Here is a 54,187-nt window from a genome sequence, read left to right as displayed (position 1 = left end):
GCCATTCCGGCCCTGTCCGCATCTCGCTCCGTCATCGTTCGCCTCTCGGTTCCGGACGCTGCTCGTCGTCCATTGCCCACCCAGGGACGGAGGAACAAAGCGCAGGCCCCCGTGCCGGTTCCGGCGATAGATCAATTTGTGGGCTTTATGTGACACCTTTCCCGGGAGCCCCGGGACCCCCATATCCGGCGCATGCTGAAGGTCACCCCCATCCTGCTCGCCGTGCTCTACGCGCTGGCCATGTACCGCTTTTCCGTCTGGCGGACGAAACGGGAACTCGATTCCAAGTCGACCGAGCTTGCCGATCCGCGCCTGCGCAAGGTGCTCGACCGGATGGCCCGGGCGCTGGAGATCGACCGCATCCGGGTTCACATCTACGAAATCTCGCCCGTCAACGGGCTCGCCGCGCCCGACGGGCGGATCTTCATCACCCGGGGGTTCTACGACCGCTATCGCTCGGGCGAGGTCAGCGCCGAGGAGATGGCGAGCGTCATCGCGCACGAGCTGGGCCACGTCGCGCTCGGGCACTCCCGCCGGCGGATGATCGACTTTTCCGGCCAGAACGCGATCCGGACCGTGCTGGCCATGTTCCTCAACAGGATCATCCCCGGCATCGGCGTCTGGATCGCGGGCGGGCTGACCTCGCTGCTCGCCGCCAAGCTTTCGCGCAGCGACGAGTACGAGGCCGACGCCTACGCCTCGGCCCTGCTGCTGAAGTCCGGCATCGGCACGGACGCGCAGAAGAGCCTCTTCACCAAGCTGGAGGGGCTGACGGGCGCCAAGGGCGGCATGCCCGCCTGGATGCTGAGCCACCCCAAGAGCGAAGAGCGCATCGCCGCCATCGAGGCGAACGAGGCACGCTGGCTCCGGGGCTAGTCGTAGCTCACCACCTCGATCTCGACCCCGTTCTCCTCGCGGAAGTAGAACCGCCGGCCGGGCTCGTAGTCGGCGTGGCTGTGCGGCGCGTAGCCCCTGGCACGCACCTTCGCCTCCACCGCGTCGAGGTCGCCCACGACGACGCCGAGGTGATTGAGCCCCGCCTTCATCCGGTAGCTGTTGTCCGCCTCGCGGTCCGGGCCGCCGGGGCCGGAGTAGACCGCCAGGTAGCTGTCCTCCCCGCCCACGTGGACCGATCGCCCGTCGTGGATCGCGCCGCCGGCCCAGCGGACGTGCCAGCCGAAGAGGTCGCAGAGCATCGCCGCCGTCGCGTCGGGGTCCTCCACCGTCAGGTTCACATGTTCCAGTCGTGCCATTGTCTGTCTCCTTGAGTTCCGGTCACGACTCGGGTGTAATTTCTCAAGTCCACTTCAGATCAAGGAGAACGTCATGGCCGCGCAGGGGCTCACCATCGGCGACCTCGCCGACCGGACCGGCCTCGCCGTCTCGGCCATCCGGTTCTACGAGACCCACGGGATCGTGAAGCCCGTCCGCAACGCCGGCGGCCACCGCCGCTACGGGCGGCCCGACATCCGGCGGCTCTCCTTCGCGATGATCGCGCAGCGGCTGGGCTTCCCGCTCTCCGAGATCGCCGCGCACATGGCGCACCTGCCCGACCACCGCGCGCCCTCCAAGGCCGACTGGACGCGCATCTCCGAGGGCTTCCGCGACCGCATCGACGAGCGCATTGGCGAGCTCGAGCGCCTCCGCGACCGGCTCGACGGCTGCATCGGCTGTGGCTGCCTGAGCCTGGAAACCTGCGGTCTCTACAACCCGGGCGACCGGCTGGCCGAACGCGGCCCCGGGCCGCGCAAGATCATCGATCCCGACTGAGCCCGTCGAGCACCGCCCGCGCCGCGCGGACACCGGGAGGCTCGCCGTCGCGGCCCAGCCGCTCCATCGTCAGGTCCATGGCGGCGCGCTGGGGCCCCGGGTCGGACATGATCCGCGCAAGGCCCTCCGCGATGCGCTCGGCCCGGCAGTTCCGGCCGATGTACTCGGGCACGGTGCGGGTCTCGCTCACGAGGTTCACGAGCGTCACCGTGTCCACCCGCAACATCCGCGAGATCACCGCCCGGGTGAGCGGCGCCATGTCGTAGGCGACAACCATCGGCGTTCCGGCCGCGGCCAGTTCCAGCGAGACGGTTCCGGAGGCGGCGAGCGCCACGTCGGCGGCACGGAAGGCCGCGCGCTTCTCCGCCCAGGCGTCGGGCGAGCGGCGCGGGTCGAGGACGATCGGCCGGCCCGGCCAATCGGCCACCGCCTCGTGCACGAGATCCGCGACCGGCGCGGCGGCGGGCACGACGACCCGCGCGCCAGGGGCGTTCTTCAGGGCGATCCGCAGCGCCGCGCCGAAGCGGTCGGCGAGCCGCTTGACCTCCCCCTTCCGCGAGCCGGGGAGCGCCAGGACGAAGGGCACACCGTCGAGGTCATGCGCATGGCGGAAGCGCATCGCGTCGGCCTCGGAGGCGATGGGATCCGACACGACGGGATGACCCACGAAATCGCAGGCCACGCCCGCGGCCTCCATGTAGGGCGGCTCGAAGGGCAGCAGCGCCAGCACCTGGTCGACGCGCCTGGCGAGCTTTTCCGCCCGCTTCGGCCGCCAGGCCCAGACCGAGGGCGCCACGTAGTGAACGATGCGGATGTCGCTGCGGGCCTTCACGATATCCGCGACGCGCAGGCAGAAGTCGGGCGAGTCGATCGTGACCAGCACGTCGGGCCGCTCCTCCAGCACCGCCTCCGCCGTCTCGCGGATGCGGCGCTTGAGGTGAAAGTATTTCGGCAGCACCTCGGCGATCCCCATGACCGAGAGCTCCTCCATCGGGAAGCGGGAGGAGAGCCCCTCGTCGGTCATCAGCGGCCCGCCGATGCCCTCGAAGGCCATGCCCGAACGCAGCGACTTGAGCCCCGCCATGAGCGCCGCGCCCAGCTTGTCGCCCGAGGGCTCGCCCACGATCAGAAAGACCCTCATCCGCGCACCCAGAGCGTGATCCCGGCCTCGGCGCAGAGGCGGGTGGTCTCGTCACGGCCCAGAACCATGACGCCGCCCGCCTCGATGCAGATCGCGCCGAGCCCGGCCCGCGCGGCCCCGCGGGCGGTCTCGGGGCCGACGACCGGCAGGTCGGCGCGGCGGTCCTGGTCCGGTTTCGGCGCCTTGAAGAGCATGGCGCCGGGGGCCTCGACGCCCGCCAGCATGGCGTCCGTACCCTCCGGCCCCTCGCGCGCGATCACCCGGTCACCCGAGATCACGCAGGCCTGGCCGGTGTCGGCGGCGCCCATCTCGGCGACCGTCGCCTCCCCGAGCCGCGCCTCCGCCCGGCGGCGGTGATCCGGTGCGGCTCCCGCGAGGACACCCGCCGGCGGCAACAGGTCGGGGACGATCTCGTGGACCGCCAGCACCTCGATGCCGTGCTCCTCGAAGATCGCGATGAAGGTACGCAGGGTGCCGTCGTCCCCCTGCCGCAGCCCTTCCTCGATCCGCGCGGCGAGCGGGGCGGTGGCGGCGTCCATCCGGGCGGGATCGACCGGGGGACGACGCATGGCGCCCGCCATGCAGAGCGCCTCCACGCCTCGGTCGCGCAACTCCTGCAGGAACGTGCCCAGCGTCTCGAGCCGGAACGTCGTTCGGGGCAGCGCCTCGGGTACATCCGGCGCAACACCCTCCATCACGCAGACCAGCGGCGGCGTGCCGCGCGCGGCCAGCCGGGCGCAGATCTCGCCCGGCAGGGCTCCCTCTCCGGCGATGAGCGCGATCACCCGGTCTCTCCTTGCTGCCACGCCTCCGGGGGTAGCCCCGGGGCGCGGCGGCGGCAATGCCCGCTGTCCGATTGCGGCGCCCCGCCCCCTCGCCTAGTCTCGCCGCAAGGTCAGCACAGAACGGGAGCCCGCGACATGAACGAAGAGATGGCAGCCAAGATCCGGGCCGGCGACGGCTTCATCGCGGCGCTGGACCAGTCGGGCGGGTCCACGCCCAAGGCGCTGAAGATGTACGGGATCGAGGAGGACCAGTATTCCTCGGAAGAGGAGATGTTCGACCTGATCCACGAGATGCGCGCGCGGATCTGCCGCTCGCCCGTCTTCACCGGCGACAAGGTGGTCGGTGCGATCCTCTTCGAACAGACCATGGACCGCGAGATCGGCGGCAAGCCCTCGGCGGCCTACCTCTGGGAGGAAAAGGGCGTGGTCCCCTTCCTCAAGGTCGACAAGGGACTGGAGGAGGCCGAGAACGGCGTGAAGTTGATGAAGCCGATCCCCGGGCTCGACGATCTCTGCAAGCGGGCCGTGTCGCACGGCGTCTTCGGCACGAAGATGCGCTCGGTCGTGGACGCCGCGAACCCCGAGGGGATCCGCGCCATCGTCGACCAGCAGTTCCGGGTGGGCCGGCAGATCCTCGGCCACGGGCTGGTGCCGATCCTCGAGCCCGAGGTCACGATCACCATTCCGGACAAGGCGGAGGCCGAGGACCTGCTGCAGGAGGCGATCCTGGCGCATCTCGACGACCAGACCGAGCCGCTGATGCTGAAGCTCTCGCTGCCCTCGGAGGACAACTTCTACCGCCCGCTGATCGAGCACCCGATGGTGATGAAGGTAGTCGCGCTCTCGGGCGGCTACTCGCTGGAGGAGGCCAACGCGATCCTCTCGCGCCAGAAGGGCATGATCGCCTCGTTCAGCCGCGCGCTGATTGGCGGTCTCTCGGCGCAGCAGAGCGAGGCGGAGTTCGACGAGGCGCTCGGTTCGGCCATCGACTCGATCCACGCGGCCTCGGTCGCGGGCTGATCCCCGGGTTTTCCCCTGCGGCGTGCACGCAGGGGATTCCCTCCGGGCGCGGCCTGTGCCACTCTGCACTGACCACCGCCCGCGAGAGGCGGACGAGACCGAGGCAGACGAGACAGAGATGACCCGCAAGAGCCGCATGCCCCTGGGCGCCATCCTCTATTTCCTGGCGGCCCTGCTCCTGAGCTTCTACTTCGTCTTCGCCGCCGTGCAGGGCGACTACGGCGTCTTCCGCCGCGCGGAGGTGACCGCCGAGGCCCGCGACCTGCGCGCTGAGCTCACCCTGCTGGAAGCGGATGTCGCCCGGATGGAGAACCTCACCCAGCGGCTTTCGGACGACTACCTCGACCTCGACCTGCTCGACGAGCGCGCCCGCGACGTGCTGGGCCTGATCCGCTCCGACGAGGTCGTCGTCCGCTGATTTGCGGAAACCGATCCAGATGAGCGCCTTCGGCGCGCTGTCTTGAGCCCGGCCCGCTCCTCGCGGAGCGTCCCGGTCGAGAGGGGGGCTGTCTGCCCCCCGTCCGCTGCGCGGACTCCCCCCGAGGAATATTTTCGCCCAGAAGAATGATGCGCCATGCGCCGCTGGCATGGGCGGGTTGCGGCGGATCGGGCGAATGCGGGAAAAATCGCGCTCGCACTCTCGCCGCGGCTGGGCTATGGAATAGTTTAAATCTAAACTACTTGCCGCAACCCCCCTGGGGAGGAGGTCTCATGGCGACGAGAAAGTCGGCTGCGAAGCCGAACGTATCCGCTGAAGAGCTGTTGCAGTACTACAAGGACATGCTCCTCATCCGCCGGTTCGAGGAGAAGGCCGGCCAGCTCTACGGCATGGGCCTGATCGGCGGCTTCTGCCACCTCTACATCGGCCAGGAGGCCGTCGTCGTCGGCCTCGAGGCCGCGGCCGAGGAGGGCGACAAGCGCATCACCACCTACCGCGACCACGGCCACATGCTGGCCTGCGGCATGGACCCCAAGGGCGTCATGGCCGAGCTCACCGGCCGCGAGGGCGGTTACTCCAAGGGCAAGGGCGGCTCGATGCACATGTTCAGCCGCGAGAAGCACTTCTACGGCGGCCACGGCATCGTCGGCGCCAACGTGCCGCTCGGCACCGGCCTCGCCTTCGCGGACAAGTACCTCGAGAACGACCGGGTGACCTTCTGCTACTTCGGCGACGGCGCCGCCAACCAGGGCCAGGTCTACGAGAGCTACAACATGGCCGAACTCTGGGACCTGCCCATCGTCTACGTCATCGAGAACAACCAGTACGCCATGGGCACGAGTGTCAAGCGCGCCACCAAGTCCAAGAGCCTTTGGGAGCGCGGCGCGGCCTTCGGCATCCCCGGCGAGGCGGTCGACGGGATGGACGTGCTGGCGGTGAAGGCGGCCGGCGACAAGGCGGTCAAGCACTGCCGCGCGGGCGAAGGCCCCTACATCCTCGAGGTGAACACCTACCGCTACCGCGGCCACTCCATGTCGGACCCGGCCAAGTACCGGACCCGCGAGGAGGTGCAGAAGATGCGCGACGAGCGCGATCCCATCGAGAACATCCGCAAGATGCTCGTCGACGGCAAACATGCCTCCGAGGACGACCTCAAGGCCGTCGACAAGGAGGTCAAGGACACCATCAACGGCGCGGCCGACTTCGCCAAGGAGAGCCCGGAGCCCGATCTCGACGAGCTCTGGACCGATATCTACTCCAAGGAGCTGCCGCAAGGGGAGGCGATCTGAGATGCCCACCGAGATCCTGATGCCCGCGCTGTCTCCGACCATGGAGGAAGGCACGCTGGCCAAGTGGCTGGTCAAGGAAGGCGACGAGGTCTCCTCGGGCGACATCCTGGCCGAGATCGAGACCGACAAGGCGACAATGGAGTTCGAGGCCGTCGACGAAGGCACGATCGGCAAGATCCTCGTCGGCGAAGGCACCGAGGGCGTGAAGGTCAACCAGCCCATCGCCGTCCTCCTGGAGGAGGGCGAGAGCGCCGACGACATCGAGAGCGGTTCGGGTGAGGCCAGGTCCGATGACGACGCCTCCGGGGAGTCCGGGGAGAAGGCCCCCGCCAAGGCGAAATCCGACGAGGACCGCCCTGCCCCCGACGCTCCCGCGGCCCAGCAGCCCGGCGCCGAGCCCGCCAAGGCCGACCGCTCGCCGGACTGGCCCGAGGGCACCGAGACCAAGAGCATGACCGTCCGCGAGGCGCTCAACAGCGCCATTGCCGAGGAGATGGAGCGCGACGAGAACGTCTTCCTGATGGGCGAGGAGGTGGCCGAGTACCAGGGCGCCTACAAGATCACCCAGGGGCTGCTCGACCGCTTCGGCGAGAAGCGCGTCATCGACACCCCGATCACCGAGCACGGCTTCGCCGGTCTCGGCGTCGGCGCGGCCTTCGGCGGGCTGAAGCCCATCGTCGAGTTCATGACCTTCAACTTCGCCATGCAGGCGATGGACCAGATCATCAACTCGGCGGCCAAGACGCTCTACATGTCCGGCGGCCAGATGGGCTGTCCCATGGTCTTCCGCGGCCCCAACGGCGCCGCCGCCCGCGTGGGGGCCCAGCACAGCCAGGACTACGCCGCCTGGTACGCCTCGGTTCCCGGCCTGAAGGTCGTGATGCCCTACACCGCGGCCGACTACAAAGGCCTCTTCAAGAGCGCCGTGCGCGACCCCAACCCGGTGATCTTCCTGGAGAACGAGATCCTCTACGGCCGCTCCTTCGAGGTGCCGGTGATCGAGGACTTCACCATTCCCCTCGGCAAGGCCCGCGTCGCGCGCGAGGGCTCGGATGCCACCATCGTCTCCTGGGGCATCGGCATGACCTACGCCATGGAGGCCGCCGAGAAACTCGCCGAGGAAGGCGTCGACGTGGAGGTCGTTGACCTGCGCTCGCTGCGCCCGCTGGACTACGCGACGGTGCTCGAGAGCGTCCGGAAGACCAACCGCCTCGTCGTCTGCGAGGAGGGCTGGCCGGTGGCCTCGATGTCCAACCACATCTCGGCCCACGTCATGGAGAACGCCTTCGACTACCTCGACGCGCCGGTGCTCTGCGTGACGGGCAAGGACGTGCCCATGCCTTATGCCGCCAACCTCGAGCGCCATGCCCTCATCACCACCGAGGAGGTGATCGGGGCGGTCAACACAGTGACCTACCGCAAGTAGATGGAGGTCCTGGGGAGGGATAGCGCGGCGGAGGCCTACAGGGTCCGGGCCCACGGGGTCACCGCGCTTGTCCCCGACCACATGATGTCGCACACCATGGCCCTGACCGGGGGCCATGGCCACCAGACCGCCCATGACTGGCTCGCCCGGCATGCGCGCCAGATCGAAGAGACGCTTCTTGCCTACCGGGAAGGCCGGCCCGTCAGGCCGCCCTATACCCTGCTGGAGCTCGTGGAGGACTAAGAGATGCCCACCGAAATCCTGATGCCCGCGCTCTCTCCGACCATGGAGGAAGGCACCCTCGCCAAGTGGCTGGTCAAGGAGGGCGACACCGTCTCCTCCGGCGATCTGCTGGCCGAGATCGAGACCGACAAGGCCACCATGGAGTTCGAGGCCGTGGACGAGGGCACCATCGGCAAGATCCTCGTCGAGGAAGGCACCGAGGGCGTGAAGGTGAACCAGCCCATCGCCGTCCTGCTGGAAGAGGGCGAGAGCGCCGACGACATCGGCGAGACGTCCTCCGAGCCGAAGGACCGCGACGAGAGCTCCCACGCCGAACCGGCCGAACCCTCCGGCCAGACCGAGCCCGCACAGGGCTACGGCCGCCAGGGCGACCAGAAGGACGCCGCGGCAACCTCCGGGTCCGCCCCGGAGAGCGGCTCTTCGGCCGGTGCGGCCCCGCGCAAGGAGGGCGAGCGCATCTTCGCCTCTCCCCTCGCCCGCCGCATCGCCAAGGACCGGGGCATCGACCTCGCCGAGGTGAAGGGCACCGGGCCCAAGGGCCGCATCGTCAAGGCCGACATCGAGGGCTTCGAGCCGTCGAAGGCCAAGGAGGCCGCCGCCCCCGCCGCCAAGGACTCCAAGGCCCCCGTGGGCCCCGCGGCCATGCCCTCGGGCGCCGGCGCCGACCAGGTCATCCCGATGTACGAGGGCCGCGAGTACGAGGAGGTCAAGCTCGACGGCATGCGCCGGACCATCGCCGCGCGCCTCACCGAGGCCAAGCAGACCATTCCGCACTTCTACCTGCGCCGCGACCTGAAGCTCGACGCCCTGCTGAAGTTCCGCTCCGAGCTCAACAAGCAGCTCGAGCCCAAGGGCGTGAAGCTCTCGGTCAACGACTTCATCATCAAGGCCTGCGCCCTGGCGCTGCAGGAGGTGCCCGACGCCAATGCCGTCTGGGCCGGTGACCGGCTGCTGAAGCTCAAGCCCTCGGACGTGGCGGTTGCCGTCGCCGTGGAGGGCGGGCTCTTCACCCCGGTCCTGAAGGACGCGCACCTCAAGTCGCTCTCCGCCCTCTCGGCCGAGATGAAGGACCTCGCCAGCCGCGCCCGCGACCGCAAGCTCGCGCCCCACGAATACCAGGGCGGCAGCTTCGCGATCTCCAACCTCGGGATGTTCGGCATCGAGAACTTCGACGCGGTCATCAACCCGCCGCACGGCTCGATCCTGGCCGTGGGCGCCGGCGTCAAGAAACCGGTCGTCGGCGAGGACGGAGAGATCACCACCGCGACGGTCATGTCCGTGACCCTCTCGGTCGATCACCGCGTCATCGACGGCGCCCTCGGCGCCCAGTTCCTCGAGGCGGTGAAGGCCAACCTTGAGAACCCGATGGTGATGCTCGCGTGACCGGACAGGACCTGCGCGAGGCTCATTCGCGCCAGTCCGTGCTTCGCGAGATCATCCTGGAACACGGCTTCATCGCAGACCTCCTGCGCCTCTGCTGGCGGCGCGGGGTCCACGATGTCGAGATTCTCCGGTCCGAGTTCGACGCGGGCGGCTACGACCTTGTCGTCAGCCGCGGCGACGTGACCCGACATCTTCAGTTGAAAGCAAAGCATGTCGACGGACGCCGGAGCAGTTTCGCCGTCGGTCTCCGCCTCGCCGCTCGACCGGCCGGCGGCGTCCTCTGCCTAGTGGTGACCGACGATCTGGAGATCGACCACTATCGCTGGTTCGGCAACGGGCCGGATGTACCCTTGCCGGACATCACTGGCATGAAGGTCGCCCGCCATACCAAGGGCGACGCCGAAGGGACCAAGGCCGAGCGTCCCGACCACAGGCTCGTGCCGCTCTCCCATTTCGACAAGCTCCGCACGATCGAAGAGGTCGCCGAGACGCTCCTCGGCCCCCTCCCCTCTTCTGGGCGATAAATATCCCGGGGAGTCCGCGGCGCAGCCGCGGACGGGGCGGAGCCCCGAAACCGCCCGGAGCCCGCCGGAGGCGGGGCCGGGCTTGCCGAGCGCGGCCCGGAACGGGCCGCACCGCGGGGTCACGGATCAGCCGTAGAGCGCGTTGGCCCGGCGCTCGAAGGCGCGGACGATCCGCTGCATCGCCTCGTTGAAGAACATGCCCGCCGCCCCCTGCAGCAGGCGGTTCTTGAACTCGAAATCCACGTCGAAGCTCACCCGGCAGCCGCCCGGGTCCTCCTCGAAGCGCCAACGGCTCTCCATGTAGCGGAAGGGCCCGTCGATGTACTCGGTGTCGATGACCCGTTTCTCCGGCCAGAGCGTGACGCGCGATCCGAACTTCTCGCGGAAGACGCGGAAGGAGATCACGAGGTCCGCGATCTTCACCACCTTCTCGCCCTGCTCCTCGGTGGAGCGGACGCGGGCAGCGGCGGTCCAGGGCAGGAATTCGGGGTAGCTCTCGACGTCGGCGACGAGGTCGTACATCTGCTGCGGCGTGTAGGGCAGCACTCTGGTCTCGGAATGGCTGGGCATGATCTCGCGTCTGTCTCGGTCTTTCCTCTTATGTCGGCCCGTGGACCCGATTGGCAAGGCGAAGGCCCGCATCGCCCGGGTGACACCGCCGCGCGGGTGGCTATGCTGCGCAGGCGAGAGAGACCCGGGGAGCCCCATGAACCGCACCGACTACGTGATCGACCAGATGATCTCGGCCAAATCCATCGCCGCGAGGGTCGAGTCGCTCGCCCGCGCCATCGAGGCGGAATTCGCCGGCACCGACCAGCTTGTCATCGTGGGGCTGCTGCGCGGCTCCTTCGTCTTCATCGCCGACATCGCGCGGGAGTTGTCGAACCTGCCGGTGGAGGTCGATTTCCTGGAGGCCTCCTCCTACGGCAATTCCATGGAGAGCTCGCGCGAGGTGCGCATCCTCAAGGACCTGCGCGGCGAGATCGGCGGGCGTGACGTCCTCGTGGTCGAGGACATCGTCGACACCGGGCACACGCTCGCCCGGGTCACCGAGTATCTCGCCACGCGCCACCCGCGGAAGCTGCGGACCGTGGCTCTGCTCGACAAGCCCTCCCGGCGCGAGGTCGACTTCCGCGCCGACTGGGTGGGCTTCGAGATTCCCGACGAGTTCGTCGTCGGCTACGGCATCGACTACGCCCAGCGGGACCGGAACCTGCCCTACATCGGCAAGGTCCGCTTCCCGGCCAATGCCGAGGCCGCCGCGACCGACGGAGCGGCCTGATGCATTACATGCGCTGGCTCTGGCGGGCCAAGCGATGGGCCCAGAACCCGCCCTCGACGCGTCAGGTCGTCCTGATCCTCTCGCTCGTGGCGGGGCTCTGCGCGCTCGCCGCGGTGGAGCGCTGGGTCGGCTGGCCGGACTGGGCGACGCTCGACCCGGCGAGTCCGCGCACGCTGCGGCCATGAGGCCGGAATAATCGCGTCTTCATAATTATGTGACTGGTTTCCGGCGCCGCGCCGCAGCTAGGCTGCACCTGACGTAACGATACCAACAGGGACATTGCGACAATGAAATTCACCCGGAGCCTCGCTCTCGCCGCCGCAGCCGCGCTCTTTGCCGGCGCTCTTCCCGCCCAGGACCAGGCCACCGAGGCGGCCATCGGCGCGCGCCAGGCGCATATGAACCTCTACGCGCACAACCTCGGCATCGTCGGAGGCATGGCCCGCGGCAACATCCCCTACGACGCCGAGATGGCGCAGACCGCCGCCGCCGACCTCGCGCTCGTCGCGCAGGTCAGCCAGCAGGCCTACTGGCCCGAGGGCTCCAGCGTCGAGGCGACGGACGAGACCCGCGCCCTCCCCGCGATCTGGGAGAACATGGAAGAGTTCCGTGGCTACGCCGACCAGCTGGTCGAGGCCGCCATGGATCTCGAGAGCGTGGCCGGTGACGGTCAGGAGGCGCTCGGCGCCGGGCTGCAGGGCGTCGGCCAGGCCTGCGGCGGCTGCCACGAGGACTTCCGTCAAGAAGACGAGTGATGAAGGCACTTCGACTGTCAGTGGCCCTCGCGGCAATCGCGGGGGCCGTTGCATGGTGGGCGACCGAAACGCCCGCCGTGCCAGAAAGCTATGCCGTCTTGGACGGCGACCCCGAGGCGGGCCGCGTGACATTCGCGGTCGCGGGCTGCGCCTCCTGTCACGTCGCCCCGGAGGCCGAGCGCGAGGAGGGCGAGCCGCCGGTGCTCGCCGGCGGCCAGCGCTTCGAGACCGAGTTCGGGACCTTCGTCTCGCCCAACATCTCGTCCTCCCCGCAGGGGGTCGGTGAGTGGTCGGACGCCGAGCTGATCCACGCCGTGCGCGCGGGCGTCTCTCCCGAAGGCGCGCACTACTACCCGGCCTTCCCCTATGCCTCCTACGCCAAGGCCTCGGCGCAGGACATCGCCAACCTCGTGGCCTACATGCGCACCCTGCCCGGCTCCGACGCCGAGAGCGCGCCGCACGAGCTCGACTTTCCCTATTCCATGCGCCGCGCGGTCGGCGCCTGGAAGCGCCTCTACGCCTCGCCGGACTACGTGCTGGAGACGGCCGACACGGCGGAACTGATGCGCGGGCGCGAGCTGGTCGAGGGGCTCGGCCACTGCGGCGAGTGCCACACGCCGCGGACGGCGCTCGGCGGGCTCGACACCGAGCGCTGGCTGGGCGGCGCGGAGAACCCCTCGGGCGACGGGCGGATCCCGAACATCACGCCCGGCGGGCTCGACTGGTCCGAGGCCGATATCGCGGCCTACCTGCAGTCGGGCTTCACGCCCGAGTTCGACAGCGCGGGCGGCGAGATGGCCGAGGTCGTGCGCAACACCGCGCAGCTCTCCGACGCCGACCGAGCGGCGATGGCGGCCTACCTCAAGGCGGTCCCCGCGGTCTCGGACGAGGGCGCCTGAGGTCCGTCCAGGCGGGCCTCCACCTCTCCCCTGACCGCCGCCTCGCAGGCGCGGGACAGCGCCTTGCGGTCGGCGAAGTCCGAGACCTTGAGCGGGTCGTGGAAGACCACGGTCACGCCGCCCTGCCGCCGCGCGCCGAGCGTGTCCATGAGGTGCGGAGCGAAGTCCATGCCGCCCCACCAGCCGTAGAACCGGGCGTCACTCCCGTCAGGCGCGCGGTAGACCAGGCTGACCGGCTGGACCCAGAGCGTCTCGCGCAGGGGCTCGGCGAAGAAGGCGGCGAAGAGCGTGGGCTTGAAGGGCAGCACGCGCCGCCCGTCGGTCGAGGTGCCTTCCGGGAAGAACAGCAGCTTGTGCCCCGCCGAGAGCCGCGTCTCGAAGAGGCGCACCTGGTCTCCCGCCGCCCGCCGGTCGCGCCGGATGAAGATCGTGCCGGTCGCCCGCGCCAGCCAGCCGACGCCGGGCCAGCCACGCACCTCGTCCTTGGAGACGAAGTAGATTCGCTGGCCGGCGTTCAGCGCGAAGATGTCGAGCCAGGAGGCATGGTTGGCGACGACGGCCCCCGGCCCTTCCATCGGCTGCCCCTCGACGCGGTAGTCGAGGCCGAGCATCCGCAGCGCCCCCCGGCAGACCGCGCAGGTGATCCGCGGCGTCACCGGTCGCCGCTGCCCGTAGAGCGGGCGCTCCACGAGCCGCACTGCCAGCAGCAGCACGAGCCCGCCGAAGACCATCGCCGCGATCGGTCCGCCGCGCAGCACGGCCCTCACGCGGCTGGTGTCGCGGCGGTCGGGCGGGGGGCTCTCACCGTGCCAGACCTGGCTCACCCGATGGCCTCCCGGCTGTAGATGCGGCTGGTGCGGGCATTGAGCCGCGCGGTATCCATGACGAGGCAGACGTCCACGGTATTGAACGCGCGGTCGACCCAGGCGCCCTGCCCCACGAAGCCGCCGAGCCTGAGGTAGGCCTTGATCAGCGCCGGGATGGCGAGCAGCGCCGCCCTACGGTCCACCCGGTCGCGCGGCAGCAAGTCGAGCGGCACCGCCTCGGGCGGCTTCGCCGTGACGCGGAGGTCCGGCGGCGCGAGGTGGTGGTGGTGCAGGAAGGACAGGGGCTGGCGCAGCGCCTCGGTATCGGTGCCGTGGAAGGAGGCGGTGCCGAAGAGGACCTCCGCCCCGCTCCGGGCCACATGCTCGGCCAGCCCGGTCCAGAGGTGGAACATCGCCGTCCCGCCGCGGTAGTCCGGATGCAGGCAGGAGCGCCCAAGCTCCAGCAGCCGCCGTCCTCCCGCGCGCAGCGGCGTCAGGTCGTATTCGGCCTCGGTGTAGAACCGGCCCATCCGGTCGGCGCCGCTCTCGTCCATGAGCCGGTAGACGCCCGCGACACGGCCGCCCCGCGACCGGTCGAGCAGCAGCAGGTGCTGGGCCGCGCCGTCGAAATCGTCGGTCTCCAGCCGCGCACCGTGATCGACACCGGCGCCGGTGCCGCCGAGCTCCTCGACGAAGACCTCGTAGCGCAAGCGTTGCGCCGCCTCGATCTCGTCCCGGCTTCGGGCGATACGGAGCTCGAACTCGGGCTCGGGTCCAGGCATGCGGGTAGCGTCTCGGGATCGGGGATCGGTCGCGGTCTTCTAGTGCGGGGCCCCCTTCATGGCAACCGAAGCCGCGCCAACGTCACTGTTATAGATTTGTTAACCATTTTGGTGTTAGCGTCCGACAATCAGGTGTCGGGGGCGACCAGTTCAAGTTCCACTCGGTTCGCATCCAGGACGACCTTGCCCTCGTCCTGGAAGTTCACGGTGATCCGCCCGTCGATATTGGACTGGACCTGGCCCAAGCCCCATTCCGGCGCGCCGGGATGGCGGACGAGCGTCCCCGGGGTTAGAAACGCGTTCATGTCGGTCATGGCGGGACGCTCCGGTGTAGTGGGTTCGGCATGGATGATCGGCAGCTCTCCGCGATGGTGGCCTCCCGCATCTGCCACGATCTTATCAGTCCGATCGGGGCGATTTCCAACGGCCTGGAACTCATGAGCCTGTCCACGGACCCTGGCGACGAGGTCGACCTGGTCAGCCGTTCGGTGGCCAACGCCCAGGCCCGCATCCGGTTCTTCCGCCTGGCTTTCGGCAACGCACCCGCGGAGCAGGCCCTGCCCTCAGGGGAGGTGGCGGCGCTGCTCGACGAGATGACCGCCGAGGCGCGCACCGGCTTCGACTGGCGCGTGACGGGTCGGCAGCCCCGACCGGAGGTCCGCGCCGCCCTCCTCGCCATGCTCTGCTGCGAGACCGCCCTGCCCACCGGGGGCACGGTCCGCGTGGTGCCCGACGGCGACCGGTGGTGGATCGAAGGGCGCGGCCCGCGCATCGACAGCGCGCCCGAACCCTGGGAGATGCTGGAGGGGACACCGGCGGTGGTCACGCCGGCCACGGTCCAGTTCGCCCTGCTGCCGCAGGCGCTCGAGGATATCGGCTCGGACGCCCGCGTGCAGGTAAGCGAGAGGGCGATCGCGATCAGCTTCTGACCGTGCCGTCGCCCGTCACGATGTACTTGAAGCTCGTCAGCTGCTCCGCGCCGACCGGTCCACGGGCATGCATCTTGCCGGTGGCGATACCGATTTCCGCGCCCATGCCGAACTCGCCCCCGTCCGCGAACTGGGTCGAAGCGTTGCGCATGAGGATCGCGCTGTCGAGCCGCTGGAAGAAGCGGTCGGCGGCGGCATCGTCCTCGGTCAGGATGCAGTCGGTGTGGTCGGAGCCGTAGCGGCGGATGTGGGCGATAGCCGCGTCGATGTCGTCCACCACCTTCGCCGCGATCTTCATGTCGAGGAATTCCATGCCCCAGTCCGCCTCCGTGGCGGGGACCGACCCCTCGAGTCCCTCGGCGTGCACCTCGACGCCTTCGGCCTTCAGCAGATCGACGATCTCCTGCCCGAGCTTTACAGCGTCCCGGTGCACCAGCAGGCATTCGGCCGCGCCGCAGATGCCGGTGCGGCGTGTCTTCGCGTTGAGCACGACGCGCTTGGCCTTCTCGGGGTCGGCGGCCTTGTCCAGGTAGATGTGAACGATCCCCTCCAAGTGGGCGAAGACAGGCACGCGCGCCTCGCGCTGCACCAGCCCGACAAGCCCCTTGCCGCCCCGGGGCACGATGACGTCGACGGTGTCGGTCATGGTCAGCAGCTCGCGCACCGCCGCCCTGTCGCGGGTCGGGATGCGCTGGATGGCGTCATCCGGCAGGTTTGCCTCGCGCAGGCCGGCGATGAGACAGTCGTGGATCGCGCCCGAGGTGTGAAAGCTCTCCGACCCGCCGCGCAGGATCACGGCATTGCCCGCCTTGAGGCAGAGCGCGCCCGCGTCGGCGGTCACGTTCGGGCGGCTCTCGTAGATCACGCCGACGACGCCGAGGGGCGTTCGGACGCGCTTGATGTGCAGGCCGCTGGGTTGGTCCCACTCGGCGATGGTCGCGCCGACCGGATCGTCCTGGTCCGCGACGGCCTCCAGCCCCCGGGCGATCCCCTCGATCCGTCCCTCGTCCAGCGAGAGCCGGTCGAGCATGGCGGGGCTCAGGTCCTTCTCGCGCGCTGCCTCCATGTCCCGGGCGTTGGCCTCGAGAATATCGCCGGCACGCGCGCGCAGCGCCGTCGCGGCGGACCGCAGGGCGCTGGCCTTCGCCTCGGGCGAGGCATAGGCCAGTTCGGCCGCGGCGGCTTTCGCCTTCCGTCCGATCTCGGCCATCAGGGCGGGGATGTCTGAGAAATCCTTCATTCGGATCAAGGCCTTCTGCGGCGGTTTTCAGAGGCATCCGGCGGGTCGCGGCGCGGTCAGCTGACCATGTCGTCGCGGTGGACCAGAACGCTGCGCCCCTTGTAGCCCAGCACCGCCTCGATGTCAGCCGTCCGGCGTCCGCGGATCGCGCGCGCCTCGGCGGCGGTGTAGCGGGTGAGACCGGCGGCCAGTCGCGCTCCGTCGGGGCCGTGGATCGCGACAGGATCGCCCCGGTCGAAGCGTCCCGTCACCTCGGTCACCCCGGCGGGGAGCAGGCTCTTGCCCTCGCCGAGCGCCCGGGCGGCGCCGGCGTCGACGGTGATCTCACCGCAGGGTTTCATCGCCGCGATCCAGCGCTTGCGGGCGGCCTGCGGGGTGGTCTGTGCCGAGAACCAGGTCGCGGGCGCGCCGTCTTCCAGCCGTTTCAGAGGGTTGAGTGGAGACCCCAGGGTGATCGCCATGGCGCAGCCCGCCTCGGTGGCGGTACGGGCGGCCATCAGCTTGGTCTTCATTCCGCCCTTGGAGAGGCCCGAGCCCGCATCGCCAGCCTGCGCCTCGATCTCGGGCGTGATGCGGTCGATCAGGTCGTAGCGGTGCGCCTCGGGATCGGTCACGGGGTTGGCGGAATAGAAGCCGTCCACGTCGGAGAGCAGAACGAGACAATCCGCGCCGACGGTGACGGCCACCTGCGCGGCGAGCCGGTCGTTGTCGCCGTAACGGATCTCGTCGGTCGCCACAGTGTCGTTCTCGTTGACGATGGGCGTCACGCCGAGACCGACGAGGGTCTCCAGCGTGGCGCGGGAATTGAGGTAGCGGCGGCGGTCGCGGCTGTCCTCCAGCGTCACCAACACCTGGGCCGTGACGATGTCATGGGGCGCGAGCGCCTCTTCGTAGGCCCGCGCGAGACGGATCTGGCCCACCGCCGCGGCGGCCTGGCTCTGTTCGAGCGGCAGTTCGCTGGTGGGCAGGCCGAGTGCCCGGCGACCTAGGGCGATCGAGCCGGAGGACACGAGGATCACGTCCGCGCCCCGCTTGCGCAGGGCCGCGACGTCCTGGGAAAGCGAACGCAGCCAGTCGGCGCGCAGACCGCCGGTCTCGCGGTCGACCAGAAGCGCCGAGCCGATCTTGACGACGATCCGGCGGGCGTCGGTCAGGGTTGCCACGGCCCCTCCTCCGCCTCGTCCTCCGCGGGCTCGGCCTCGGCACGCACCAGGCGGCGCAGGGCTCGGAGGACCTCGGTCACGCCCTCGCCCGAGACGGCGGACATGAGCAGGACCTCTCCCGCCCCGGCCTCGCGCAGCTCGTCGGCGAGGAACTGGCGCTCCTCGGCGTCGAGCGTGTCGATCTTCGACAGAACCGTGAGCCGCGGCTTGTCCGAGAGCCCCTCTCCGTAGGTCTCAATCTCGTTGACGATGACCTGCCAGTCCTGGACGGGATCGCCGGAGGAGCCGTCGACGAGGTGCAGGAGCGCCGCCGAGCGCTCGACGTGGCCCAGGAAGAGATCGCCCAGCCCCTTGCCCTCCGAGGCGCCCTCGATGAGGCCTGGAATGTCGGCGACCACGAGTTCCACGCCGTCGATCCCCACCACGCCGAGGTTCGGCACGAGGGTCGTGAAGGGATAGTCCGCGATCTTGGGTCGGGCGTTCGAGGTGGCGGCAAGGAAAGTGGACTTGCCGGCATTCGGCAGGCCCAGCAGACCGACGTCGGCGATGAGCTTGAGCCGCAGCCAGATCGTCCGCTCCACCCCCGGCTGGCCGGGGTTGGCATGGCGCGGGGCCTGGTTGGTCGCGGTCTTGAAGTGCAGGTTGCCCCAGCCGCCGTTCCCCCCGCGAGCGAGCAGGACGCGCTGCCCGGGCTCAGTCAGGTCGGCGATCAGGGTCTCCTCGTCGTCGTCGAGGATCTCGGTGCCCACCGGCACGCGCAGGGTGATGTCGTCGCCGTCCTTGCCGGTCTTCCCCTGCCCCATGCCGGCCTGGCCGGACTTGGCGAAGAAGTGCTGCTGGTAGCGGAAGTCGATGAGGGTGTTGAGGCCGTCCACGGCCTCGGCCCAGACATCACCGCCGCCGCCGCCGTCACCGCCGTTGGGGCCGCCGTACTCGATGAACTTCTCGCGCCGGAACGAGACGCAGCCGTTCCCCCCGCTGCCGGAGCGGATGTAGACCTTGGCGAGATCGAGAAATTTCATTGGGCTGGGCCCCCCGGGCGTTCAAGCCGGCGGGTTACGCCATTCCCCTGCCCCGCTCAAGGGGATCCGCACCTCGGGCCCGGGTCACCGCTGCCGGTGCCGGGCTGCGGACCTCGAGGGCCCTTTTCGTCTGATCCGTCGTTCGGGGCGGGGCCGTGGAGGGATGCCAAGCCCCCCAAGGTCACGTCGCGCTGGACCTGCGCCCCTGGGGCGCCGGCTGCCACGAGTTGCCATATGGCGCGAGGGCGTCACCCCCCGCGGAACGTTCGCGAGGAGGTCTAGACTCCGGGACTTGCGATTGGGTTAACCCTGCGGGCGCGACGCAACGGAGGCCTCCCAGTCAGACCGGTCGAGGCGCATCCGCATGCTCTCGAACTCCCGGCCAAGGGCCCGGGAATGGAGAGGCCGCGGCCCCGTCTCGCGGAAGCCGAGCTTGTCCAGCACGCGGCGCGAGCGGGCGTTGTCCAGGTAGTGGCCCGAGAGCACCGGACCGGCCGCGGGATCGGCGAAGTGACTGTCGAGGTAGGCCCGCGCGGCCTCGGTGGCGAAGCCCTGCCCCCAGGCGGAGCGGGCGAACCAGTAGCCGAACTCGTCGCCGCCGCCCATGACGCCGATGAGCTGCCCCTCGTGCGTCACCGCGAGCGAGTCGATCCGGCCGGCCGCGCACTCCTCGATGAACCAGCGGGCATCCTCGAGCGCATAGGGCCAGGGCACGGCCGAGAGCCACCGCACCGTCTCCCAGTCCTGCAGGGCATCGGTGATGGGTCCGGCATAGCCCGGCTCGAGCGGGCGCAGGACGAGCCGGTCGGTCTGCAGGGTCACATCTTGGCCATGTAGGTCCAGGTGGGGACCATCGCGCCGCGCGACACGGACCAGGCCTCGGCGTCGCCGAGGTAGCTGAAGCCGCAGTTGGTCAGGACGCGGGCCGAGCGCAGATTGTCCTGGAAGACCTCGGCAAAGCACTCGCGGCTGCCGTGCGGGTTCGCGGCGAGGAGCGCACGGACGGCCTCGGTCGCGAGGCCCGCGTTCCAGAGCTGCGGCGCGATCCAGTAGGAGATCTCGGACTGCTGCCGGTCGAGCCGCGCGAGATGCACGAGTCCCACGACCTCGGCCAGGCCGGTGGCCTGCCCGTCGATCGCCCAGACGTCCTCCTTCCGCTCGGGATCGAGGGCGTTCTCGATGGTCGCCTCCACGGCGCCCGGCGGCAGGGGATGCGGAATCTGGCGGGTCATCTCCGCCATTCGCTTGTCGGCGGCGTATAGCCCGATGAGCCCGGCGTCGGAGCGGCGCAGCGGCCGCAGGACGAAGCGCTCGGCCTGGATCGTCGGCTGGTCGTTGGACGTATCGAACATGAACAGGGTCCCTCCTCGACCCGCAAGCCGGGCAACAGTTGCCCGGAATCACGAAGGGGGACCGGCCTCCCCGCCGGTCCCCCTCAATGTCGTGGTCTGTTTCGACCGGGTTACTCGGCGGCTTCCGCTGCGGGTAGTACGGAAATGAAGGTACGGCCCTTCAGACCCTTGCGGAAGGTCACGCGGCCCTCGGCGGTGGCGAAGATCGTGTGATCCTTGCCTTCGCCGACGCCCTGGCCCGGCCAATACTTGTTGCCGCGCTGACGCGCGATGATGTTACCGGGGATCACGGCTTCGCCGCCGAACTTCTTGATGCCGAGGCGGCGACCCGCAGAGTCGCGCCCGTTGCGGGAGGAACCGCCTGCTTTCTTGTGTGCCATCTGTCGTTACTCCTTCTCGGCGGCGAACTGGGTCGCTTGCTCGATCCAGTTATCACGTTCGATGCGTCCCTTGAAGGACAGCTTCTCGTCCATATAGGCAACTTCTTCCGGACCCCAAGCGGCGATCTGGTCGAAGTGGAAGACGCCCGCCTCGTGCAGGGTGCCTTCGAGCTTGGGGCCGACGCCGGTGATCTTCTTGAGATCGTCGGGTTTGCCGTCGCGGGCCTCCTTGAGGAGGTTGCCGGGCTCACGGCCGGTCGTGGCGGCGGTCTCGGCCTTGGGGGCCTCGGCCTTCGTCTTCGGGGCGGCGTCCTTCTTCGGCGCGGCCTTCTTGGCGGCCGGCTTCGCGGCGGGAGCCTCGGAGGTGGTCAGGGAGCCCGCGCCCACGGCGGCCTTCACGCCGGACTTGTCGGCGCCCTTCTCCATCAGCTCGGTCACGCGCAGGAGCGTGAGGCTCTGGCGGTGACCCTTGGTGCGCTTGGAGGAGTGCTTCCGCCGGCGGCGCACGTAGTTGATGGTCTTGGGGCCCTTGATCTGGTCGATGACCTCGGCCTGGACGCCCGCGCCCTCGACGAGGGGGGTGCCCACGGTGGAGCCCATCATCAGGATGTCGTTGAACTGGACGGTCTCGCCCGCGTCGGCCGCGAGCTTCTCGACACGGATCACGTCGCCCGACGTGACCTTGTACTGTTTGCCGCCGGTCTTCAGAACCGCGAACATGGCTGTCTTCCTTTGTCTGCCGCGCCTACGGGCCTCTCCCTTCCGGAGACGTTCACGGGGGCCGGGCCCCGCCCTGTGACTGCGCGCCCTCGGTGGAGCGAATTTACCAATAGCCCGGTCCCGCGCTGGCGCGCAGGTCCCGGAAGCCGCGCTTATGCGGTCGCGAGGGGTCCCCTGTCAAGGCCCCGCGCGAGCGTCCCGAAACCCCGCCGAAGGGGGTTGCAGAGCCCCGCCGCCCTCGTTATCTGCCCCGTCACACGACCCCCGCGGAGAGGTGCCGGAGTGGTCGAACGGGGCGGTCTCGAAAACCGTTGACCCTTCACGGGGTCCCAGGGTTCGAATCCCTGTCTCTCCGCCACTTCCTCGCCCGTTGCGGCTACAATTCAACTATATGTAGCTAGGCATTGAAGAATGGTCGCGCCCAGATTGGCAGCGTCCGTCCAGGCCGATTGCTTCACAACCTGCTAAGCACATCATTACACTTGATGCCCTGCCCTTCCCGGAAAGCCCGGGCAATTCTATCGCGACATGACGAACGACCGGCGTTCGACCATGCTCTGACCGCGAACGACGCCGTCAACTTGCTGGAAACCAAATATTAGGTCGGGATTGACGACGATCATCCGGGTCGTGAACGCCAGCGTTACGCCGTCCATCGTCGCCGATCCGGTCCCGACCAACCGAGGTAGCTCGTTGACGGAGCATCCGGCGATGACGGACAGGTCTTCATCATCGACGGCGAGTTCCGGGACATTCGCGCCGCTTGCTCCATCGGGCAGTCTGGGGGCCCGGTCGAAGCTCCAGTTCACTTCCGTCTCCCATTCAAGCGGCAGGGCGATGCCGTCGGGACTGTCCGGAACAATCGTCAGTTCGCCACCGGTCCGTTCCATGCGTCCTGTCTCCGGAGACGGAGCAGCCGGATGCGGCATGACCATGGACCCCATGACGACATAACCGGGGTTGAAGGTCGTCGTCCAACGGCCTTCCAGCTGGGCGGCAACGGGCTCCATTTGCTGCGGCGCTGTCGCGTTGCAGAGAGACCCCTCGGTTTGAGCGGAAGAGGGCGCAGAACCGGCGACCACGATCACGCTCGAGGCGAACGAAAGAACCGCACCAAACCTTGAATACGACATGACCTACCGATCCACTCTTCTACCCAATTTACTTTGAACGCCTCCGCGAGTTGGCCATCCAACCCCTCGCAGCAGGAAGCGTCGCACGACAGCGTTCGCCGGGGCAACCGCTGTGAATCCCGGTAAGCGGGACCTCGGTCCAAGCACCGTATCCGCGATACTCCTGGGGTCTTGAGGAGCGGGGCTTCAATGGTAGGCTCGGCGCAGTAGAGAGTTCGGAGGTTGCTGTCATGTTCAAGGTATCCGCTGCACCGATTGCCTTGCTGTCGTTGATGATCCCCGCCATGGCCCTCGCCCAGGCGGACGGCCACGGTCCCGATGCCTGGCAAGTCAGCGGCGTTGCCTCGAACGACGCATTGAATGTCCGAACCGGCCCGGGAACAGATCACATCGTGATCGACACGTTTGCGCACGATGCGACCGGACTACAGATGATCACCTGCGTGCCCTTCGTCCCCGCGCAGCTCTACTATCGGCTGACCGAGGACCAGAAAGCCGACCTTCCGCCCAGATGGTGTCTGATGGAAAGCTCGGACCGGGCCACCAAGGGCTGGGTGTCGGCGCATTTCCTGGAAGAGGACACGTCGCCCGTCCAGGCAAACGGGGATCCGCTTATCGCGGAAGCAGTGGCCCTCGTGCGCAAAGTCTACGAGCAGGAGCGCACCGGTACGAGTGCAAGTTCGATCGGACCGCTCCACCCGTCGGTCGCACGGAGCTATTTCTTCCCGGACGTCGTCGAGCGTCTGCGCCAGGGAGACCTGGGAGCACATCCCCTGTTCGGGACGCAGGATGCCGATATCTCCAACCTGGAGGTCTTCCCTGCTCCCGAACGCGCGATGTTTCGCAGCATGTTTACCGTCCACGCGACGTTCCGGAACTACGGACAGCCGCAAACTGCGGTCTTTCGTTTGATGCACGATACCTCGCTCGAAGACCCAGCGATACGCATCATGCGAATCGAACATGACGGCTGGACCTTCCCCTAGGGAGATGAGGCCGACTGCGCTGAAGCACCGAACCGCCGTCGCAGTGATTGAGGGGCTTCCAGACCAGCATCCCCAAGGCCTCGCCGGACAGAGCAAGCATAGGGCACACCAAAGCTCTTGTCCCAACGTCAAGCCTTGAGGCAATCTGCCCGCGCCGGTTTGGCGGGGGCATGACCGGGCGCATCAGGTTCTTGACCCCCCGGGAGACTGCCGCATGTCGGAGCAGACCATGGCCGCCGGGTTCGCGGCCGCTTTCCTCGACTATGCGGTGGCCGAAGGGGCACCTTGCGACCGGCTCCTGGCAGCTTCGAGACTGACCGTGGACGATCTGGCGGATCAGGACAGGCGCATCCCTGTCGCGGCCTACGAGGCGCTCATCGCCGCCGGCATCGAGGCGACAGGCGACACCTCGTTGCTCCTCCGCCACGTACTGGAGACCCGGCTGGAGACGATGTCGATCGTCGGCCAGATCGTGCATGCCTCCAGCTCTTTCCCGCACAGCCTGCAGCAGTTGAACCGTTATGCGCGCCTCATGGCGGATGTGCCGCTTTCCGGCGGACGGGACAGGTTCGCGCTCGAGCGCGACGGGGAGGCCGTCTGGCTGGTGGACAACCGCCCCTGTGACGGCAACTGGATGGCGACCGAGGCAAGTTTCGCGCGGTTCATCTCGGAGTTTCGCCGCTCTGCCCCGGAACACCCTTTCGAACAGGCGCTCGAGGTGAGCTACGCGCCGCCGCCGCATGCCAACCGCTACCCGGAGCTCTTCCGGATTCCGGTGACCTTCCACGCCGCTCGCAACGCGCTGCGCATCAACCCGGTCTGGCTCGACGAGCAGTTCGACGGCGGCAAGGACTACGTCTTCGGCGTCTTCACCCGCCATGCCGACGGTCTGCTGGAGGAGCTGGCCGTGAACGACACGGTCCGCTCGGTCGTCGAGGCGCGGATGCTCGCGGACCTGCACGAAGGGACGCTGTCGATGGACCGGATCGCCCGCGACCTCGGGATGAGCCGGCAGACGCTCTACCGCCGCCTGAAGGACGAAGGCGTCACCTTCGCGCAGGTCCATGACGACCTACGCCGCCGGATGGCGATGGATTACCTGAGCGCCCGCAAGGTCTCAGTCGGGGAGACGGCCTACCTTCTGGGCTTCTCCGAGGCTTCGGCCTTCGTCCGGGCGTTCCGGCGCTGGACCGGGGCAAGCCCGTCCGCCTGGCTTGCCAATTGATGCCGAAGGTCAATCCGCTGATCCCTGCGGTCATGCCGTCGCCCGGCGTGAGCGGGTAGCTCCTCTCTCGACACGATGGCCCGTCGAAGGAGAGACGACATGAAACCGATGCTGATCGCCCCGCTCTGCCTGACCGCCCTTCTGGGCGCCTGCGCGGAGATGGGAACGGATGTGGACCCGATCCTGGACGGCGCCCCGAGCGCGCAGTTCCAGAGCGATCTTTCCGCCTGCCGCAGCCTCGCCCGCAGCCAGTCGCAGCTGGACCACGAGACCATGGCCGCGGCCGCCATCGGCGCCGGTATCGGCGGCCTCCTGGGAGAGGTCGACGACGAGGGCGACGCGCTCGGCGGGGCCATGGTCGGCGCTCTCGCGGGCGCCGCGGCCGGCGTGTCCGAGGCGAGCGACACGCGGGAAACCGTCGTCCTCAACTGCCTGCGCGGCCGCGGCCACGCGGTCGTGAACTGAGGGAGGGCGTGATGAACCACGTCCCGACCCGCATGACCGGCCTGCATCGCCTGCTGACCGCGGGACCGCGCCAGCCGGCACGGCGGTCCACCTATCCGCCCCGTCACCTCTGGGGCGATATTGGCCTGGCGGAGGAGAGGGCGCGCGCGCCGCTTCCTTCCCTTCGGGCGCGCCTGCGGTGGTGGTGAGGGGCCGGCCCATGACCCAGAGTCTCGCCTTCGCCTATGCCGGGCTGGCCGCGTTGCCGGTGCTGATGCACCTGGCCAACGCCGCCGGCGCGCCGCTCGGCCGGCTGACGGTCGGCGGCCGCTTTCCCGGCCGACTGCCGCCGGCCTGGCGGGCGCTGGCACTGGTCCAGGCCGCGCTGCTGTGCGCCATGGCCGGGGCGGTGCTCGCCCGGGCCGGCGTCGGCGTCCTGCCGCTTGCGCCCCTGTTCTGGCCCGCCCTTGCGCTGACGATCCTGTCGCTCGCCGCCAACGCCGCGAGCCCCTCGCGCCCGGAGCGCCTGCTCTGGACGCCGATCCTCTTCCTCATGGCCGCCGCCGCGCTTGGCGTCGGTCTTTCCTGAACACCGGAGGCGACCCATGAACGTTCTCGTTGCCGGCGCGACCGGTTATCTCGGGCGCTTTCTCTGCGCCGAATACGCGCGGCGCGGGCACCACGTCACCGCTCTGGTCCGCGACGCCCGGCGGGCCGAGGGGCTGGCCGACGTGTTGATCGAGGCCGAGGCCACCCGGCCCGACTCGCTCGAGGGGATCATGGACGGGGTGGACCTCGTCGTCTCATCGCTCGGCATCACGCGGCAGGCCGACGGGCTCGGCTACCGTGAGGTCGACTTCCAGGCCGACCTGAACCTCCTGCGCGAGGCCGAAACGGCGGGTGTCCGGCGCTTCGCCTACATTCACGTGCTGAAGGCCGACGCCATGAGGGGGGTGCCGCTGGTCGACGCCAAGGCTGCCTTCGTGGACGCGCTCCTTGCCTCCGACATGCCGGCGACGGTGATCGCGCCCACGGGCTATTTCTCCGACATGGGCGAGATCTTCGAGATGGCGCGGCGTGGCCGCGTCTGGCTCTTCGGGGACGGAACGCAGCGCTTCAACCCGATACACGGCGCCGACCTGGCGGTGGCCGTGGCCGATGCGACGGACGCCGGGCGGGGCTGGGCCGAGATCGGCGGCCCCGATGTGATGACGCAGGACGAGATCGCCCGCGCCGCCTTTGCGGCCCTCGGGACCGAGCCGCGCATCGCCCGCTTGCCGGATGCCCTGCGCCGCGCCGCGCTTTCGGTCATGCCGATCATGCCGCGCCGGATCAGCGGACCAGCGCGCTTCTTCCTGACCGCGCTGGGGCACGACATGGTCGCCCCCCGCTTCGGCACGCGGCGCCTTTCGGATCACTTCGCAACCCTTGCCGCCGAGGCGGCCCACCATCCTTCAGGAGCAAAGAAATGACTCTCACCAAAGCCGGCGGCTTCGCCGCCCTCCTCTGCGCCGCAACCTACATCTTCGGCTTCGTCTTCCTCGTCACCGTCTTCGCGCCACTGGGCTTCGGCACGGGCGAGATCGATGTGCCCGCCGTCGTCGCCTATATCGCCGAGCGTCCAGGCGTCATGATCGCGTGGAACACCACGATCTACGTCGTCAACGCTCTGGCACTTGCGGTGCTGGTCGTCGCGCTGCACCGTCGGATCGCCAAGGAGCGACCCGACGCCGGCGCCTTAGCCGGGGCCGTTGGTCTGATCTGGGCCACCTTGGTCCTCGGCGCCGGGATGATCGCCAATGTCACGGTGGAGCAGGTCCACGCCCTCGCCGCCGATCCCGAGGCCGCCGCCGAGCTGTGGTCGACACTGCACGCGGTCGAGCTGGGCCTGGGCGGCGGCAACGAGATCGCCGGCGGGGCCTGGATCCTGACCGTGAGCCTGGCGGCGTTCGCGAGCGGCATCTTTGGCCGCATCACGGCCGCGATCGGCGCGGTCAGCGGCGCGGCGGGTCTCGTGACCATCCTGCCGCCGCTCGGTGAGACCGCCGGCGCCGTCTTCGGCCTTGGCGCCATCCTGTGGTTCGTGGCCGTGGGCCTTGTGCTTCTGCGGGGTCGCCAAACGACGTTCGACAATGAGGTCGCTGCCTGACTAGGGACATCCGCCCCGGTCCACCTCCCGGGCCGGGGCCGGGCGCACCTCGATTTGGTGACGCACATGCTCCGCCAGGTTGACCGTCCTTGTCATTGGGCGTGCTGGGCCTGGGACAGCGCCGTCAGCCCGAAGAGCAACAGCGCTGCTGCCAGGCCGCAGGCGATGGTCCGAACCGTGTTCCAGAAGGTCCAGCGCGGCAGGTAGGTGCCGCTCCAGTAGCTTTCGGTGGACGCCTCAGCCAGGTCCATTCCGGCAAGCGCCTCGTTCATCGGCACGTTGAAGACGACCGTGACCGCAAAGCAGCCGAGAAGGTAGACGACGCCCGCAGCTGCGATCAGCGTGGCCGACGCTCCGTCGAGCCAGAACACGGCATGGACGACCAACACCAGCGACACCGCCGCCAGGCCGAGGAAGAGGGTCATGAAGACCCAGCGAAAGACCTCGCGGTTGATGACTTGCATGACCTCGGCACCGCCGTGCCCGCTGGTGAGCGACAGCGACCGCATGATGAAGTCGGAGAAGGCGAGGAAGACGCCACCGACCAGCGCATAGGCCAGAACGGTGAGGTGAGCGAGGTAATAGACGAGGGGCGACATCGGGCGGACTCCTTGGAGAATGGGACGGCGCGACCGGAGGGGCCGCGCCGCGGCTGCTGTCATCGCGCGGGACGACCGGCGGGGAGTGGCGGGGCCGGTTGCCAGCGCCGGTGGCGGAAGGCGGCGAGGAGAAGCGCCGCGATCGCAAGCTCGACGACAAGGGCGGCGACCACGCTGCCGGACGGCATCCCGTCGAGGAGCAGACCGACGAGCCTCCCCGCCGGAAAGGCGAGGAACACCGTGAGCGCCGAGGCGATCGAAACGGGCAACAGCGCGCGTCGCCAGAGGCCCAGCAGCATGAGAACCCCGAAGGCGGCGAGGCCCGCGCCGGGCGCGCGCAATTCGCTCAACAGGTTGGCGTCACCGCCAAGCGTGATGCCGTAGCTGGCGTAGAAGGCATGCGGGGCGAAGAGGATGGATGCGCCGATGGTGAAGGCCGTGAGGCCGGAGAGACCGAGCGCGGTCTGTTCCAGAATGGTGAGTTTCATGTCACGTTCCTTTCTCGGATGGCGTCAGGCGGCGCTCGTCCAGGCGCCGGCGCGGGCCGCGGCGCGTGCGAAGTCGGCGAAGTCGCGGGGTGGACGGCCCAGTGCCCGCATCACGCCGTCGGTGGTGTGGGCGTTCCGTCCGTCGAGCGTCTCCCGCGCGATGCCGGTGAAGACGTCGGCGACGAAGTCACCGCCGGCCTGCGCGACGTTCGCGTGGAATTCCTCGAAGCTGATCGGCAGGTGCCGGATCTCGCGACCCGTGGCCTGCGAGAGCGCGGCGGCCATGTCGGCGAAGGTCATCAGCCGGGGGCCCGTGACTTCGTAGAGCTGGTCCCTGTGGCCGTCCTCCGTCAGCGCCGCGACCGCGACATCGGCGATATCCTCGATGTCGATGATCGGCTCCGCGATGTCGCCGCCCGGCATCGGCAGGACGCCCGCCAGGATCGGATCGCGCAGGTAGCCTTCAGAGAAGTTCTGCGCGAACCAGGCCGCGCGGACGATGGTGAAGCCGACACCGGAGGCGCGGACCACGTCCTCGCCCAGCCGGGCATGATGTTCGCCCCGGCCCGAGAGCAGCACGAGGTGCTCTACCCCGACGTCCCGCGCCGTTTCGCAGAGCGACTCGAGTTCTTCGACCGCACCCGGGAAGGCGAGGTCCGGGAAGTAGGTGACGTAGGCCGCGCGCACGCCTGACAGGGCCGGGCCCCAGGTTTCGGGCGCCTCCCAATCGAACGGGATGGCGGAATTGCGCGAGCCGCGGCGGACGGCGACGCCGCGGGCCTCGAGACGGCTGGCGACGCGGCGCCCGGTCTTGCCGGTGGCGCCGATGACGAGGATGGGTCGGTCTTGCATGGGGGTCTCCCTGGCTGTCGGTTTCGGTCGCCATGGGAATAGCCGGACCGGTCCGGCCCGATCTTGACCGCGCTCGCCAAGGTTTTGACCCTCGTCGCCAAGGCATGCCTCAGGGGACCGCGCGTTCCTTGCGGTAGCTTGCGGGTGTCGTGCCCATCCAGCGCTTGAAGGCGCGGGTAAAGGCGCTCTGCTCGGAAAAGCCCGTCAAGAAGGCGATCTCGGCCAGCGAATGCCGATCATCACGCAGGAGCCCTTCTGCGAGATCGCGGCGAGTCTCCTCGGTCAGGGCGTGGTAGCTCATCCCGTGTTCGGAGAGGCGCCTGTGGAACGACCGCGCGCTGAATCCCAGGCGGCGCGCAATCTCCGACATCTTCGGGGTTCCCTCGCTGAGCGCCTGCGCGATGGCGTCCTTGGCCTGGCTCACGACCGCGGGAACGTCCGAGATCCGCGACAGCTCCGCGTCGAGATGCGAGATGAGGTAGCGGGAGATCCCTTCATCGCCGAGAATGTTCGGCCGGTCCAGCGTCTCTCGCGAATAGAGGATCGCGTCGAGTTCCGCGTCGAAGCGGACGGGGCAGCCGAACCACTCCTCGTGCGCCGCGACCGAGACCGGTGCGGCATGTCGGACCAGGACGATCTCGGGCGAGACCGGCACCGGGCTGACCTGCCGGGCGATCGACACGGCGCTCGCGAGAGTTGCCTCGTTCGACAGCCGCATCCCGAGGCGCCGTTCGCCGGCGCGGTGCAGGATGAAGAGCGTCCCGCCATTCGCCGGCCGCAGCTCGTACTCGACGACACTGGTCCAGAGCCGGGCATAGCGTTCGACCCGCGAATAGGAGGCGCCAAGGCTCGTTGCCGCCTTGAACGCGAGTCCGAGCGCTCCGTATTCGTCGAGACGCATCGACGCGCCGGTCCGCACTGGAAGATCCGTGACGTCGATCTGCTCGGCGATGCGTTCGAGCATGTCGTAGTAGCTCTCGGCCGGGATCATCTGCTTGGGGTCCCACGGGTCTTCGGGGTCGATCCCAACCGACTTCAGCATCTCGTCCGCCCTGATGCCGTCGCCTGCCGCGGCCACCATCTTGCGAGCGAAAAGAGACGTGACGTAACCCATTCCGAGCAGTCTATTCTGCGCGGTGTTGGCGGCCAAGTTCGATGGTCAGGGCCGAGCCGGTCCGGGCTGCCTCAGTCCTCGTCGACGCCTCCGAGGCGCGGAGCGTGGACATGTGTTCTCACCAGAAATGCAGCAGCCGCGCCCGCGATCGCGCCGAACAGGTGGGCCTCCCAGGAGACGCCGGGCTGGCCCGGCAGAACGCCCCACAGCATGGAGCCATAGAGGACACCGACAAGGAGTGCCGCGCCGAGCGTGATCGGCGAGCGATCCAGAAAGCCGCGCGCCACGAGGAAGCCGAACCAGCCGAACACCAGGCCCGACGCCCCGATATGAATGGCAAAGCTCCCGAACAGCCAGACGAGACCGCCGCCGAGGCCGATCACCACGGCGTTGACGGCCAGCAAGGCCCGAGTGGCCGTGGCCACCAGCAGCCCGCCCATCACCAGGAGCGGCGGCGTATTGGACACCAGGTGCGCGAAGCTCCCGTGCAGGAGCGGCATCGCGATGACGCCGTCCAAGCCGCTGAGGTGCCTCGGGATCAGGCCGAATGCCGGGTTGAAGCCGTATCCGACGATCCAGTTGACGACCTGGACCGCCCAGAGCAGCGCGACGAAGGCTGCAAGAGCCGTCGCGCGGCGAAAGAATGCGCGCATATGATCCCGCTTTCTCATTGCGGCTAAGGTAGAGGTCTCCGCGGCGCCATCAAAGGCCTTCGCGTTCCGGATTGGGGACGGCCTGACCGTGCGATCGAACTCTGAAGTGGACGGCGGGGGCTATGAACTGCCCCGTGTCACCAGCTTCGGCGTGACCAGTATGTGTTCCGGGACCTGCCGCCCGCCGATGCGCGACAACAGGACGTCGGCCGCGAGGCGTCCGATCTCCTCGCCCCTTTGATCGACGCTCGTCAGCCCGACCAGCGGCAGCCCCGCCGCCGGCGTATTGTCGTAGCCGACGATGCCGAGCCGGCCGGGGACATCGATCCCGCGCATCTTCGCCTCGTTGAGAAGCCGAACGGCGTGGATGTCGCTCCAGCAGAAGATGCCCTCGGGCAGCGGATCAAGGTCGAGAAGGCCGGTCAGGGCCGGCCCCGGGCGTTCCGGCTGCTCGCGGAGCGGCCAGACCTTGGCCCGGTCGCCCAGACCGGCGGCCTCCATCGCCTCGTAGTAGCCCCTCTCCCGTTCGACGTAGACGTCGAATTCGCCGTTCTTCCGCGGCAAGCTCGCCATCTGGATGTCTTCCCGGCCACCCGCGATCAGGGACTCGACGGCCATCCTCGCGCCGGTCCGGTCGTCAGAGTTCACGGTATCGAAGGCCTCGGCCCCCGGTTCGTGATGGCCGATCACGACCATGGGGATCTGCTTGGCGTAGCGGGCCAGGAGCTCGCCGGAGAGCCGGGGCGCGACGAGGATCACGCCGTCCATCTGCAGATCGATCATTGAATCGATCAGCGACCTCTCGATCGCCGCCCGCGCCTCGCCGACGCTGATGAAGGCCTGGTAGCTCGCCTCCCGTAGAACTTCCTTCGCGCCGTCCATGAGGCTGGGCAGGAAGGGGTTGCGCATCTCGACGAGGAGGACGCCGATGCTGAATGTCCGCCCCCGCATCCCGCGCGCGGCCGTGCTCGGGCGGTAGCCGAGCCGGGCGATCGACTCCTGCACCTTTTCGCGCATCGCATCGCTGACGCCGTAGGCATTGCGCAGCACCTTCGAGACGGCCGCGACGGAGACGCCCGCGTCCTCCGCGACGGTCCGGATCGTCACCTTCCCGTCCCGTGCCGCCCCTTCGCTCGACATGTCCCGACCCTTCCGCGTCTCACCTCTCCGTCACTTATGCGGAAAAAACCCTTGCACGGCAATTCATGATGTATAACAGTCTACGTGCAACGGTTTACGAAACAAGATTCGCGAGCCGGTCAAAGGGAGGACAGCATGAGTCTAGACGACGCCCGGCGCAGCACGGCGGCGCCCGCGGAGCTTGAGCGCAGGCAGTGGACGGCGGACATGATCGCGCCGGAGACCGATCAGGGTCAGGGCACGCGCGCCAGCTTCGTCGCGACGCGGTTCGAGTACGCGGGTGGCGGCGCTCCCGTCCTCCACGTCTCCGCCCAGGGCCTCTACCGCGCCTTCGTCAACGGCAAGCGCGTCGGCGACGACTGCCTGACCCCCGGCTGGACCTGCTACGACGACCGCATCGCCTACCAGAGCTATGACATCTCGGATCTCGTTGTCCCCGGCGAGAACCGGATTGAGATCTGGCTGGGCGACGGCTGGTACCGCTCGCCCATGATGTGGCGCGAACTGGCAATACCGAACTGCTGGGGCGACCGCATCGCGGCCATCGCCGAGGTTGTCTCCGACGGCGAGGTCGTCTGCCGCACGGACGACACCTGGAAGAGCGGCCTCCTCCCCATCACCAAGACCGGCATCTACTATGGCGAGGACCACGACGCCCGGCTCGAAACTCTCGAGGAGACTGGCGGCGTCGAGGTCCTGACATTCGACACCGACCAGCTCGTCGCGCACGAGACCGGCGCCGTGAAGGAGCTCGCCGCCCTCGAGCCGGTCGAGAGCTGGGACGAGGACGGCGCCACCGTCTACGACTTCGGCCAGAACGTCGCCGGATACTCCCGCGTCACCACCCGAGGAGAGGAAGGCGCCCGGCTCTACATCGAGTTCGCCGAGGTGCTCGGGCCGGACGGCAAGGTCGACCGGCGCAACTACCGCACCGCCCGCGCCGCGCTGAGCTATGTCCTCAAGGGCGACGGCGAGGAGACCTGGGCTCCCGCCTTCACCTTCATGGGCTACCGTTACGCCCGTGTGACGATCGAGGGGAAAGCCGAGATCTCGGAGATCGTCTCTGTGCCGGTGTCCTCCGTCCCCGATCTCGCCGGCGGCTTCGAGTGCGGCATCGATGCGGTCAACCGCCTGGTGCAGAACACCATCTGGTCGCAGCGCGGCAACTTCATCGAGGTGCCGACCGACTGCCCGCAGCGGGACGAGCGTCTCGGCTGGACCGGCGATGCGCAGGTCTTCGCGGGGACCGCCTGCTGGCTCGCCGACAGCGAGAGCTTCCTGCGCAAGTACCTTCGCGACGTGATGCACGACCAGCGCCCCGACGGCGGCGTGCCCCACTTCGCCCCCGACCCGACGCGCCGTCCCGGATCGAAGTTCGAGGGCGACTGGGCGGGCTCCACCGGCTGGGGCGACGTCATCACCATCATGCCCTGGCAGCTCTACCTGCACTACGGCCGCGAGGACGTCCTCCGCGAGTGCTTCCCCGCCATGCTGAAGTGGCTGGACTACCTGTGGTCGATCTCCGACGGGCCGATCATCCTGCCGCACTCCACCTGGGGGCAGAAGGGTTTCACCTTCGGCGACTGGCTCCAGCCCGTCGGCGACAACCGCAAGCCGCGGCCGACCATCGGCGACGACTGCGCGGCCACGCTCTACCACTACATCTCGAACGACCTCGCTTCGAAGATCGCCACCATCATCGGCGAGACCGCCGAGGCCGACCGTCTGGCGAAGCGCGCCGAGGAGATCCGCACCGCCTTCACGGCGGAGTATTTCACGGCCACGGGGCGGCTGGCCCACAACGACCAGACCTCCTACGCGCTGGCCTTCCTCTACGACCTCGTGCCGGCGGAGCATCACGACGCGGCCAGGGCCTACTTCCGGCGGGTGATCGAGGATGCCGATTACACCATCGGCACGGGCTTCATCGGCACCCCTGCCCTGCTGCCCGCGCTCTGCAAGCTCGGGATGACGGATCTCGCGGAGAAGGTCTTCCTGAACCGCAAGGTGCCCGGCTGGCTCTTCCAGGTCGAACGGGGCGCCACGACGATCTGGGAACGCTGGGACGCCATCGGCGAGGACGGCACGATCTACGAGCCCTCCATGAACAGCTACAACCACTACGCCTACGGGGCCGTGTGCCAGTTCCTCTTCGAGGACGTGGCCGGCGTGCAGCCCGTGGCCGAGGCGCCGGGCTTCGACCGCGTGCGTCTCGCTCCCACGGTCCTGCCGGAGCTCGGCCATGTCTCCATGTGGCACGACTGCCGGCACGGCCGGATCGAGGCGGGCTGGAGCGTGGACGGCGGTCGCGTGACCTACCGCGTGACCCTGCCCGAGGGCTGCGAGGCCGTCGCGGCCGACGAGATCGGGGGCGGCACCTACGGCCCCGGAACCCACGAGATCACCTTCGATCTCAGCTGACCAATCTGGAAACCGCCCGGGGAGGACCGGGCGAAACGGGAGGAAAACCATGTCCAGACTGACGACCACCACCGCCATCGCGCTGACGCTCTCGGCCGGCGGCGCCCTTGCCCAGGAACTCACCTTCCTGACCGACTCCAGCGCGGACTCCGTCGCCGTGACCGAGGCGCTGACCGCGGCCTATACCGAGATGAACCCCGACGTGACCTTCTCCATCGAGACGCGTCCCGGCGGCGGCGAGGGGGACAACATCGTCAAGACCCGCCTCGCGACGGGAGAGATGACGGACCTCTTCATCTACAACTCCGGCTCGCTCCTGCAGGCGCTCCGCCCCGACCGGACCCTGCTCCCGATCGACGACATCGAGAGCTTCGATCTGCTGAACGAGGCCTACGTCTCGACCGTCCAGGGCCCCGAGGGCAATACCTACGGCGTGCCTTACGAGACCGCCCAGGGTGGCGGCATCTACTACCACAAGCCCACCTACGAGGAGCTCGGACTCGAGATCCCGCGGACCTGGGACGAGTTCATGGCGAACAACGCCACGATCGCCGAAGAGACCGACATCGCGCCGATCGCGCAGAGCTACCGCGACACCTGGACCAGCCAGCTCTTCGTCCTCGCCGATTTCTACAACGTCCTGCAGGAAGAGCCGGACTTTCCCGAGGAATACACCAACAACGAGGCCAAGTACGCCGACACGCCGGCCGCCCGCCGTGGCTTCGAGAAGCTGCAGGAGGCCTACGAGGCCGGCTACTTCAACGAGGACTTCGGCGCGGCGACCTATGACGACGGCGTCGCGATGGTCGCCACGGGCGAGGCCGCGCACTACCCGATGCTGACCTTCGCCGTCGGCCTCTTCCAGCAGAACCATCCCGACCTGATGGAGGACGTGGGCTTCTTCGCCCAGCCCGGCGACGACGCGGAGGCGAACGGCCTGACGGTCTGGATGCCCACCTCGCTCTACGCGCCCGCGTCGACGGAGCATCCCGAGACGGTCAAGGACTTCATGAGCTTCGTGGCCTCCCCCGCGGGCTGCGAGGTCGTCAACGAGACCATCGGCGCGACCGGCCCCTACCTCGTCGAGGGCTGCGAACTGCCCGAAGAGGTCCCCGGGATGGTCGCGGACATGCTCCCCTACTTCGAGGAGGAGGGGCGGACGGCGCCTGCTCTGGAGTTCCTGAGCCCGATCAAGGGTCCGGCGCTGGAGCAGCTGACGGTCGAGGTCGGCTCGGGCATCCGCGACGCGCAGAGCGGCGCCGAGCTCTATGACCAGGACGTGGCCAAGCAGGCGCGTCAGCTGGGCCTCGAGAACTGGTAAGGGTTACCTCCCGCTTTTGCCCCGCGGGCGCCTCCGGGCCCCGCGGGGCAAAGGTTGACGGGACAGCCGCTGACCGAACTTCTTCCACGATTCGAACGGGTTGACCCGCCGTCCAAATTTGGACGCCGCGCGCGCGCCCCGGGGCAGACGATGCGACGCAAATCTCCCTACCCCTACTGGTTCTTCCTCCCGGCGGGCGCGATCTTCCTCGTGCTCTTCATCCTGCCGACGGTCGCCTCGTTCTATTTCTCCCTGACCTACTGGGACCCCTTCGAGGCCCGCTTCGCCGGCTGGGACAACTACGTCCAGTTCTTCTCCGAGCCCTTCCTGGTGCGCGGCCTCACCAACACCCTGGTCTTCGCCTTCCTCACCTCGGGCCTGAAGACCGTGCTGGGCCTGCTGCTCGCCGTGCTGCTCACCTCGGGCATCTTCGCCCAGGGCTTCCTGCGCTCGGTCGTCTTCTTCCCCGTCCTCGTCTCCACCATCGGCGTGGGCCTGCTCTTCCAGGAGCTCATGCATCCCACCGAGGGTGCCATCAACCTGGCCCTGGCCGCCGTGGGCATCGACGGGCCGGGCTGGCTTACCAACCCCAGCCTCGCGCTGATCTCGGTCGCCCTCGTCGACGTCTGGCGCGGCGTCGGCCTCGCCACGCTGATCTACATCGCCGGCCTCGCCACCATCGGCCAGGAGTACTACGAGGCCGCCCGCATCGACGGCGCCACCCGGCTCCAGCAGTTCTGGCGCGTGACCGTGCCGCTGGTGCGCCCCGCCACGACCACCGTCATCATCCTCAGCCTCATCGGCGGGCTCCGCCTCTTCGACCTGATCTGGGCAATGACCCGCGGCGGACCGGGCTTCTCCTCCGACGTGCTCGCCTCCGTCATCTACAAGCAGTACCAGGCCGGCTTCTGGGGGCTCTCGACCGCGGGCAACGTCATCCTCTTCCTGATGATCGCCTTCATCGTCGCCCCCCTCGCCTGGTGGCTCAACCGCAGGGAGCTCGAGGCATGACCCGCCGCGGATACATCATCGGGGCGATCTCGCTCCTCGTAGCCTTCGTCGTCTTCGTCATCCCCTTCCTCTTCGTGGCCATCAACGCCATGAAGACCGCCCAGGACGCGAGCAGCCTCGACTTCTCCCTGCCCGAGCGCTGGGTCTTCTGGGAGAACCTCGTCACCACCGTGCAGACCCGCGACTACGCGCTGCTGCTGGCCTACTGGAACTCCATCGTCATCACCGTCTGCGCCATCGCGCTCCTGGTGGTCTTCGGCGCCATGGTCGGCTTCGTCATCCAGCGCCGCCCCTCGCGCACCAGCCGCGTGGTCTACGCCTTCATCCTGGCCGGCCTGATGATCCCGCCCGCGGTGGTCCCCACCATCTGGGTGCTCCAGGGCATCAACCTCTTCAAGACCCTCAACGGCATGATCCTGATCCAGGTGGCCTACGGCCTGGGCTTCACCGTCCTGCTCTACCGCGCCTTCATCTCCACCATCCCGCGCGAGCTCGACGAGGCCGCCATCATCGACGGCGCCAAGCCCTGGCAGATCTTCTTCCGCGTGGTGCTGCCGCTGCTGAAGCCGGTGACGCTGACCATCATCGTCGTGCAGTCGATCACCATCTTCAACGACTTCACCCACCCGCTCTACTACCTGCCGGGCCGCGAGAACATCACGGTGCAGCTGACGCTCTACAACTTCCAGAGCCAGTTCGTGAGCCAGATGAACCTGCTCTTCATGAACATCCTGCTGATCACCATCCCGCCGCTGCTCGTCTTCATCTTCTTCAACCGCCAGATCGTCGCCGGCATGACCTCCGGCGCAGTCAAAGGATAACCCCCCATGTCCCGAGTAGAGCTGAAGGACCTCCGCAAGAACTTCGGCGGGCTGGAAGTCATCAAGGGCGTCGACCTCACCGTCGAGCCGGGCGAGTTCTGCGTCTTCGTCGGCCCCTCCGGCTGCGGCAAGTCCACGCTGCTGCGCATGATCTCCGGCCTCGAGGAGCAGAGCTCGGGCACCATCGAGATCGGCGGCCGCGACGTGACCCGCTCCGAGCCCTCCGAGCGCGGCATCGCCATGGTGTTCCAGAACTACGCCCTCTACCCCCACCTGTCGGTGCGCGAGAACATCGGCTTCGGCCTCTCGCTCGCCCGCACCCCCAAGGACGAGATGCGCCGCAAGGTCGAGACCGTCGCCGAGACCCTCCAGCTCACCGACTACCTCGAGCGCAAGCCCAAGGCCCTCTCCGGCGGCCAGCGCCAGCGCGTCGCCATCGGCCGCGCCATCGTCCGCGACCCGGAGGTCTTCCTCTTCGACGAGCCGCTCTCGAACCTCGACGCCGCCCTGCGCAGCCAGATGCGCATCGAGCTCACCGAGCTGCACGAGCGCCTGCGCGCCACCATGATCTACGTCACCCACGACCAGGTCGAGGCGATGACCATGGCCGACAAGATCGTCGTGCTGAACGGCGGACGGATCGAGCAGGTGGGCACCCCCATGGAGCTCTACGAGCGCCCCGCCACCCCCTTCGTCGCGGGCTTCATCGGCAGCCCCCGGATGAACCTCTTCGAGGGCGATCTCGCCCGCGAGATGGGCTGCGAGGTCTACGGCATCCGCCCCGAGCACCTCGAGGTCTCCGAGACCGAGGGCCGATGGACCGGCCGCGTCCGCCACGTCGAACGCCTCGGCGCCGACACCATCCTGCACCTCGAGGTCGAGGCCCTCGGACCCCTCCTCGCCCGCGTCGACGGAAGCCGGACCTTCAACCCCGGACAAACCGTCCACGCAACACCAAACACAGACAAGGAGTTCAGGTACTGAAGAGGGCTGCTCGTCGTCATGGTCGGGCCCCTCCCTCGCCAAGAGCCCCCTTCTATGCAGCCTTGAGGCCAGCGTGCCAACAAGTGCAGCTCCGGCCAGTGGCCCGGTCCGCGTGACCGACGTCAGACGGTTCTGCTACCCGACCAGGTCCGCCAATCGATTGATGGCGAAGGCATAGCCCCGGATGCCGAACCCTTCGATTTTGGCGGTCGCGGCCTTGGAGACGTAGGAGAGGTGGCGGAACTCGTCGCGGCGGAAGAGCGGTGAGATGTGGACCTCGATGATCGGCCCGTCGAACATCAGCAGGGAGTCGAGGATGGCGATCGAGGTCGAGGTGAAGCCCGCGGGGTTGATGAGGATGCCCGCGGCCGACGTCCGGGCCGCCTTGATCCACCCCATGATCTCGGCCTCCGAGTCGCTCTGGCGGAAGTCGATCTCGACGCCGCACTCCTCTCCGGTGGCGCGGCAAAGACGTTCGACGTCGTCGAGCGTGTCGTGTCCGTAGACCTCCGGTTGCCGCACGCCGAGCATGTCGAGGTTCGGGCCGTTGATGACCAGGATCGTGGGCGTCTGTGTCACGGGAAAAGCCTTTCCGTCATCCGTTGTAGCCGTAGAGCCGGGGCAGCCAGAGCACCAGGTCCGGCACGTAGGTGATGATCGCGAGCCCTCCGATCATGATGGCGAGGAAGGGCAGCAGGTAGCGGATCGTCTCGGCCACCGGGGACTTGGTGATCGAGGAGACCACGAAGAGCAGCAGGCCGTAGGGCGGCGTCGCGAGCCCGATCATCGTGTTGACCACGACGATCACGCCGAAGTGGACGGGATCGACGCCGAGCGCCACGGCGGTCGGCAGGAAGATGGGGACGATGACCAGCAGGATCGCGTTGGCCTCGAGCAGGCAGCCCAGCACCAGCAGCAGCGCGTTGACCATCAGCAGGAAGGTCACCCAGCTGAGCTCGACCCCTTCGAGGGCGTCGCGGATGACGTTGGGGATCTGCTCAACCGTGACCACGTAGTTGAAGGCCAGCGCGCCCGCGATCAGGAAGCCGACGCTTGCCGTGGAGCGGGCGCTATTGCGGACCGTGCGGTAGGCGCCGCCGAGGCTCACGGAGCGGTAGAAGACGGTGGACACCACGAAGGCATAGAGGGCGGCGAGCGCGGCGGCCTCGGTCGGCGTCGTGACGCCGCCGTAGATGCCGACCAGCAGGATCACCGGCATCAGCAGCGCCGGGACGGCCCGCAGCGTGACGCGCGGGAGCTGCCGGACCGGGACCGGCTCCTCGACGGGGTAGCCGTAGCGCCGCGCGGCAAGCGCGTTCATCACCATCAGCAGGATGCCGAGCACGAGGCCCGGTGCGACGCCGCCCAGAAACAGGTAGCCGATGGAGGTATCCGAGACGAGCGCGAAGAGAACCATCGGGATCGAGGGCGGGATGATCGGCCCGATGATCGCCGAGGCCGCGGTGATGGCGCCCGCATAGGCGGCGGGGTATTTCCCGTCCTTCGTCATCAGGTTGATGATGATCCGGCCCATGCCCACCGCGTCGGCGAGCGCCGAGCCGGACATGCCCGAGAAGATCAGCGAGGAGACCACGTTGACGTGGCCGAGCCCGCCCCGGAAGCGCCCGACGAGGGCCCGGCAGAAATCGAGCAGCCGATCGGAGAGGCTCCCGACGTTCATCAGGTCGGCGGCGAAGATGAAGAGCGGGATCGCGAGCAGGACGTAGGAGCCGTAGAGCCCCTGGAGCATCTGCTCGACGGCGATGCTCATGTCCTGGCCGTCGATTGCGAGGTAGAGGATCGACGAGGCCAGCATTGCGTGGCCGATGGGCAGCCCGATCATGGCCGTGGCGACGATGGCGGCCACGGTGACCCCGAATTCCCAGCTCATTCGGTGAAGTCCTTGCGGGAGACGGTGCCGGGATCGGGCGTGGCGGCATGGGGATCATGACCGCGCAGGGCGCTCCAGAAGATGCGGGCGTAGCGCAGGATCGAGACAACCATGAAGACCACGGCGATGGAGAAGACCCAGCTGAACGGAATGTCGAGGTATGAGGTGTCCTGGATTTGCATGAAGCTGACGAAGTCCCAGACAGCCGGAAGCGACCAGAGGTAGATGCCGACCAGGAAGACCGAGAAGACGACCCGGAACCAGCGGCGCACAGCCGGAGAGACGGCGCCGTAGACGATGTCGAAGCGGATCTCGTCTTCCTCGGAGGCCGAGACGGACTGCCCCCAAAACAGGATCCAGAGCCAGGCGATGACGCAGACCTCGACGGTCCAGCCGACGGGGTTGTCCAGCACGTATCGCATGAAGACCTGGACGATGAAGCTCAGGAACATGGCGGCGAGGAGCAATGCCGGCAGGGCCTCTGCCACGGCCCGGCCAATGGCGGGCCAGTCTCGGGATCGTGGGGTCACGCGGTCAGCCTCGGATGAAGACGCGGGCCGGACGATCCGGCCCGCGGGATTGGTGGCGGACGATTACTCGGCGAGGGCATTGATCTCTTCGAGCATCCCCTCCGGCCAGCTCTCGGCGAACTCGGACTCGAGATACATCTGCTGGGCGTACTCGCGGAAGGCGTCACGGTCGGGCTCGTAGACCTCGAGGCCCTCGTCGCGGAAGAACTGCACCAGCTCTTCTTCCCGGTCGAGGTGGCGCTGAGTGCTCTCGGCGATGGCCTCGTCCACGGCCGTTTGCAGGGCCTCCTGCTGCTCGGCGGAGAGCCCCTCCCAGGCCTCGGTGCCGATGGCGAGCACGTCGAAGCCGACGAGATGGCCGGTCAGGACGATCTGGTCCGTCACCTCGTAGAACTTCATGTTGTAGTCGTTGGGCAGCGGGTTGTCCTGGCCGTCGATGGCCCCGGTCTGGAGCGCCGTGTAGACCTCAGAGTAGGCCAGCGGCGTCGGGTTGGCGCCGATTGCCTCGCCCAGGAACTGCCATGCGTCGCCGCCGGGCATCCGCAACGTGACGCCGTCGAGATCCTCGGGCGTCTGCACCTCGGCATCGCCCACGAGGTTCACCTGCCGCGTGCCGAAGTAGACCGGTGCGAGGACGTGGATGCCCGCCTCTTCCGCGAGAGAGATCAGCTGGTCGCCGACCTCGCTGTCGAAGACCTCCTGAAGGTGATCGGAATCGTCAAAGAGGTAGGCCGAGGTCACGATGGACCACTCGGGGATCTGCTCGGCGATGGTCTGCGGCGCGATCAGGCCCATCTCGAGGTTGCCGCGCTGGATCGCGGTCATCTCGGTGCCCTGCGGGACCAGCGTCGCGCCGTTGTAGACCTCGAGGTCGATCTGGTCGGAGACCGCGTCGGAAATGCCCTGGAAGGCCTCCGCCCGGATGTCGTTGTCGGAGACGACGGAGGACAGCCGCAGGGTCGGCATGTCCTGGGCAAGGACGCCCCCCGGGATGATGAGGGCCGTGGTCGCGGCGAGGCCGGCGGCCATGGCGGTCCGGCGAGTGAGATGTGTCATTGGTTTCCTCCCTTATGACAAGTGACCCCGTTGATCGGAGCCGTTGCGTGAGACGTGGGCAGCCGCGCTCCTCCGGAGCGGCTACATGGCGGGCATTCCCTTCGGACGGTTGAGGCGCTTGAGAGCGGCGATGCGGAACGGGGCGTTCGGCGCGCCGAAGCCGGCGTAGCCGCCGCGCCGCTCGACGATCTCGAAGAACATGTGGCCGGCGAAGGGCCGGGAATAGAGCTGTAGGAACTCACCCTCGGCGTCCGCGTCGTAGAGGACATTGGACATCCGGAGCCGGTCGAGGAACGCGGGGTCCAGCTCGAAGCGGGTCGCCAGATCGTCGAAGTAGTTGCGGGAGATCGGCAGCGCCTCGAAGCCCTGACGGGCGAGCGCCTCCGCCGTGGCGAAGATGTCCTCGGTGCCGAGCGCGATGTGCTGGACGGTTGAGCCGTAGCCCTCGGCCAGGAACGACCCCGCGAGCGTCTTGTAGGTTTCCGCGCCGTTGAGCGTGATGCGGAAGCGCCCATCCGGGGCCGCCACGGCCTGGCTGCGGACGAGGCCGTCGGGATCGATCACGTCGATCATCGGCTGCTTCCGCATGTCGAAGAGGGAGGTGTAGAAGAGCGACCAGCTCAGCATCTCGTCGTAGGTCATGGTCTGCGCGAGATGGTCGATCCGCGTCAGTCCGGTGTCCGGGGCGGGAGTGCCCTCGCGCAGGAATTCGACGTCCCAGACTTCCGAGAGACCGCTCTGCTCGTCGATGAAGTGCATGACGCTGCCGCCTTGCCCCCGGATCGCCGGGATCGGCATCTCTCCTGGCCCGAGCGGCTGGGAAAAGAGCTCCGCCCCGAGCGCGGTCGCCCGCTCGACGGTCGCTTCGGCCGAGCCGACGGTGAGCCCGATGTCGCAGACCGTCGGGCCGCGCACATGATAGGCGTTGGCGGCGTGTCCGGTCGTCTCGGAGTTGAGGACGATCCGGATCTCGCCCTGCTGCCAGAGGGTGACCGCCTTGGAGACGTGGCGCCCCGCCTGCCGGAAACCCATGCTGCGCAGGAGCGTCTCCAGTGCCTCCAGATCGGCGCCCCGTGCCGCGAACTCGATGAACGCGGTGTCGTGGACCCGCACGGGCGGCGGAAGGACCGCCAGGTCGACGGAGCTCTCCGGCTCCTGCCTGCGGACCTCGTCCATCAGGGAGACGAGCGAGCGGTAGCCGTCTCGCGCGATGGTGGTCGGGCTTCCGCCCCGGAACTGGTCGTTGAAGATCTCGAGGCTCACGGGGCCCGCGTAGCCGGTAGCGACGACCGCGCGCATGAAGCGGGCGACCTCGAGGTCGCCTTCGCCCGGCATGTTGCGGAAGTGCCGGGACCAGTAGAGCAGGTCCATCTCGATCTGCGGTGCGTCGGCAAGCTGGACGAAGAAGATGCGGTCGCCGGGGATCGACCGGATGCTCTCGGGATCGATCCCGCGCGCCAGAGTGTGGAAGCTGTCGAGCACGAGTCCGACGTTCGGATGGTCGGCCCGCCGCACGATCTCCCAGGCATCGCGATGATCGTCGACGTGGCGGCCCCAGGCGAGGGCCTCGTAGCCGACTTTCAAGCCGCGGGCCGCGGCGCGCTCGCCAAGCTCGGCGAAGTCCGCCGCCGCCCGGTCGACGCCCCCGAGCGCCTCGGGATGAACCGACGAGCAGACCAGCATCATCTCGCAGCCGAGCTCCTGCATGACGTCGAACTTTCGCTCAACGCGGTCGAAGGCGCGTTGTCGCAGCGGCCCGGGCAGCCCCTCGAAATCGCGGAAGGGCTGGAACAGCAGAAGCTCCAAGCCTGCCTCGCGGATGCGCCGCCCAACCTCGCGGGGGCCGCGCACGTCGGCGATGAAGTCCTGCTCGAAGATCTCGATGCCGGAGAAGCCCGCGGCCGCGATGGCCTCGATCTTCTCCTCGAGGTTGCCAGATATCGAGACGGTGGCGATGCCGGTCTTCATGCCGCCCCCTGTTCCGGAGACTGCGCGCGGAAGGCCTCCGTCATGCGGTCGGCGTCGGGCTTGACCCCGGTGAAGAGCTCGAACGCCCGGACCGCCTGGAAGATCGCCATGCCCTCCCCGCTCAGAGTGCGGCAGCCGGTCTCCCGCGCATGGCGCAGGAGCGCCGTCTCGAGTGGGAAATAGACGATGTCGGCGACCCAGTGCCGCGCCTCGATCAGCCCCGCCTCCAGCGGCAGGCCCGGCATCTTGGCCATGCCCATGGGCGTCGCGTTGACGATGCCCCGGGTCTGGGCGGAGGCCTCCGAAAGGTCATCGACCGGCGAGGCGACCTCCGCCCCGGTCGCGCCGTTGATCGACCGGGCGAGCGATTGCGCCGCCCCTTCGCGCTTGTCCGCGATCAGCAGGCGTGTCGCCCCCATGTCCGCCAGCGCGTGACCGATGGCCCCGCCCGCGCCGCCGGCTCCGATCAGCAGCACGCAGTCCACCTCGGCACCGGGGAGGTTCTGTCGCAGGCTCTCGGAGAAGCCCCAGTAGTCGGTGTTGTGACCGGACCGGCGGCCCTCCCGGAAGACCACCGTGTTGACCGCGCCGACCCGTGTCGCCGCGCTGGAAAGATCGTCCAGCAGCGGCATGATCTCCTGCTTGTAGGGATATGTGACGTTGAGACCGGCGAAGCCTTCGGCCTCGGCCCACGCGACGATTTCCTCCAGCGACCCCGCGGTCCCGGCGTCGGTGTCCAGCAGCTCGTAGGAGCAGGCAAGCCCCTGCGCGGCTGCCTCCGCTTCGTGCATGCGAGGCGTACGCGAAAGACGGATCCCGCGACCGATCAGGCCGAGCCTGAGCTCCGGATGAGACCGGATCGTCTGCGCGCGTCCTGTGGTCACCTTGCGTGGACCTCCCCTTCCACACTGTTCGACTCGCAAAATGTTCCAGACGGTTAATTTCGTCAAGAAGAACATTCTGTCGGCTCGGAAGCCCCTGTGTTATCAGCACTCCCGGGAGGCGGACTTGGCGGAAACCGAAGAGAAGAAGAGGGAAAAGCGGGGTTGGCGGCAGAACCCGGACGCCGTCAAACGCGACATCCTGAGCGTGGCGATCGAGGAATTCGCGGCGCACGGGCTCTCGGGCGCACGCATCCACAGTATCGCCGCCAAGACGCGCACGTCGAAGCGGATGATCTACTACTACTTCGGCGACAAGAAGGGCCTCTACGTTCGCGCGCTCGAGGAGGCCTACTCAGAGGTCCGGGCCGGCGAGACGGAGCTCGACCTCGGGCAGCTCACGCCGCGCGACGCCCTCGCCCGGCTCGTCTCCTTCACCTTCGACCACCACCGGAGCCACCCGGAATTCATCCGCATGGTAATGATCGAGAACATCCACCAGGCCGAGAACCTGACGGGCTCCGAAGTCATCCGGCGGCTGAACCTCTCGGCGATCAAGAAGCTGGAGGACATCTGCCGCCGCGGGGAGGCCGAAGGCGTCTTCCGCAAGGGGCTCGATCCGGTCGCGCTGCACTGGCAGATCAGCGCCGCGAGCTTCTTCAACGTCTCGAACCGGCCGACGTTTTCCGCGATCTTCGGCGAGGACCTCTTTTCGGACGACGCCCAGATCAAGATCCGATCTCAGGTCGTCGATGCGATTCTGCATCTGGTTGAGCCCCGCCCGAAGCCAGGCGAAGAAAGCTGATATTGGCCAGTACGTCACATGTGCCGTTCGACGGGCGTATAGGACACTGACTGCGAAATCCGGTGCTTCCGCGGGCGTCTTTCACCGTAAGGGCAAACTCCAGCTGGAGCGGCATCTTGACCGGTTCTACGGCAGTAGCGCTGATCGTACGGCCGCCGAGCTAAATGAAATGGCCTCAAGCCGGCGTCCCAACGCGTTGCTTTCCTGATTGGCCTTACGGCGGAGACCGCGAATTCTGCCCGAAGCCCGCTCCGATGGTCAGTTGCGTAGCTGTAGCGCTACGTCCGCCCCGACACGCAGGGCTAACGCCGCGATGGTCAAAGTCGAGTTCACGCAAGCGGCGGACGGGAAGACCGAGGAACTCGCGACCCAAAGATTGTCATAAGCATGGACGCGGCAATCCTTGTTCACGACCGAGTTCGCCGGATCGTCACCCATGATCGTGCCGCCCATGATGTGGTTGTTTGGAGCGAACCCTTCCTCGCCGGTGCTCACGCTGATCAGTTCGGCGCCCAGAGTATCGACAATGTCGCGATACACTTCGGCGGTATGAAGGGCGCTCTCCCGCACGTAGGCGCCGATCTCGTAATGAATTTGCGGCCGCGGCAGCCCCAGTGGGTCCAGCCTGTCTTCCGCCAGCGTCAGCCTGTTGGTTGGCTCAGGGAGAAGTTCGTGGAAAGAATTGATCGCGCAGCGCCGGGCCGCCCGGTTCGCGATGGTGCGACGCAGTTCCTCTCCCCGAAGGCCTTCGTCAATCGCCTCCTCCGCGATCGAGGAAACCATGCTGCCATTCCACAGGTGCAGTTTCTTGGCAGCGAAACGCGACCGGAATTCGCCGTCGCGGAACTTCAGAATCGAAGTCATCTCTTGCGGCCCCCGGCCGGGCCAGACCGGTTCGGGCATGTCGAAGACGACCGAGGTCCCAGGGTGGTCCATCAGGTAGCGCCCGACCTGTCCAGTGGAGTTGCCGATCCCGTTCGGCGCACGTTCCTGCCGCGACATCAGCATCAGGCGCGGCGTCTCCAAGCCGTTCGCGGCGAGAACCACGGCGCGGGCGGCGATCCGTGTTTCTTGACCGTCGGGAGACAGGTACCGCACCGCACCGATCCGCCCATCCTCGCTGGCCTCGAGGTGATGGACAACTGCCTCGGTCACGACAATCGCGCCTGACTCTTCGGCCCGCTCGACGGCCATGTTTCCCGAATACTGCGCGGCGATCGGGCAGATCGGCATGCAGTTGTTGTTGCCGCAGCACGGCGGGCGTCCATCATAGATCCGGCTGTTCCGAGCGACCGGTTCGTCGACCATCTGATAGCCGTTCTGGTTCAGGTGCCCCGCGATGGTCGCGTCCATGTAGCTCAGCGGCAGCGCTTCCATCGGAAACGGACTATTTCGTGGGGCGATCCCCGGCGCCATGCGTCCGGCTACGCCCATGCGGGTTTCGGCGTTGTCGTACCACGGCTCAAGATCTTCGTAGGAAAGCGGCCAGTCCCGCCCGACGCCATAGAGCGACTGGAGACGAAAGTCGCTTGGCAGAAAACGCCAAGTGGCCGCGGCCCAGTGCCATGTCGTGCCGCCAACACCGCGAATGTACTGCTGGTTGTAGGCATCCGGGCCTGTCTGAATCAGATAATTGTCCCAATTTGCGGGGTCCGGAACGGGAGCGTACTCAGGCTGGGGGTAAGGCGCCATGAAGTTCGTCAACGGCGTTTCGCGCCAGCGCCGGGTGATGTCGTCACGGTTCAGGCGCGGACCGGATTCGAGGATCACAACCTTCAAGCCATTCGAAGCGGCGATATCCGCCGCCATGCCGCCTGCAACACCGGCGCCGACCACGACGACGTCCGGTTCGAACGGAAAATTCTGGATGGCCATTAAGAACGTCTCGCCTGAAGAATGCCCAAGCCGGGCCGCTGCGCGTTCAACATGTGGCTTCCGGCACAGGTTCCTTGCCCGTCCTTGGCCGCTCAAGCGGCGGAAGGAACCTTGAACGACTTGCCCGGTTTTCTCGCTAAGACTTGCCGACGAAAGGATGGGCCGAACGATGCCACCCGCGAAGACCACCAGATGCGCGGCCGTCGGCTTGGTGACGGCTTGCGGTATCTGGATCGGCCCAGCAGCGTCCATTGGGCAAAACGCGCTTCTCTCCTGCCCGACCTGCCATACAGCAGCTCCATCCGATGATGATCGAATCTATCCGATCCTGAATGGACAGCCGGCCCCCTACATCGCCCGGCAGCTTGAAGCCTATCGCGAGGGCCTGCGCGAGCACCCACAGATGCAGGCAACCGCTCACGCCCTTGGACCTGAAGGCGCAATTCGACAGGCAAAGACCTATGGCGACATGCCTCGCCCCGCCCTCCAGCGGTCCGAAGATTTCCAGCCGGTGCCAGATGCCGAGCGGCTGGTCCTTGACGGCGACTGGTCTCGCGGCCTCCCGCCCTGCGCCTCGTGTCATGGCGCCCCCGCCAGTGAGCCTCCCCTGGTGGAGCAAGGATTTGCGCGCGAAGCTCCCTACCTGCACGGCCAGCCGGAAAACTACCTTGCACTGACACTGGAGGCCTATGCCGAGGGCGCACGCAAGAGCGATCCGATGGGTCGGATGCGCGCCTTCGCCGAGCAGTTGACACCGGCAGAGCGTGGCGCGCTTGCCCAGTACTATTCCAGTTGGGAGATCATTGAATGACGTCCCGCCTGACACGCAGGCAGGCTCTCGGCACACTGGGAAGCACAGCCTTGACCGCCGTTTCCGGCACAGCTTGGGCCCAAGACGACGCCGTGCAGCGGCTGCCGCGGACGGCGCTCGGCGACACGCTCGCTCGGCTTTCGGGAGTTAATCCGCTTCCACAGGATATGCTGCGTCGGCTCTACGATGCCACAGGTGGCGACGTCCTTCCTGCCGACGCCGACGAAATAGGGGATGGCCTCGAGAAGAGGCTTCTTAAAGCGCTTTACAGTGGCGTCCTCGCGCCAGCGGCCGACGAGGGAGGCTCAGGGACGCGCATCGGCTTTTCGGAGGCGTTGATGTGGCATGCAGTCGAGGACTACAAGAATGTTATCAGTTTCTGCGGAGGCGTTCCGGGCTTCTGGGCATCTCCCCCCGAAACTTGAGCATCCGGAATGCCCCTCTGAAGTCCTCTAATCGCTCCGGTGGACCTGGCGGTCATTCTCCCAGGTGGCAGTCACAACGGCTTTGAGATGTTCCGGGTCTTGGGGTTTGGAAAGCATCCATCTCGGGATAGGCTGGACCAAGGTCGAGTAGTTACGACCGGTGCAAGTGACGAGGTCCGAAGATGGTTGCCGAACACGACAGCGAGCTCGCCAGAGCGATACTCGAAACCGTGACCCTTCCGCTTCTGACGCTTGATGCTGATCTAAGGGTCGAAACTGCGAACGAAGCCTTTCTGGACCAGTTCCAGGTGTCACGCCCCGAGACCTTGGGCACCCTTGTCTACGACCTCGGCAACGGACAGTGGGATATCCCCGAGTTGCGCCGGCTCTTGGGGGAAATCCTGCCGGAGAAGAGAATTGTATCGAACTACCGGGTCGAGCACGATTTTGAGCGGATCGGGCGGCGCACCATGCATCTCAATGCTCGGCGCGTCGATCGGTCGGGGCGTCCCGCCCTGATACTGCTTGCCATTTCGGACGACACCGAGCGCGAAGCGGCGCAAGCGGAATTGGACGGGAGGATCGAACTCGCCGACAAGCTGATCGGCAGCGTTCGCGAGGGCCTGTTGATCCTGGACCAGGATCTTCGGGTGCAGTCCGCGAGCAGTGCGTTTTACGAAAGATTCGCGGTCCAGCCCGAGAAGACGATCGGTCACCTGGTCTACGAACTAGGCAATGGCCAGTGGGACATTCCCGAACTCCGCCTGCTGCTGGGCGAGGTCCTGCCCCGGCAGAGAAGTTTCGACGACTTCGAGGTCACCCACACCTTCGAGGGGATCGGCGAACGGGTGATGCTTCTCAACGGTCGTCGACTCGATCACATGGATCTGATCCTGCTCGCCATCCGCGATGTCACCGACCTCCGCCAGAACGCGACACGATTGGAGGCGGTCACGTCGGCGGCTCATGTTGGCGTGTTCGAAGACGACAGGCGCGCAGGCAGGTTATTCTGGTCACCGGAGATGCGAAGCATCCTGGGTTACCCGAAGAACGACCCGGCCCCGATCGGTGAGACTGTCCCGGACTTCGTCCACCCCGAGGATCGAGCCTCTGTCTCGGACACTTTCGCTCGCGTGACCGATCCGGCCGGGGACGGGGCGCTCTTTCACGAGCATCGGATCATCCGACCGGACGGTGAGACGCGGTGGGTGCAGATGAAGGGGAAAACCGAGTTCGCCGAGGTCGAGGGCGAACGGCGACCGGTGCTGATCCGCGGGATTCTTCTCGATGTGACAGAGAGGAGGACTGCGGAAGAGGCGCTTCGAGAGCGGGAGCGACGGCTCCGCAACGTGCTGGACGGAATGGGCGAGGCCTTCGGCCTCATGGATCACGATCTGCGCATCATCACCCAGAACGAGGCGGCGCTCGAGCTCGATGGGCGCCCGCTCGAAGATATCCGCGGTCGGACCCACTGGGAGGTTTACCCGGGGTCCGAGCGGAGTGAGCTCGGTCGGCTCTACAAGAAGGCCCTGAAAGAACAGGTGCCTGTGAGCCTGGAGCACCGCTACACCTTCCCACACGACGGAACGAAGTGGCTTGAAATGCGGGCGTTCCCGGTGCCCGAGGGCCTCGCTGTGTTTTGGCGCGACATCACCGAGCGCAAGGACGCCGAGGCAGCATTGCGCGATAGCGAAAGTCGGCTGCGCAAAGTTCTCGACATGGAGACCGTGGGCGTCGTGTTTTTCGACCTGGTTGGCGGCGTACTGGACGCCAACGACGCATACCTCTCGATGATCGGCTATAGCCGAGCGGAGCTGGAAAAGGGCGAGGTTCGGTACGAGCGCCTCACACCACCCGACTGGCGCTGGCGGGACGAGCAGACGATCGCCGAGCTCAAGGCGGACGGCAAGGCCGGGCCATTCGAAAAGCAGTACACCCACAAGGATGGTTCCCGCATCTGGGTGGAGTGCGTTGACAAGATGCTCGACGATGGCACCGCCGTCGAAATCATCATTGATGTCACCGAACGGAAGCGGGCCGAGGCGGATCTCCGGGAAAGCGAAGACCGCTACCGCGCTCTGGTCAGTTCGACGTCGGATGTCATCTACCGTATGAGCCCGGACTGGAGCGAAATGCGTGAGCTTGGCGGACGCGGCTTCATCACGGACACGCACGAACCGCGCAGAGACTGGATGACAGGCTACATTCCGCGGGAGGATCAGCCGCTGGTCGAGGCGGCGATCAGGGACACGATCGACAGCGGCAACCACTTCGATCTGGAGCACAGGATCCTCAAGCTCGATGGGAGCGTCGCCTGGGTCAGGTCCCGTGCGGTGCCGCTCACGGATGAAGAGGGCCGCGTCCTTGAATGGTTCGGCGCCGCCAGCGACGTCACCGCGCGAAAGCGCGCCGAAGAGCATCAGAACGTCCTGATGGGCGAACTGGACCACCGGGTGAAGAACATCCTGGCGGTCGTCCAGTCAATCGCCCGACAGAGCCTCGGTCGCGGAAAGACGGTCGGACCGGACGCCGCAGAAAGGCTGGTCGGCCGCATCAACGCGTTGGCACAGTCGCACGCGCTCCTGGCGCGCAGTCGGTGGCAAGGTGCAGACTTCGGGGATCTCGTCGAGAATACCGTCGCCCCGTATCGCGGTGAAGAGCAGGACCGTGTCGCGGCGGCGGGACCTGAACTGAACGTGACGCCCAAAGCAGCGCAGACGCTGACGCTGGCTCTCCACGAACTCGTTACGAACGCCGGCAAATACGGTGCGCTGTCTCAGGAAGGCGGCCGCCTTGAGATCAAGTGGGAGCTCTCCGGAGAGGCACCTGAGCGCCGCCTCAAAGTGAAGTGGGTGGAGCGCGGCGGCCCCCCGATTGAACAGCAACCAAGCCGGAAGGGTTTCGGTTCGCGCCTTATCAGGCAAATACTGAGCGCCGAGCTTGACGGTGAAGTTGCCATGGACTTCGACCGGGCCGGCTTGAGGGTGCAGTTCGACTTGCCGTTGGCCAACCTGCAAGCTCAGGGCGGCGGGTTCACAGCGCCACCTCGTAATGAAGACGCGCCCATTCCAGAAGACCCCGCGAGCCTGGAGGGGAAACGTGTTCTCGTCGTCGAGGATGAGCAAATCATCGGGCAGGACACGGTTGAGGCGCTCCGATCTGCGGGGTGCTCTCCCATCGGGCCCATCGGCACGGTGGACGCGGCCCTCCGACTTGCCGTTTCCGAGACCTTCGACGCGGCCGTGCTCGACTTGAACCTGAACGGCGAAATGGCCTGGCCCGCGGCACGAGCTCTCCGGGCGCGAGAGATCCCGTTCGTTTTCACGACCGGCTATGCTGAAACAGTCACGATGCCCCGGGAGTTGAAAGACGTGACGCGGATTGAAAAGCCGTTCAATACGGATCGGCTGGTCAACGTGCTTGCTGCGGAGTTGAACTCGGCCGGAAACGCCGCGCATTCTGTTTAGCCATCGCGCAGCATCTCATCCGCCCGGACAACCGACCCGCTCGATATTCTGAAGGAATGGGCTGGCAATCCGTAGATGGCCCGGGGCGCGCCATGCCCTCAGTCAGACGCTCCATGAGTCCGTTCCTGCTGGACGCGCTTTGCGTGCTCCGGCCAAGTCGAGCGGATGAAGCCGAGGATGTCGAGGATGTCGCTCTCGGAGAGCTGATCGCCAAGTCCCGGCATTCCGCTTTCGAAACCGGATACGCCGCGCGCCTCGAGCGCCGCAGCACCGCCCAGGCGGACATAGTCGAGCAACAACTGGCTATCGTGGTGCCAGGTGTGCCCGGTCACGTCGTGAGGCGGCGCGGGCAGGACCCCGTCGGGACCGGGGCTTTGCCAATCCGGCTGCCCTTCGAGCTCCGCGCCGTGACACGAGGCGCAGTGCTCAGCGTAGAGCGCTGCGCCCGCGTCGATGTCCCGGCCGCCCAATAGGTGCTCGGCCGACGCCGCAGCCGGCAGGAGGAACAAGGCGGCGGTCAGAGTCATCGATTGCATCTGTCGTCTCCTTCCTTGTTTTAAGTCACGTCGATCCAGGTGGTCATGCCCGAGGCGGCATGGCCGAGCATGTGGCAGTGGAAGAGCCACTTCCCGGGGTTGTCGGCGGTAAAGGCGATCTCCATCGGCTCACCGGGCAGGCTGAGGACCGTGTCGCGCAGCGGTCCCTGCGTGCCGTCCGGGGCGACGGTCCGGAAATGCATCCCGTGGAGGTGCATCGCGTGGGGGAACACGGTCCTGTTGTCGATGTTTAGACGGAGCGGTTCGCCTCGGGAGAGCCGCGCGAACGGGGTCTCGGCGAGGCCGGCCTGGCCCGCGAGCGCCCAGTACTGGCCCTGTGCGGCAAGCGCGCGAAAGCCCAGCTCCTCACCCTGGTAGCGGGCGCTGCGCATCCCCGACATCGCGCCTCCCTCCATCACCATGTCGAGCCGACGCGCCCCGGTGAGGTCGGGCTGGTCCGTCGAGGGATTGGGCGGGAGCGGGTCGGGGATGCCGCGGCGTGTCCGGGACTCGCGTCCAGAGACCGGGAGCGTGACTTGCGGGCGCCAGGCGTCGTCGTCGTCCAGCCGGAGCAGCGCCGCCGTCTCCCCGCTGTCCGCGGTGATGTCGACGAGAAGATCGATCCGCTGGGCCGGAGCCAGGACCAGCTCGGTGGTCACGGGCTCCGGGGCCTCGAGCGGCATCCCATCCAGCGCGACCTGCCAGCCCTCGAGCCCCTCCAGTCGGAGCACGAAGATCCTCGCGTTCGCGGTGTTGATCAGCCGAAGACGCAGCCGCTCGTGCCGCCTGGCGGGGATCGAGAGATCGGGGCGCCCGTTGGTTCCCAGGAGGTTCCCCGTCCGGCCAGCGTGGCTCATCATCATCGGATGCGCCATCGGCTCGGCGAAGCTGCCGGTCTCCGGATCGAGCAGCCAGTCGTCCAGGAGAAGGACCTCGTCCCAGTCGACATCGGGTGGGGCTGGCTCCTCGACGATCAGCGCGCCCGCGAGGCCCCGGGCCACCTGCTCCATCGAATTGGCGTGTGCGTGGTACCAGTAGGTCCCGGCGTCGGGTACGGCGAAGTCGTAGTCGAAGGACCCGCCGGGAGGCACCGCGTCCTGGGTCAGCCCCGCGACACCGTCCATCCCGTTGTCGATGCGGATGCCGTGCCAGTGCACCGAGGTCGGAACGGGAAGCTCGTTGACCAGCCGGCGGGAGATCCGTTCTCCCTGGCAGGCCCGGACCGCTGGCCCCGGCAGCAGGCCGTCATAT

61 protein-coding genes and 1 tRNA gene (2 of these 62 only partly in view) are annotated in these 54,187 nt (G+C 67.7%); 31 read left to right on the top strand and 31 right to left on the bottom strand.

The genetic code is table 11. From position 1 onward, the window contains the following. Positions 1–5, bottom strand: the start of a protein-coding gene (locus tag F3S47_RS19330; protein WP_191090104.1) for a hypothetical protein. The gene continues 133 nt to the left of window position 1, outside the view; 5 of the gene's 138 nt are visible here — the first part of the coding sequence; the start codon lies at positions 3–5; its stop codon lies beyond the left edge, outside the window. Between the two features lie 187 nt (positions 6–192). Here F3S47_RS19330 and F3S47_RS06490 point away from each other — a divergent pair, with 187 nt between their 5' ends. After that, positions 193–876: a M48 family metallopeptidase gene (locus tag F3S47_RS06490; RefSeq protein ID WP_150444440.1), complete on the top strand. Its 684-nt coding sequence runs from the start codon at positions 193–195 to the stop codon at positions 874–876. Here F3S47_RS06490 and F3S47_RS06485 read toward each other — a convergent pair. Then, positions 873–1,253: a VOC family protein gene (locus F3S47_RS06485; RefSeq protein WP_150444439.1), complete on the bottom strand. Its 381-nt coding sequence runs from the start codon at positions 1,251–1,253 to the stop codon at positions 873–875. The two genes, F3S47_RS06490 and F3S47_RS06485, sit on opposite strands and share 4 nt — an antisense overlap. Positions 1,254–1,326: 73 nt before the next feature. Between F3S47_RS06485 and soxR the strand changes: the two genes are divergently transcribed. Beyond that, positions 1,327–1,770: a redox-sensitive transcriptional activator SoxR gene (gene soxR / locus F3S47_RS06480; RefSeq protein ID WP_150444438.1), complete on the top strand. Its 444-nt coding sequence runs from the start codon at positions 1,327–1,329 to the stop codon at positions 1,768–1,770. Here the strand turns inward: soxR and lpxB are convergent. Continuing rightward, positions 1,754–2,911 (bottom strand): lipid-A-disaccharide synthase, encoded by a 1,158-nt coding sequence (gene lpxB, locus F3S47_RS06475; protein WP_150444437.1) that lies wholly within the window; start codon positions 2,909–2,911, stop codon positions 1,754–1,756. The genes soxR and lpxB overlap by 17 nt on opposite strands. Then, positions 2,908–3,696 (bottom strand): LpxI family protein, encoded by a 789-nt coding sequence (locus F3S47_RS06470; RefSeq protein ID WP_150444436.1) that lies wholly within the window; start codon positions 3,694–3,696, stop codon positions 2,908–2,910. The genes lpxB and F3S47_RS06470 overlap by 4 nt, the downstream gene beginning before the upstream one ends. A 135-nt stretch (positions 3,697–3,831) precedes the next feature. Between F3S47_RS06470 and F3S47_RS06465 the strand changes: the two genes are divergently transcribed. The 7 genes from F3S47_RS06465 to F3S47_RS06435 all read left to right on the top strand — a co-directional run bounded on the left by F3S47_RS06465 (position 3,832) and on the right by F3S47_RS06435 (position 10,020). Continuing rightward, positions 3,832–4,716 carry a fructose bisphosphate aldolase gene (locus F3S47_RS06465; RefSeq protein WP_150444435.1) on the top strand — a complete coding sequence of 295 codons (885 nt, stop codon included), beginning with the start codon at positions 3,832–3,834 and terminating at the stop codon, positions 4,714–4,716. Between the two features lie 118 nt (positions 4,717–4,834). Then, complete coding sequence (locus tag F3S47_RS06460; protein WP_150444434.1) at positions 4,835–5,134, top strand: FtsB family cell division protein; 300 nt, start codon at positions 4,835–4,837, stop codon at positions 5,132–5,134. A gap of 293 nt (positions 5,135–5,427) precedes the next feature. Next, positions 5,428–6,444: a pyruvate dehydrogenase (acetyl-transferring) E1 component subunit alpha gene (gene pdhA / locus F3S47_RS06455; RefSeq protein WP_150444433.1), complete on the top strand. Its 1,017-nt coding sequence runs from the start codon at positions 5,428–5,430 to the stop codon at positions 6,442–6,444. A gap of 1 nt (position 6,445) precedes the next feature. Then, positions 6,446–7,870, top strand: a complete 1,425-nt coding sequence (locus F3S47_RS06450) for a pyruvate dehydrogenase complex E1 component subunit beta (RefSeq protein WP_150444432.1) — start codon at positions 6,446–6,448, stop codon at positions 7,868–7,870. Beyond that, positions 7,871–8,113: a hypothetical protein gene (locus F3S47_RS06445; RefSeq protein WP_150444431.1), complete on the top strand. Its 243-nt coding sequence runs from the start codon at positions 7,871–7,873 to the stop codon at positions 8,111–8,113. 3 nt (positions 8,114–8,116) lie between these two features. After that, a complete protein-coding gene (locus F3S47_RS06440; protein ID WP_150444430.1) occupies positions 8,117–9,496 on the top strand; it encodes a pyruvate dehydrogenase complex dihydrolipoamide acetyltransferase in 1,380 nt (459 codons plus the stop codon). Beyond that, complete coding sequence (locus tag F3S47_RS06435; protein ID WP_150444429.1) at positions 9,493–10,020, top strand: hypothetical protein; 528 nt, start codon at positions 9,493–9,495, stop codon at positions 10,018–10,020. Before F3S47_RS06440 ends, F3S47_RS06435 begins: the two co-directional genes overlap by 4 nt. Positions 10,021–10,146: 126 nt before the next feature. Here the strand turns inward: F3S47_RS06435 and F3S47_RS06430 are convergent, their stop codons facing one another. Next, a complete protein-coding gene (locus tag F3S47_RS06430; RefSeq protein ID WP_150444428.1) occupies positions 10,147–10,590 on the bottom strand; it encodes a type II toxin-antitoxin system RatA family toxin in 444 nt (147 codons plus the stop codon). A 136-nt stretch (positions 10,591–10,726) separates the two neighbouring features. Between F3S47_RS06430 and hpt the strand changes: the two genes are divergently transcribed. From hpt to F3S47_RS06410, 4 genes are all read left to right on the top strand, one after another. Beyond that, complete coding sequence (gene hpt / locus F3S47_RS06425; protein ID WP_150444427.1) at positions 10,727–11,302, top strand: hypoxanthine phosphoribosyltransferase; 576 nt, start codon at positions 10,727–10,729, stop codon at positions 11,300–11,302. After that, positions 11,302–11,487 carry a hypothetical protein gene (locus tag F3S47_RS06420; protein WP_150444426.1) on the top strand — a complete coding sequence of 62 codons (186 nt, stop codon included), beginning with the start codon at positions 11,302–11,304 and terminating at the stop codon, positions 11,485–11,487. The genes hpt and F3S47_RS06420 overlap by 1 nt, the downstream gene beginning before the upstream one ends. A 102-nt stretch (positions 11,488–11,589) precedes the next feature. Further along, entirely contained in the window at positions 11,590–12,057 is a 468-nt protein-coding gene (locus F3S47_RS06415; protein ID WP_150444425.1) for a c-type cytochrome, read from the top strand. After that, positions 12,057–12,956: a cytochrome c gene (locus tag F3S47_RS06410; protein WP_191090103.1), complete on the top strand. Its 900-nt coding sequence runs from the start codon at positions 12,057–12,059 to the stop codon at positions 12,954–12,956. The genes F3S47_RS06415 and F3S47_RS06410 overlap by 1 nt, the downstream gene beginning before the upstream one ends. Here F3S47_RS06410 and F3S47_RS06405 read toward each other — a convergent pair. From F3S47_RS06405 to F3S47_RS06395, 3 genes are all read right to left on the bottom strand, one after another. Beyond that, positions 12,914–13,780: a lysophospholipid acyltransferase family protein gene (locus tag F3S47_RS06405; RefSeq protein WP_150444423.1), complete on the bottom strand. Its 867-nt coding sequence runs from the start codon at positions 13,778–13,780 to the stop codon at positions 12,914–12,916. The genes F3S47_RS06410 and F3S47_RS06405 overlap by 43 nt on opposite strands. Beyond that, positions 13,777–14,544: a GNAT family N-acetyltransferase gene (locus F3S47_RS06400; protein WP_150444422.1), complete on the bottom strand. Its 768-nt coding sequence runs from the start codon at positions 14,542–14,544 to the stop codon at positions 13,777–13,779. The genes F3S47_RS06405 and F3S47_RS06400 overlap by 4 nt, the downstream gene beginning before the upstream one ends. Before the next feature lie 128 nt (positions 14,545–14,672). Beyond that, positions 14,673–14,858 (bottom strand): DUF3553 domain-containing protein, encoded by a 186-nt coding sequence (locus tag F3S47_RS06395; protein WP_150444421.1) that lies wholly within the window; start codon positions 14,856–14,858, stop codon positions 14,673–14,675. Positions 14,859–14,888: 30 nt separating this feature from the next. On the opposite strand from F3S47_RS06395, the gene F3S47_RS06390 reads away from it, so the two are divergent. Next, entirely contained in the window at positions 14,889–15,473 is a 585-nt protein-coding gene (locus F3S47_RS06390; protein ID WP_150444420.1) for a histidine phosphotransferase family protein, read from the top strand. Here the strand turns inward: F3S47_RS06390 and F3S47_RS06385 are convergent. The 7 genes from F3S47_RS06385 to F3S47_RS06355 form a co-directional block, all read right to left on the bottom strand. Further along, a complete protein-coding gene (locus F3S47_RS06385) occupies positions 15,463–16,713 on the bottom strand; it encodes a glutamate-5-semialdehyde dehydrogenase (RefSeq protein ID WP_150444419.1) in 1,251 nt (416 codons plus the stop codon). The genes F3S47_RS06390 and F3S47_RS06385 overlap by 11 nt on opposite strands. A 56-nt stretch (positions 16,714–16,769) precedes the next feature. After that, positions 16,770–17,876 carry a glutamate 5-kinase gene (gene proB / locus F3S47_RS06380; RefSeq protein ID WP_150444418.1) on the bottom strand — a complete coding sequence of 369 codons (1,107 nt, stop codon included), beginning with the start codon at positions 17,874–17,876 and terminating at the stop codon, positions 16,770–16,772. Then, complete coding sequence (gene obgE / locus F3S47_RS06375; RefSeq protein WP_150444417.1) at positions 17,864–18,898, bottom strand: GTPase ObgE; 1,035 nt, start codon at positions 18,896–18,898, stop codon at positions 17,864–17,866. The genes proB and obgE overlap by 13 nt, the downstream gene beginning before the upstream one ends. 303 nt (positions 18,899–19,201) lie before the next feature. Then, positions 19,202–19,720 (bottom strand): GNAT family N-acetyltransferase, encoded by a 519-nt coding sequence (locus tag F3S47_RS06370; RefSeq protein WP_191090102.1) that lies wholly within the window; start codon positions 19,718–19,720, stop codon positions 19,202–19,204. Further along, positions 19,717–20,250, bottom strand: a complete 534-nt coding sequence (locus F3S47_RS06365) for a GNAT family N-acetyltransferase (RefSeq protein ID WP_150444415.1) — start codon at positions 20,248–20,250, stop codon at positions 19,717–19,719. The genes F3S47_RS06370 and F3S47_RS06365 overlap by 4 nt, the downstream gene beginning before the upstream one ends. A gap of 110 nt (positions 20,251–20,360) precedes the next feature. Continuing rightward, positions 20,361–20,630, bottom strand: coding sequence for a 50S ribosomal protein L27 (gene rpmA, locus F3S47_RS06360; RefSeq protein ID WP_150444414.1), 270 nt, complete (start codon positions 20,628–20,630; stop codon positions 20,361–20,363). Positions 20,631–20,636: 6 nt separating this feature from the next. Then, positions 20,637–21,350, bottom strand: a complete 714-nt coding sequence (locus F3S47_RS06355; RefSeq protein WP_150444413.1) for a 50S ribosomal protein L21 — start codon at positions 21,348–21,350, stop codon at positions 20,637–20,639. 268 nt (positions 21,351–21,618) lie between these two features. On the opposite strand from F3S47_RS06355, the gene F3S47_RS06350 reads away from it, so the two are divergent. Further along, a tRNA-Ser gene (locus F3S47_RS06350) sits at positions 21,619–21,708 on the top strand. A 160-nt stretch (positions 21,709–21,868) separates the two neighbouring features. Here F3S47_RS06350 and F3S47_RS06345 read toward each other — a convergent pair. After that, positions 21,869–22,360 carry a hypothetical protein gene (locus F3S47_RS06345; RefSeq protein ID WP_150444412.1) on the bottom strand — a complete coding sequence of 164 codons (492 nt, stop codon included), beginning with the start codon at positions 22,358–22,360 and terminating at the stop codon, positions 21,869–21,871. A 353-nt stretch (positions 22,361–22,713) separates the two neighbouring features. On the opposite strand from F3S47_RS06345, the gene F3S47_RS06340 reads away from it, so the two are divergent. The 7 genes from F3S47_RS06340 to F3S47_RS06315 all read left to right on the top strand — a co-directional run bounded on the left by F3S47_RS06340 (position 22,714) and on the right by F3S47_RS06315 (position 27,287). Beyond that, on the top strand, positions 22,714–23,469 hold the full coding sequence (locus F3S47_RS06340; protein ID WP_150444411.1) for an SH3 domain-containing protein: 756 nt from the start codon (positions 22,714–22,716) through the stop codon (positions 23,467–23,469). Between the two features lie 214 nt (positions 23,470–23,683). Next, on the top strand, positions 23,684–24,694 hold the full coding sequence (locus F3S47_RS06335; RefSeq protein ID WP_150444410.1) for an AraC family transcriptional regulator: 1,011 nt from the start codon (positions 23,684–23,686) through the stop codon (positions 24,692–24,694). Positions 24,695–24,793: 99 nt separating this feature from the next. Beyond that, on the top strand, positions 24,794–25,159 hold the full coding sequence (locus F3S47_RS06330) for a glycine zipper family protein (protein ID WP_150444409.1): 366 nt from the start codon (positions 24,794–24,796) through the stop codon (positions 25,157–25,159). A gap of 11 nt (positions 25,160–25,170) precedes the next feature. Then, positions 25,171–25,347, top strand: coding sequence for a hypothetical protein (locus F3S47_RS19325; RefSeq protein WP_191090101.1), 177 nt, complete (start codon positions 25,171–25,173; stop codon positions 25,345–25,347). An 11-nt stretch (positions 25,348–25,358) separates the two neighbouring features. Beyond that, the gene (locus F3S47_RS06325) at positions 25,359–25,727 is read left to right on the top strand and encodes a hypothetical protein (protein ID WP_150444408.1); all 369 of its coding nucleotides are present in this window, start codon (positions 25,359–25,361) and stop codon (positions 25,725–25,727) included. A gap of 16 nt (positions 25,728–25,743) precedes the next feature. Continuing rightward, positions 25,744–26,610: an SDR family oxidoreductase gene (locus F3S47_RS06320; protein WP_150444407.1), complete on the top strand. Its 867-nt coding sequence runs from the start codon at positions 25,744–25,746 to the stop codon at positions 26,608–26,610. Continuing rightward, positions 26,607–27,287, top strand: a complete 681-nt coding sequence (locus F3S47_RS06315) for a hypothetical protein (protein ID WP_150444406.1) — start codon at positions 26,607–26,609, stop codon at positions 27,285–27,287. Before F3S47_RS06320 ends, F3S47_RS06315 begins: the two co-directional genes overlap by 4 nt. A gap of 92 nt (positions 27,288–27,379) precedes the next feature. Here F3S47_RS06315 and F3S47_RS06310 read toward each other — a convergent pair whose 3' ends face one another. The 6 genes from F3S47_RS06310 to F3S47_RS06285 form a co-directional block, all read right to left on the bottom strand. Further along, positions 27,380–27,886 (bottom strand): anthrone oxygenase family protein, encoded by a 507-nt coding sequence (locus tag F3S47_RS06310; protein WP_150444405.1) that lies wholly within the window; start codon positions 27,884–27,886, stop codon positions 27,380–27,382. Positions 27,887–27,945: 59 nt separating this feature from the next. Next, positions 27,946–28,374 (bottom strand): DUF4345 domain-containing protein, encoded by a 429-nt coding sequence (locus tag F3S47_RS06305; RefSeq protein WP_150444404.1) that lies wholly within the window; start codon positions 28,372–28,374, stop codon positions 27,946–27,948. 24 nt (positions 28,375–28,398) lie between these two features. Continuing rightward, positions 28,399–29,226, bottom strand: coding sequence for an NAD(P)H-binding protein (locus tag F3S47_RS06300; RefSeq protein ID WP_150444403.1), 828 nt, complete (start codon positions 29,224–29,226; stop codon positions 28,399–28,401). A gap of 109 nt (positions 29,227–29,335) precedes the next feature. Continuing rightward, positions 29,336–30,340, bottom strand: coding sequence for an AraC family transcriptional regulator (locus F3S47_RS06295; protein WP_150444402.1), 1,005 nt, complete (start codon positions 30,338–30,340; stop codon positions 29,336–29,338). Positions 30,341–30,411: 71 nt separating this feature from the next. Beyond that, positions 30,412–30,993 (bottom strand): rhomboid family intramembrane serine protease, encoded by a 582-nt coding sequence (locus F3S47_RS06290; RefSeq protein ID WP_150444401.1) that lies wholly within the window; start codon positions 30,991–30,993, stop codon positions 30,412–30,414. Between the two features lie 120 nt (positions 30,994–31,113). Continuing rightward, the gene (locus F3S47_RS06285) at positions 31,114–32,133 is read right to left on the bottom strand and encodes a LacI family DNA-binding transcriptional regulator (protein ID WP_150444400.1); all 1,020 of its coding nucleotides are present in this window, start codon (positions 32,131–32,133) and stop codon (positions 31,114–31,116) included. Between the two features lie 135 nt (positions 32,134–32,268). On the opposite strand from F3S47_RS06285, the gene F3S47_RS06280 reads away from it, so the two are divergent. From F3S47_RS06280 to F3S47_RS06260, 5 genes are all read left to right on the top strand, one after another. Beyond that, on the top strand, positions 32,269–34,554 hold the full coding sequence (locus F3S47_RS06280; RefSeq protein WP_150444399.1) for an alpha-L-rhamnosidase: 2,286 nt from the start codon (positions 32,269–32,271) through the stop codon (positions 34,552–34,554). A gap of 49 nt (positions 34,555–34,603) precedes the next feature. Continuing rightward, the gene (locus F3S47_RS06275) at positions 34,604–35,875 is read left to right on the top strand and encodes an ABC transporter substrate-binding protein (protein ID WP_150444398.1); all 1,272 of its coding nucleotides are present in this window, start codon (positions 34,604–34,606) and stop codon (positions 35,873–35,875) included. Between the two features lie 150 nt (positions 35,876–36,025). Beyond that, positions 36,026–36,886 carry a carbohydrate ABC transporter permease gene (locus F3S47_RS06270; protein ID WP_150444397.1) on the top strand — a complete coding sequence of 287 codons (861 nt, stop codon included), beginning with the start codon at positions 36,026–36,028 and terminating at the stop codon, positions 36,884–36,886. Beyond that, the gene (locus F3S47_RS06265; protein ID WP_150444396.1) at positions 36,883–37,707 is read left to right on the top strand and encodes a carbohydrate ABC transporter permease; all 825 of its coding nucleotides are present in this window, start codon (positions 36,883–36,885) and stop codon (positions 37,705–37,707) included. Before F3S47_RS06270 ends, F3S47_RS06265 begins: the two co-directional genes overlap by 4 nt. A 6-nt stretch (positions 37,708–37,713) precedes the next feature. Continuing rightward, positions 37,714–38,691 (top strand): ABC transporter ATP-binding protein, encoded by a 978-nt coding sequence (locus F3S47_RS06260; protein ID WP_150444395.1) that lies wholly within the window; start codon positions 37,714–37,716, stop codon positions 38,689–38,691. Between the two features lie 135 nt (positions 38,692–38,826). On the opposite strand, the gene F3S47_RS06255 is transcribed toward F3S47_RS06260, so the two are convergent. The 6 genes from F3S47_RS06255 to F3S47_RS06230 form a co-directional block, all read right to left on the bottom strand. Next, positions 38,827–39,270 carry a type II 3-dehydroquinate dehydratase gene (locus tag F3S47_RS06255; RefSeq protein WP_223877744.1) on the bottom strand — a complete coding sequence of 148 codons (444 nt, stop codon included), beginning with the start codon at positions 39,268–39,270 and terminating at the stop codon, positions 38,827–38,829. A gap of 16 nt (positions 39,271–39,286) precedes the next feature. Continuing rightward, on the bottom strand, positions 39,287–40,582 hold the full coding sequence (locus F3S47_RS06250; protein ID WP_150444394.1) for a TRAP transporter large permease: 1,296 nt from the start codon (positions 40,580–40,582) through the stop codon (positions 39,287–39,289). After that, the gene (locus tag F3S47_RS06245) at positions 40,579–41,112 is read right to left on the bottom strand and encodes a TRAP transporter small permease (RefSeq protein WP_223877743.1); all 534 of its coding nucleotides are present in this window, start codon (positions 41,110–41,112) and stop codon (positions 40,579–40,581) included. The genes F3S47_RS06250 and F3S47_RS06245 overlap by 4 nt, the downstream gene beginning before the upstream one ends. Positions 41,113–41,175: 63 nt before the next feature. Then, positions 41,176–42,168: a TRAP transporter substrate-binding protein DctP gene (gene dctP / locus F3S47_RS06240; protein WP_150444393.1), complete on the bottom strand. Its 993-nt coding sequence runs from the start codon at positions 42,166–42,168 to the stop codon at positions 41,176–41,178. An 81-nt stretch (positions 42,169–42,249) separates the two neighbouring features. Beyond that, positions 42,250–44,136 carry a bifunctional sugar phosphate isomerase/epimerase/4-hydroxyphenylpyruvate dioxygenase family protein gene (locus F3S47_RS06235; RefSeq protein WP_150444392.1) on the bottom strand — a complete coding sequence of 629 codons (1,887 nt, stop codon included), beginning with the start codon at positions 44,134–44,136 and terminating at the stop codon, positions 42,250–42,252. Further along, on the bottom strand, positions 44,133–45,020 hold the full coding sequence (locus F3S47_RS06230) for a shikimate dehydrogenase (protein WP_223877742.1): 888 nt from the start codon (positions 45,018–45,020) through the stop codon (positions 44,133–44,135). The genes F3S47_RS06235 and F3S47_RS06230 overlap by 4 nt, the downstream gene beginning before the upstream one ends. Before the next feature lie 124 nt (positions 45,021–45,144). Between F3S47_RS06230 and F3S47_RS06225 the strand changes: the two genes are divergently transcribed. Next, the gene (locus F3S47_RS06225; RefSeq protein WP_223877741.1) at positions 45,145–45,822 is read left to right on the top strand and encodes a TetR family transcriptional regulator; all 678 of its coding nucleotides are present in this window, start codon (positions 45,145–45,147) and stop codon (positions 45,820–45,822) included. A gap of 258 nt (positions 45,823–46,080) precedes the next feature. Here the strand turns inward: F3S47_RS06225 and F3S47_RS06220 are convergent, their stop codons facing one another. After that, entirely contained in the window at positions 46,081–47,697 is a 1,617-nt protein-coding gene (locus tag F3S47_RS06220) for a GMC family oxidoreductase (protein ID WP_150444389.1), read from the bottom strand. A 169-nt stretch (positions 47,698–47,866) separates the two neighbouring features. On the opposite strand from F3S47_RS06220, the gene F3S47_RS06215 reads away from it, so the two are divergent. The 3 genes from F3S47_RS06215 (at position 47,867) to F3S47_RS06205 (ending at position 52,400) form a co-directional block, all read left to right on the top strand. After that, complete coding sequence (locus F3S47_RS06215) at positions 47,867–48,508, top strand: c-type cytochrome (RefSeq protein WP_191090100.1); 642 nt, start codon at positions 47,867–47,869, stop codon at positions 48,506–48,508. Beyond that, entirely contained in the window at positions 48,505–48,933 is a 429-nt protein-coding gene (locus F3S47_RS06210; RefSeq protein WP_150444387.1) for a sugar dehydrogenase complex small subunit, read from the top strand. Before F3S47_RS06215 ends, F3S47_RS06210 begins: the two co-directional genes overlap by 4 nt. A gap of 182 nt (positions 48,934–49,115) precedes the next feature. Beyond that, positions 49,116–52,400, top strand: coding sequence for a PAS domain S-box protein (locus F3S47_RS06205; protein ID WP_150444386.1), 3,285 nt, complete (start codon positions 49,116–49,118; stop codon positions 52,398–52,400). Between the two features lie 98 nt (positions 52,401–52,498). Here the strand turns inward: F3S47_RS06205 and F3S47_RS06200 are convergent, their stop codons facing one another. Then, positions 52,499–52,936 carry a c-type cytochrome gene (locus tag F3S47_RS06200; protein ID WP_396279773.1) on the bottom strand — a complete coding sequence of 146 codons (438 nt, stop codon included), beginning with the start codon at positions 52,934–52,936 and terminating at the stop codon, positions 52,499–52,501. 20 nt (positions 52,937–52,956) lie between these two features. Next, on the bottom strand, positions 52,957–54,187 hold the 3' portion of the coding sequence (locus F3S47_RS06195; RefSeq protein WP_150444385.1) for a multicopper oxidase family protein. 155 nt of this gene lie beyond the right edge of the window; only the last 1,231 of its 1,386 coding nucleotides appear in the window; the start codon falls outside the window, past its right edge; it ends in the stop codon at positions 52,957–52,959.

Origin of the sequence: Histidinibacterium aquaticum, assembly GCF_008710275.1 — a bacterium.
GTDB lineage: Bacteria > Pseudomonadota > Alphaproteobacteria > Rhodobacterales > Rhodobacteraceae > Oceanicola > Oceanicola aquaticus.
Note: the sequence above shows the minus strand (reverse complement) of the source record. Positions and strands in the feature narration are given on the sequence as shown.

Coding starts and splice junctions, on each gene's coding strand:
- F3S47_RS06330 (WP_150444409.1), top strand. CDS start 24,794: ATGAAACCGATGCTGATCGCCCCGCTCTGCCTGACCGCCCTTCTGGGC.
- F3S47_RS06200 (WP_396279773.1), bottom strand. CDS start 52,936: ATGCAATCGATGACTCTGACCGCCGCCTTGTTCCTCCTGCCGGCTGCG.
- F3S47_RS06460 (WP_150444434.1), top strand. CDS start 4,835: ATGACCCGCAAGAGCCGCATGCCCCTGGGCGCCATCCTCTATTTCCTG.
- F3S47_RS06205 (WP_150444386.1), top strand. CDS start 49,116: ATGGTTGCCGAACACGACAGCGAGCTCGCCAGAGCGATACTCGAAACC.
- F3S47_RS06465 (WP_150444435.1), top strand. CDS start 3,832: ATGAACGAAGAGATGGCAGCCAAGATCCGGGCCGGCGACGGCTTCATC.
- F3S47_RS06315 (WP_150444406.1), top strand. CDS start 26,607: ATGACTCTCACCAAAGCCGGCGGCTTCGCCGCCCTCCTCTGCGCCGCA.
- F3S47_RS06415 (WP_150444425.1), top strand. CDS start 11,590: ATGAAATTCACCCGGAGCCTCGCTCTCGCCGCCGCAGCCGCGCTCTTT.
- F3S47_RS06325 (WP_150444408.1), top strand. CDS start 25,359: ATGACCCAGAGTCTCGCCTTCGCCTATGCCGGGCTGGCCGCGTTGCCG.
- F3S47_RS06490 (WP_150444440.1), top strand. CDS start 193: ATGCTGAAGGTCACCCCCATCCTGCTCGCCGTGCTCTACGCGCTGGCC.
- F3S47_RS06400 (WP_150444422.1), bottom strand. CDS start 14,544: ATGCCTGGACCCGAGCCCGAGTTCGAGCTCCGTATCGCCCGAAGCCGG.
- F3S47_RS06290 (WP_150444401.1), bottom strand. CDS start 30,993: ATGCGCGCATTCTTTCGCCGCGCGACGGCTCTTGCAGCCTTCGTCGCG.
- F3S47_RS06280 (WP_150444399.1), top strand. CDS start 32,269: ATGAGTCTAGACGACGCCCGGCGCAGCACGGCGGCGCCCGCGGAGCTT.
- hpt (WP_150444427.1), top strand. CDS start 10,727: ATGAACCGCACCGACTACGTGATCGACCAGATGATCTCGGCCAAATCC.
- F3S47_RS06235 (WP_150444392.1), bottom strand. CDS start 44,136: ATGAAGACCGGCATCGCCACCGTCTCGATATCTGGCAACCTCGAGGAG.
- F3S47_RS06395 (WP_150444421.1), bottom strand. CDS start 14,858: ATGACCGACATGAACGCGTTTCTAACCCCGGGGACGCTCGTCCGCCAT.
- F3S47_RS06430 (WP_150444428.1), bottom strand. CDS start 10,590: ATGCCCAGCCATTCCGAGACCAGAGTGCTGCCCTACACGCCGCAGCAG.
- F3S47_RS06305 (WP_150444404.1), bottom strand. CDS start 28,374: ATGAAACTCACCATTCTGGAACAGACCGCGCTCGGTCTCTCCGGCCTC.
- F3S47_RS06365 (WP_150444415.1), bottom strand. CDS start 20,250: ATGTTCGATACGTCCAACGACCAGCCGACGATCCAGGCCGAGCGCTTC.
- pdhA (WP_150444433.1), top strand. CDS start 5,428: ATGGCGACGAGAAAGTCGGCTGCGAAGCCGAACGTATCCGCTGAAGAG.
- F3S47_RS06385 (WP_150444419.1), bottom strand. CDS start 16,713: ATGAAGGATTTCTCAGACATCCCCGCCCTGATGGCCGAGATCGGACGG.
- dctP (WP_150444393.1), bottom strand. CDS start 42,168: ATGACACATCTCACTCGCCGGACCGCCATGGCCGCCGGCCTCGCCGCG.
- F3S47_RS06210 (WP_150444387.1), top strand. CDS start 48,505: ATGACGTCCCGCCTGACACGCAGGCAGGCTCTCGGCACACTGGGAAGC.
- F3S47_RS19325 (WP_191090101.1), top strand. CDS start 25,171: ATGAACCACGTCCCGACCCGCATGACCGGCCTGCATCGCCTGCTGACC.
- obgE (WP_150444417.1), bottom strand. CDS start 18,898: ATGAAATTTCTCGATCTCGCCAAGGTCTACATCCGCTCCGGCAGCGGG.
- F3S47_RS06420 (WP_150444426.1), top strand. CDS start 11,302: ATGCATTACATGCGCTGGCTCTGGCGGGCCAAGCGATGGGCCCAGAAC.
- F3S47_RS06340 (WP_150444411.1), top strand. CDS start 22,714: ATGTTCAAGGTATCCGCTGCACCGATTGCCTTGCTGTCGTTGATGATC.
- F3S47_RS06285 (WP_150444400.1), bottom strand. CDS start 32,133: ATGTCGAGCGAAGGGGCGGCACGGGACGGGAAGGTGACGATCCGGACC.
- F3S47_RS06440 (WP_150444430.1), top strand. CDS start 8,117: ATGCCCACCGAAATCCTGATGCCCGCGCTCTCTCCGACCATGGAGGAA.
- F3S47_RS06335 (WP_150444410.1), top strand. CDS start 23,684: ATGTCGGAGCAGACCATGGCCGCCGGGTTCGCGGCCGCTTTCCTCGAC.
- F3S47_RS06260 (WP_150444395.1), top strand. CDS start 37,714: ATGTCCCGAGTAGAGCTGAAGGACCTCCGCAAGAACTTCGGCGGGCTG.
- F3S47_RS06300 (WP_150444403.1), bottom strand. CDS start 29,226: ATGCAAGACCGACCCATCCTCGTCATCGGCGCCACCGGCAAGACCGGG.
- soxR (WP_150444438.1), top strand. CDS start 1,327: ATGGCCGCGCAGGGGCTCACCATCGGCGACCTCGCCGACCGGACCGGC.
- F3S47_RS06310 (WP_150444405.1), bottom strand. CDS start 27,886: ATGTCGCCCCTCGTCTATTACCTCGCTCACCTCACCGTTCTGGCCTAT.
- F3S47_RS06270 (WP_150444397.1), top strand. CDS start 36,026: ATGCGACGCAAATCTCCCTACCCCTACTGGTTCTTCCTCCCGGCGGGC.
- rpmA (WP_150444414.1), bottom strand. CDS start 20,630: ATGGCACACAAGAAAGCAGGCGGTTCCTCCCGCAACGGGCGCGACTCT.
- F3S47_RS06390 (WP_150444420.1), top strand. CDS start 14,889: ATGGATGATCGGCAGCTCTCCGCGATGGTGGCCTCCCGCATCTGCCAC.
- F3S47_RS06355 (WP_150444413.1), bottom strand. CDS start 21,350: ATGTTCGCGGTTCTGAAGACCGGCGGCAAACAGTACAAGGTCACGTCG.
- F3S47_RS06215 (WP_191090100.1), top strand. CDS start 47,867: ATGCCACCCGCGAAGACCACCAGATGCGCGGCCGTCGGCTTGGTGACG.
- F3S47_RS06265 (WP_150444396.1), top strand. CDS start 36,883: ATGACCCGCCGCGGATACATCATCGGGGCGATCTCGCTCCTCGTAGCC.
- F3S47_RS06220 (WP_150444389.1), bottom strand. CDS start 47,697: ATGGCCATCCAGAATTTTCCGTTCGAACCGGACGTCGTCGTGGTCGGC.
- F3S47_RS06275 (WP_150444398.1), top strand. CDS start 34,604: ATGTCCAGACTGACGACCACCACCGCCATCGCGCTGACGCTCTCGGCC.
- F3S47_RS06450 (WP_150444432.1), top strand. CDS start 6,446: ATGCCCACCGAGATCCTGATGCCCGCGCTGTCTCCGACCATGGAGGAA.
- F3S47_RS06320 (WP_150444407.1), top strand. CDS start 25,744: ATGAACGTTCTCGTTGCCGGCGCGACCGGTTATCTCGGGCGCTTTCTC.
- F3S47_RS06295 (WP_150444402.1), bottom strand. CDS start 30,340: ATGGGTTACGTCACGTCTCTTTTCGCTCGCAAGATGGTGGCCGCGGCA.
- lpxB (WP_150444437.1), bottom strand. CDS start 2,911: ATGAGGGTCTTTCTGATCGTGGGCGAGCCCTCGGGCGACAAGCTGGGC.
- F3S47_RS06445 (WP_150444431.1), top strand. CDS start 7,871: ATGGAGGTCCTGGGGAGGGATAGCGCGGCGGAGGCCTACAGGGTCCGG.
- F3S47_RS06345 (WP_150444412.1), bottom strand. CDS start 22,360: ATGGAGCCCGTTGCCGCCCAGCTGGAAGGCCGTTGGACGACGACCTTC.
- F3S47_RS06250 (WP_150444394.1), bottom strand. CDS start 40,582: ATGAGCTGGGAATTCGGGGTCACCGTGGCCGCCATCGTCGCCACGGCC.
- F3S47_RS06410 (WP_191090103.1), top strand. CDS start 12,057: ATGAAGGCACTTCGACTGTCAGTGGCCCTCGCGGCAATCGCGGGGGCC.
- F3S47_RS06485 (WP_150444439.1), bottom strand. CDS start 1,253: ATGGCACGACTGGAACATGTGAACCTGACGGTGGAGGACCCCGACGCG.